45 protein-coding genes are annotated in these 47,958 nt (G+C 60.6%); 23 read left to right on the forward strand and 22 right to left on the reverse strand.

The window, feature by feature from the left end; translation table 11 throughout:
- Window positions 1-54: 54 nt before the first annotated feature.
- From ACQZ5N_RS20755 to ACQZ5N_RS20765, 3 genes are all read right to left on the reverse strand, one after another.
- On the reverse strand, window positions 55-981 hold the full coding sequence (locus ACQZ5N_RS20755) for a patatin-like phospholipase family protein (protein WP_142778770.1): 927 nt from the start codon (window positions 979-981) through the stop codon (window positions 55-57).
- 187 nt (window positions 982-1,168) lie between these two features.
- On the reverse strand, window positions 1,169-1,726 hold the full coding sequence (rsmD, locus tag ACQZ5N_RS20760) for a 16S rRNA (guanine(966)-N(2))-methyltransferase RsmD (protein ID WP_035259743.1): 558 nt from the start codon (window positions 1,724-1,726) through the stop codon (window positions 1,169-1,171).
- Complete coding sequence (locus ACQZ5N_RS20765) at window positions 1,707-3,662, reverse strand: pseudouridine synthase (RefSeq protein ID WP_448733971.1); 1,956 nt, start codon at window positions 3,660-3,662, stop codon at window positions 1,707-1,709. Before ACQZ5N_RS20765 ends, rsmD begins: the two co-directional genes overlap by 20 nt.
- Before the next feature lie 71 nt (window positions 3,663-3,733).
- Between ACQZ5N_RS20765 and ACQZ5N_RS20770 the strand changes: the two genes are divergently transcribed.
- On the forward strand, window positions 3,734-4,192 hold the full coding sequence (locus ACQZ5N_RS20770; protein WP_059760756.1) for a nucleoside deaminase: 459 nt from the start codon (window positions 3,734-3,736) through the stop codon (window positions 4,190-4,192).
- 50 nt (window positions 4,193-4,242) lie between these two features.
- Here the strand turns inward: ACQZ5N_RS20770 and ACQZ5N_RS20775 are convergent, their stop codons facing one another.
- The 4 genes from ACQZ5N_RS20775 to ACQZ5N_RS20790 all read right to left on the reverse strand — a co-directional run bounded on the left by ACQZ5N_RS20775 (window position 4,243) and on the right by ACQZ5N_RS20790 (window position 10,275).
- Window positions 4,243-4,887 (reverse strand): hypothetical protein, encoded by a 645-nt coding sequence (locus tag ACQZ5N_RS20775; RefSeq protein WP_162935925.1) that lies wholly within the window; start codon window positions 4,885-4,887, stop codon window positions 4,243-4,245.
- 201 nt (window positions 4,888-5,088) lie between these two features.
- Entirely contained in the window at window positions 5,089-8,118 is a 3,030-nt protein-coding gene (gene ileS / locus ACQZ5N_RS20780; protein WP_448733972.1) for an isoleucine--tRNA ligase, read from the reverse strand.
- Between the two features lie 280 nt (window positions 8,119-8,398).
- Window positions 8,399-9,379, reverse strand: a complete 981-nt coding sequence (locus ACQZ5N_RS20785; RefSeq protein ID WP_080852603.1) for a bifunctional riboflavin kinase/FAD synthetase — start codon at window positions 9,377-9,379, stop codon at window positions 8,399-8,401.
- 47 nt (window positions 9,380-9,426) lie between these two features.
- On the reverse strand, window positions 9,427-10,275 hold the full coding sequence (locus ACQZ5N_RS20790) for a TIGR01459 family HAD-type hydrolase (RefSeq protein WP_059760748.1): 849 nt from the start codon (window positions 10,273-10,275) through the stop codon (window positions 9,427-9,429).
- A 368-nt stretch (window positions 10,276-10,643) separates the two neighbouring features.
- On the opposite strand from ACQZ5N_RS20790, the gene groES reads away from it, so the two are divergent.
- From groES to ACQZ5N_RS20810, 4 genes are all read left to right on the forward strand, one after another.
- Entirely contained in the window at window positions 10,644-10,940 is a 297-nt protein-coding gene (groES, locus tag ACQZ5N_RS20795) for a co-chaperone GroES (RefSeq protein ID WP_004440196.1), read from the forward strand.
- A 74-nt stretch (window positions 10,941-11,014) separates the two neighbouring features.
- Complete coding sequence (groL, locus tag ACQZ5N_RS20800; protein WP_063947704.1) at window positions 11,015-12,649, forward strand: chaperonin GroEL; 1,635 nt, start codon at window positions 11,015-11,017, stop codon at window positions 12,647-12,649.
- Window positions 12,650-13,388: 739 nt separating this feature from the next.
- Window positions 13,389-13,823, forward strand: coding sequence for a hypothetical protein (locus tag ACQZ5N_RS20805; RefSeq protein WP_035236127.1), 435 nt, complete (start codon window positions 13,389-13,391; stop codon window positions 13,821-13,823).
- A 151-nt stretch (window positions 13,824-13,974) separates the two neighbouring features.
- Window positions 13,975-14,421, forward strand: coding sequence for a DoxX family protein (locus tag ACQZ5N_RS20810; RefSeq protein WP_020812639.1), 447 nt, complete (start codon window positions 13,975-13,977; stop codon window positions 14,419-14,421).
- A 64-nt stretch (window positions 14,422-14,485) separates the two neighbouring features.
- On the opposite strand, the gene hisG is transcribed toward ACQZ5N_RS20810, so the two are convergent.
- From hisG to hisS, 4 genes are read right to left on the reverse strand one after another with little or no spacing between them, the layout of a single operon-like run.
- Complete coding sequence (gene hisG, locus ACQZ5N_RS20815) at window positions 14,486-15,178, reverse strand: ATP phosphoribosyltransferase (RefSeq protein WP_020812640.1); 693 nt, start codon at window positions 15,176-15,178, stop codon at window positions 14,486-14,488.
- On the reverse strand, window positions 15,175-16,302 hold the full coding sequence (locus tag ACQZ5N_RS20820; RefSeq protein WP_020812641.1) for an ATP phosphoribosyltransferase regulatory subunit: 1,128 nt from the start codon (window positions 16,300-16,302) through the stop codon (window positions 15,175-15,177). Before ACQZ5N_RS20820 ends, hisG begins: the two co-directional genes overlap by 4 nt.
- Before the next feature lie 16 nt (window positions 16,303-16,318).
- Window positions 16,319-16,687, reverse strand: coding sequence for a VOC family protein (locus ACQZ5N_RS20825; protein WP_448733973.1), 369 nt, complete (start codon window positions 16,685-16,687; stop codon window positions 16,319-16,321).
- Between the two features lie 4 nt (window positions 16,688-16,691).
- Complete coding sequence (gene hisS / locus ACQZ5N_RS20830; protein WP_448733974.1) at window positions 16,692-18,254, reverse strand: histidine--tRNA ligase; 1,563 nt, start codon at window positions 18,252-18,254, stop codon at window positions 16,692-16,694.
- Between the two features lie 156 nt (window positions 18,255-18,410).
- Between hisS and relB the strand changes: the two genes are divergently transcribed.
- From relB to copM, 5 genes are all read left to right on the forward strand, one after another.
- Window positions 18,411-18,644, forward strand: a complete 234-nt coding sequence (gene relB / locus ACQZ5N_RS20835) for a type II toxin-antitoxin system RelB family antitoxin (protein WP_448733975.1) — start codon at window positions 18,411-18,413, stop codon at window positions 18,642-18,644.
- A complete protein-coding gene (locus tag ACQZ5N_RS20840; RefSeq protein ID WP_448733995.1) occupies window positions 18,628-18,885 on the forward strand; it encodes a type II toxin-antitoxin system RelE family toxin in 258 nt (85 codons plus the stop codon). The genes relB and ACQZ5N_RS20840 overlap by 17 nt, the downstream gene beginning before the upstream one ends.
- Window positions 18,886-18,903: 18 nt before the next feature.
- On the forward strand, window positions 18,904-19,668 hold the full coding sequence (locus ACQZ5N_RS20845; RefSeq protein WP_448733976.1) for a hypothetical protein: 765 nt from the start codon (window positions 18,904-18,906) through the stop codon (window positions 19,666-19,668).
- A 168-nt stretch (window positions 19,669-19,836) separates the two neighbouring features.
- Window positions 19,837-19,983, forward strand: coding sequence for a hypothetical protein (locus ACQZ5N_RS20850; RefSeq protein ID WP_448733977.1), 147 nt, complete (start codon window positions 19,837-19,839; stop codon window positions 19,981-19,983).
- Between the two features lie 183 nt (window positions 19,984-20,166).
- Window positions 20,167-20,541, forward strand: coding sequence for a CopM family metallochaperone (gene copM / locus ACQZ5N_RS20855; protein WP_448733978.1), 375 nt, complete (start codon window positions 20,167-20,169; stop codon window positions 20,539-20,541).
- A gap of 210 nt (window positions 20,542-20,751) precedes the next feature.
- Here copM and ACQZ5N_RS20860 read toward each other — a convergent pair whose 3' ends face one another.
- A complete protein-coding gene (locus tag ACQZ5N_RS20860; RefSeq protein WP_020812649.1) occupies window positions 20,752-21,669 on the reverse strand; it encodes a LysR substrate-binding domain-containing protein in 918 nt (305 codons plus the stop codon).
- Between the two features lie 81 nt (window positions 21,670-21,750).
- Here ACQZ5N_RS20860 and ACQZ5N_RS20865 point away from each other — a divergent pair, with 81 nt between their 5' ends.
- Entirely contained in the window at window positions 21,751-22,794 is a 1,044-nt protein-coding gene (locus tag ACQZ5N_RS20865) for a YeiH family protein (protein ID WP_448733979.1), read from the forward strand.
- Between the two features lie 15 nt (window positions 22,795-22,809).
- Here ACQZ5N_RS20865 and ACQZ5N_RS20870 read toward each other — a convergent pair whose 3' ends face one another.
- Both ACQZ5N_RS20870 and ACQZ5N_RS20875 read right to left on the reverse strand, forming a co-directional pair.
- Window positions 22,810-23,253, reverse strand: a complete 444-nt coding sequence (locus ACQZ5N_RS20870) for a hypothetical protein (RefSeq protein ID WP_003524901.1) — start codon at window positions 23,251-23,253, stop codon at window positions 22,810-22,812.
- Window positions 23,250-23,879: a DNA-3-methyladenine glycosylase I gene (locus ACQZ5N_RS20875; protein ID WP_448733980.1), complete on the reverse strand. Its 630-nt coding sequence runs from the start codon at window positions 23,877-23,879 to the stop codon at window positions 23,250-23,252. The genes ACQZ5N_RS20870 and ACQZ5N_RS20875 overlap by 4 nt, the downstream gene beginning before the upstream one ends.
- Before the next feature lie 236 nt (window positions 23,880-24,115).
- On the opposite strand from ACQZ5N_RS20875, the gene ACQZ5N_RS20880 reads away from it, so the two are divergent.
- Both ACQZ5N_RS20880 and ACQZ5N_RS20885 read left to right on the forward strand, forming a co-directional pair.
- On the forward strand, window positions 24,116-24,892 hold the full coding sequence (locus ACQZ5N_RS20880) for a L,D-transpeptidase (RefSeq protein ID WP_127756312.1): 777 nt from the start codon (window positions 24,116-24,118) through the stop codon (window positions 24,890-24,892).
- Window positions 24,893-25,155: 263 nt separating this feature from the next.
- Window positions 25,156-25,815 (forward strand): outer membrane beta-barrel protein, encoded by a 660-nt coding sequence (locus ACQZ5N_RS20885; RefSeq protein WP_080852615.1) that lies wholly within the window; start codon window positions 25,156-25,158, stop codon window positions 25,813-25,815.
- 210 nt (window positions 25,816-26,025) lie between these two features.
- Here the strand turns inward: ACQZ5N_RS20885 and glcF are convergent, their stop codons facing one another.
- The 3 genes from glcF to ACQZ5N_RS20900 all read right to left on the reverse strand — a co-directional run bounded on the left by glcF (window position 26,026) and on the right by ACQZ5N_RS20900 (window position 30,220).
- Window positions 26,026-27,327: a glycolate oxidase subunit GlcF gene (glcF, locus tag ACQZ5N_RS20890; protein ID WP_448733981.1), complete on the reverse strand. Its 1,302-nt coding sequence runs from the start codon at window positions 27,325-27,327 to the stop codon at window positions 26,026-26,028.
- 3 nt (window positions 27,328-27,330) lie between these two features.
- On the reverse strand, window positions 27,331-28,545 hold the full coding sequence (gene glcE / locus ACQZ5N_RS20895; protein ID WP_448733982.1) for a glycolate oxidase subunit GlcE: 1,215 nt from the start codon (window positions 28,543-28,545) through the stop codon (window positions 27,331-27,333).
- Between the two features lie 241 nt (window positions 28,546-28,786).
- Entirely contained in the window at window positions 28,787-30,220 is a 1,434-nt protein-coding gene (locus tag ACQZ5N_RS20900) for an FAD-linked oxidase C-terminal domain-containing protein (protein ID WP_448733983.1), read from the reverse strand.
- A 110-nt stretch (window positions 30,221-30,330) separates the two neighbouring features.
- Here ACQZ5N_RS20900 and ACQZ5N_RS20905 point away from each other — a divergent pair, with 110 nt between their 5' ends.
- Entirely contained in the window at window positions 30,331-31,230 is a 900-nt protein-coding gene (locus ACQZ5N_RS20905) for a LysR family transcriptional regulator (protein ID WP_448733984.1), read from the forward strand.
- A gap of 146 nt (window positions 31,231-31,376) precedes the next feature.
- On the opposite strand, the gene ACQZ5N_RS20910 is transcribed toward ACQZ5N_RS20905, so the two are convergent.
- Entirely contained in the window at window positions 31,377-32,651 is a 1,275-nt protein-coding gene (locus tag ACQZ5N_RS20910; RefSeq protein ID WP_020812658.1) for a DUF3422 family protein, read from the reverse strand.
- Between the two features lie 295 nt (window positions 32,652-32,946).
- Between ACQZ5N_RS20910 and ACQZ5N_RS20915 the strand changes: the two genes are divergently transcribed.
- The 7 genes from ACQZ5N_RS20915 to ACQZ5N_RS20945 all read left to right on the forward strand — a co-directional run bounded on the left by ACQZ5N_RS20915 (window position 32,947) and on the right by ACQZ5N_RS20945 (window position 40,566).
- Complete coding sequence (locus ACQZ5N_RS20915) at window positions 32,947-33,720, forward strand: FadR/GntR family transcriptional regulator (protein ID WP_448733985.1); 774 nt, start codon at window positions 32,947-32,949, stop codon at window positions 33,718-33,720.
- A gap of 103 nt (window positions 33,721-33,823) precedes the next feature.
- Window positions 33,824-35,170, forward strand: a complete 1,347-nt coding sequence (locus tag ACQZ5N_RS20920) for a glycosyltransferase family 4 protein (protein WP_164865350.1) — start codon at window positions 33,824-33,826, stop codon at window positions 35,168-35,170.
- On the forward strand, window positions 35,167-35,937 hold the full coding sequence (locus ACQZ5N_RS20925; protein WP_448733986.1) for an HAD family hydrolase: 771 nt from the start codon (window positions 35,167-35,169) through the stop codon (window positions 35,935-35,937). Before ACQZ5N_RS20920 ends, ACQZ5N_RS20925 begins: the two co-directional genes overlap by 4 nt.
- A 273-nt stretch (window positions 35,938-36,210) precedes the next feature.
- The gene (locus ACQZ5N_RS20930; protein ID WP_004432806.1) at window positions 36,211-36,651 is read left to right on the forward strand and encodes an NUDIX hydrolase; all 441 of its coding nucleotides are present in this window, start codon (window positions 36,211-36,213) and stop codon (window positions 36,649-36,651) included.
- A gap of 162 nt (window positions 36,652-36,813) precedes the next feature.
- Entirely contained in the window at window positions 36,814-38,319 is a 1,506-nt protein-coding gene (locus ACQZ5N_RS20935; protein ID WP_448733987.1) for an inorganic phosphate transporter, read from the forward strand.
- Between the two features lie 17 nt (window positions 38,320-38,336).
- Window positions 38,337-39,074 (forward strand): 16S rRNA (uracil(1498)-N(3))-methyltransferase, encoded by a 738-nt coding sequence (locus tag ACQZ5N_RS20940; protein WP_004432800.1) that lies wholly within the window; start codon window positions 38,337-38,339, stop codon window positions 39,072-39,074.
- A gap of 118 nt (window positions 39,075-39,192) precedes the next feature.
- Window positions 39,193-40,566 carry a glutamate--cysteine ligase gene (locus ACQZ5N_RS20945; protein ID WP_004432797.1) on the forward strand — a complete coding sequence of 458 codons (1,374 nt, stop codon included), beginning with the start codon at window positions 39,193-39,195 and terminating at the stop codon, window positions 40,564-40,566.
- 223 nt (window positions 40,567-40,789) lie between these two features.
- On the opposite strand, the gene ACQZ5N_RS20950 is transcribed toward ACQZ5N_RS20945, so the two are convergent.
- On the reverse strand, window positions 40,790-41,083 hold the full coding sequence (locus tag ACQZ5N_RS20950; RefSeq protein ID WP_004432794.1) for a DUF1127 domain-containing protein: 294 nt from the start codon (window positions 41,081-41,083) through the stop codon (window positions 40,790-40,792).
- A gap of 203 nt (window positions 41,084-41,286) precedes the next feature.
- Here ACQZ5N_RS20950 and ACQZ5N_RS20955 point away from each other — a divergent pair, with 203 nt between their 5' ends.
- Window positions 41,287-42,237 (forward strand): LysR substrate-binding domain-containing protein, encoded by a 951-nt coding sequence (locus tag ACQZ5N_RS20955; protein WP_004432791.1) that lies wholly within the window; start codon window positions 41,287-41,289, stop codon window positions 42,235-42,237.
- Between the two features lie 107 nt (window positions 42,238-42,344).
- Here the strand turns inward: ACQZ5N_RS20955 and ACQZ5N_RS20960 are convergent, their stop codons facing one another.
- A complete protein-coding gene (locus ACQZ5N_RS20960; protein ID WP_448733988.1) occupies window positions 42,345-44,783 on the reverse strand; it encodes a DUF1217 domain-containing protein in 2,439 nt (812 codons plus the stop codon).
- A 366-nt stretch (window positions 44,784-45,149) separates the two neighbouring features.
- Between ACQZ5N_RS20960 and ACQZ5N_RS20965 the strand changes: the two genes are divergently transcribed.
- Entirely contained in the window at window positions 45,150-45,716 is a 567-nt protein-coding gene (locus ACQZ5N_RS20965; RefSeq protein ID WP_003503226.1) for a DUF6101 family protein, read from the forward strand.
- A gap of 78 nt (window positions 45,717-45,794) precedes the next feature.
- Here ACQZ5N_RS20965 and ubiA read toward each other — a convergent pair whose 3' ends face one another.
- Together ubiA and ACQZ5N_RS20975 are read right to left on the reverse strand one after the other, a co-directional pair.
- The gene (gene ubiA, locus ACQZ5N_RS20970; RefSeq protein WP_020813621.1) at window positions 45,795-46,748 is read right to left on the reverse strand and encodes a 4-hydroxybenzoate octaprenyltransferase; all 954 of its coding nucleotides are present in this window, start codon (window positions 46,746-46,748) and stop codon (window positions 45,795-45,797) included.
- A gap of 121 nt (window positions 46,749-46,869) precedes the next feature.
- On the reverse strand, window positions 46,870-47,670 hold the full coding sequence (locus ACQZ5N_RS20975) for a MipA/OmpV family protein (RefSeq protein ID WP_031234593.1): 801 nt from the start codon (window positions 47,668-47,670) through the stop codon (window positions 46,870-46,872).
- Window positions 47,671-47,958 lie beyond the last annotated feature (288 nt).

Consider the following 47,958-nt stretch of genomic DNA (forward strand, 5'->3'; position numbering starts at 1 on the left):
CGGCCCTTCGGGCCACCTTCTCCCCCTCGGGGAGAAGAAAACTCGCCTCACTTGTCACGCCTCCACACCCTGCCCGCGGTGAAACAGTTCCACCTGCATGTCGATCTGCCGCTTCAGATCGTCCTTGATGCCGGCAGATGCGTTCAGCACCTCTTCGGACTTCAGGAAATCCAGCACACCGAAACGGTGCACGGGCGGGCGTAGGAAAATATGCGGCGGGCGTAACCGCAGTTTCAGGGCAATCGCCGCCTGCATCATCAGCTGGCTGGCGCCGAAGAGGCTGTCCAGCCGGTTCGGCATGGTGGTTCCGTCGCCTTCCGGGCCGCCGACGACATCGACGCCGATGACGATATCGGCGCGGTCCAGCAGATGCTCATAGGGCACCGGATTAAAAATGCCGCCGTCGATCATGATGCGGCCATCGATACGCACCGGCATGAACAGTGCGGGAATGGCGGCAGATGCGGCCAGCGCCTGGATGATCTCGCCGCGTTCCACCACCACTTCGGTCTGGGCGTAATAATCCGTGGTTATCACTTTGAGCGGAATGGCAAGCTCGGAAAAATCCTTCGGCAGAGCCTGCGGCATCAGGGCGTGCAGAATGAGTTCGAGGTTGAACTGCCCGAGGCGAAAACCGTCCACCGCATGGCGCATCGATGCCGGGCCGAGGCTCCAGAGCCGGTTGGCGACCGAGCCTTTTCGTCCCATCAGTTCAAGCGTGTATTCACGGATTTCCCGGCCGGTCATGCCGGCCGCCATGCCCGCGCCGATGATGGAGCCAATGGACGAACCGGAAATCGCCACGGGCCGGATGCCGAGTTCGTCCAGCGCCTCGATGACGTTGATGTGGCAGATGCCGCGTGCGCCGCCGCCGCCGAGCGCCAGTCCGAAAGTCGGCTCATGGCCGCCCGCGCCGTCACCTTCGAGAACCTCTTCCCCCGCGCGGACGATCGTTATGCTCTCGTTTACACCCTGCTCCATGCGAATACCCAAATTCTTTCCACGGTAAAGACTCTGCCTATTGCGCAAACAAGACAAGACCGTGGCGTGACGGGAAACGCTGCTGTTAGAGCATTTTCGCTTTTCTTCGAATCGCGAAAACACTCTAACTCTTTGTTCTGTCGCATTTCCGGACGGAAAACCGGGCTCCACTTTTGCTGGAAATGCTTTAGGGCTCGTAACGGTAGAAATGCATTTTCGTATCGCCGAAGATGCGGCTTTCGAGCGGTTTGAAAACCGGATCGACCTTGACCGTCACATCGCCGCGCTCTTCGAGGATGGCGAGCGCGCCGGGGTTCAGCCAGCCGCCGCCATGGGCAGCCGCGAAAGCCTTTTCCCCATGGCCGTAGCCATAGGGCGGATCGGCGAAGAGAAGATCGAAGGGCTCTATATTGTTGACGCCGCCGAGCTTGGTGGCGTCACGCCGCAGAATGCGGGCGCGGCCATGCAGACCCAGCGCATCGATATTTTCCCAGAGCAGCCCCCTGCCCTCCACGCCGTTTTCGACGAAGAGCGCCACGCGACAGCCGCGCGAAAGCGCCTCCAGACCGACCGCACCGGTTCCGGCGAAAACGTCCAGAACGCGCGTGCCATCCAGACTTTCCGGATAGGCATGGCTCAGAATATTGAAGAGGCTTTCCCGCGTCCTGTCGATGGTCGGACGAATGGAATTCGATTTCGGCGCGGCCAAACTCCGGCCGCGGAATTCACCGCCTACGATCCGCATTACGTGTCATTCCCCTGCCTCCAGAAGGTTTGCCACCCGGGCCTTTGCCGCCCGGCTTGCCGCCGCCGGGACCACCGGGGCCTTTGCTCTTGCCCGAGAAACCCGAACGTTCGCCACGTTCGCCCGATTTTCCGAAAGATGGCTTGCCGAATCCGGACTTACCGGCCGGCTTGCCGCCACGGGGCTTGTCTCCCGCCGGGCGCTCGCCGCGTGGGCGGTCACCGTCTTCACGGGGCCTGTCGCGGAACGGACGATCACCGAAAGGTTTTTCACCGCGGGCGGTGCGATCACCAAAACTCTTTTCGCCGCGCGGGCGGTCGCTGCGCGGACGGTCGCCCTCTTCGCGCGGCTTGTCACGGAACGGCCGGTCGCCGAAAGGTTTGCCGCCGCGTGCCGGGCGGTCGCCGAAGCTCTTTTCACCGCGCGGACGGTCGCCACGCGGGCGATCACCTTCTTCACGCGGCTTGTCGCGGAATGGCCGGTCGCCGAACGGCTTTCCGCCGCGTCCACCGCGATCACCGAAGCTCTTTTCGCCACGCGGACGGTCGCCGCGTCCGCGACCACCTTCTTCTTCGCGGGGGGAATCCGAACGGATCCACTCGCCCTCGGCATCCGCATGCCGCACGACGTTGCGCCGCGCCTCGTCCTGAGCGGAAGGCTTCTTGAAGAGGTTTTCGGCTTCCGCGCGGGCGGAAGACTTGCGTTCCTTGCCGTCACGGGTTGGCCTTGCACCGGGGGCCATCCAGACATTGGCCGTGCGGCTGGTGCCGGCGGCCTGGCGTGGGCGGCGGTCGTCGCCTTCATCCTCGCTGCGGCCCTTGGCGCCAAATTTCCCGGCGGGCTTGGAGCCGAACTTGCCGGCCGGCTTGTCGCCGCGCTTGGTGTCGAGACGGCCGAGCGCCTTTTCACGACGATCCTCGGACTTGCCGCTCTTTTCGAAGCGCGGCTTGCCTTCCGGTGCATCGCTCTTCGCCCATTCGGATTTTACGGGCCGCTTCGGCGCGTCGTCTTCTTCATCCTCAACGGGTGCATTGTAGATCGGCGCATCGAAATTGGCGCCGGCCTGTTCGATCAGACGCGGGCCGAGCTGGTCGCGCAGCATGCGGCCGCGCACTTCCAGCACCTTGCCTTCAGCGAGATCGCCAAGCTGGAACGGACCGTAGGAAACGCGGATCAGGCGGTTGACCTCGAGACCGAGCGCGCCGAGCACGTTCTTGATTTCGCGGTTCTTACCTTCACGCAGGCCCATGCTGATCCAGACATTGTGGCCCTGGGTGCGGTCGAGCGTGGCGTCGATTGCGCCGTAGAGCACGCCGTCAACGGCAATGCCTTCCTTCAGCTTGTCGAGCGCTGCCTGATCGACCTCGCCATGGGCGCGCACACGGTAGCGGCGCAACCAGCCGGTGGTCGGCAGTTCCAGCACGCGGGAAAGTCCGCCATCGTTGGTGAGCAGCAGCAGGCCTTCGGTATTGATATCGAGGCGGCCGATGGACAGCACGCGCGGCAGTTCACCGGGCAGATTGTCGAAAACGGTCGGGCGGCCTTCCGGGTCGGAATTGGTCGTCACCAGACCGGCGGGCTTGTGGTAAAGCCACAGGCGCGTGCGCTCGGCGCCGCGAATCGGCATGCCGTCGACTTCGATCTTGTCGGACAGCGTGGCGTTGACCACCGGCGTATCCAGCTTGACGCCGTTCAGCGACACGCGGCCTTCCATGATCATGCGCTCGACATCGCGGCGCGAGGCGACGCCTGCGCGCGCCATGATCTTGGAAATGCGCTCGGGCTTGGAAGCGCCAACGGTTTCCGGCACCGGGGCGGCCTTTGCCTCGGTCGGTTTCTTTTCGCGCTCTGCGGCGGGCTTGCCGGGGCCTTTCGGCTTCCTGTCGCGGCTAAATGTCTTGCCGCCGTCACGCTTCGGCTTGTCTTTAAAAGTCATTTGCTGTTTGCCTGTTGTTTGGGCTGTCCTATCAGGTCCAAGCACAAGGGTTAAGAGGAAATTGAAACGCAATGGCCGAAAGGACGCATTTCATGGAGCTGGCGCTTTCGGAAGCCCGTGCCGCAGCTAAGCGGCAGGAGGTTCCGATCGGCGCGGTACTGGTTATGGACGGCCGCGTCATCGCCCGTTCCGGCAATCGCACCCGTGAATTGAACGATGTGACGGCTCACGCCGAAATCGCCGTGATCCGCATGGCCTGCGAAGCGCTGGAGCAGGAACGCCTGCCCGGCGCCGATCTCTACGTGACACTGGAGCCCTGCACCATGTGCGCGGCGGCGATTTCATTCGCCCGTATCCGCCGGCTCTATTACGGCGCGCGAGACCCGAAGGGCGGCGCAGTGGAGAGTGGCGTGCGTTTCTTCAGCCAGCCGACATGCCACCATGCGCCGGATGTCTATTCGGGACTGGCGGAAAGCGAAAGTGCGGAAATCCTGCGGCAATTTTTCCGCGAGAAACGTCTCGACGATTGAGCGACCGGCGGGAGGCGCAAGCTTTCCCGCGGGCCATCAGCCATTCGTTATTACTGGAAGGGGTTCCACCAGCTCTTGCCGGTATTTGCCACGGCCGCTTCTTTCTTGCGGCGCTTTTCCTTCTTCTGCTCCGGTTCGCCGAGATCGGTCAGCTGATCCTGCGGAACGCTGCGATATTCAGCCGGCGGATCGGTGAGGAACTTGCGCTGGGCGTTGACGACGGAGCCGCCCTGGGCATCGGCCTTGGCCTTGCGGAAGGCTTCCCATTTCTGGGTTTCGGTCATCTGGCCGGCCGTGCCGTTGCCGGCGAGCAGCGGCGAGCGATAATGCGGGTTGTTCTTGTTGGCATCCGCCTCTTCGCGCAGGCGTTCGCGGGTTTCTTCCGGCGATTCGACCCATTGCGGATTGTTTTCGCGGCTTGCCATGTTCTGCTGCGGCGTGGCCAACTGTTCGGCACGGGCCTGGGCGGGAACGACGAGGCCCGGGCGGGGGCTGTATTTCAGGTTGCGCTTTTCCTGGTCATTGCCGGTGATCGAGGTCGCGTTGCCAAGATCGTCGACAAGCTGTTCCGCCGCCGTCTTGCCCGTGCCGTAGGTCGGGCTCGTGCACGCGCCGAGCAACACGCCTATCGTCGTGATGCCAACAACCGTGCGAAACATGCCCAAACCCTGCGCATTACCCTGCATCGTCTTCATTGAAACCCTTCCAGCCGTCCGTCCCACTTCGCCAGACATCGTCTTTCGGCAGGCGGCAGCCCGCATTGCCGTGCAAATCCGGCCATTTTCAGGCAGGTGTACCGGATGAAGAGGCAAAGCGCAATTCATCCGGTCATTTTCATCGCGCATCGGCCCGAAACCCGGAATCAAGTTTCGACAGGAACGATGCGCAGCTTCGGATCATCCGAGGGCTGCGAGCTCTCGCAGCGCGGCCGCATCGCGGGCGGAAACCTCCGGATAGGCCGGATCGGAACCGACATCGGTGGTGATGCGCCAGGAACGGGCGCATTTTGCGCCTTCCGCCAGCTTCTGCTCGACCACGACCTTTGCCACTTCCGGCAGGCGGAAGCCATCGGCCGGGCCTTCATCGCCCACCACCGAGATGGCCGAGGTGATGCAGATTTCGGCGAAATCCTGCCCCTTCAGCGCCGACAGAAGATCGGCGTCGGCGATGTGCACGACAGGGGCAGCTTCCAGCGAAGAGCCGATACGCTTTTCACGGCGTTCCACTTCCAGCGCGCCGGTGACGACCGTGCGGACCTTGCGGATCTTTTCCCACTTCGCTTCCAGCGCATCGTTCTTCCATTCCGCCGGGATTTCCGGGAACTGGACGAGATGCACCGATTCCGCATCCGGGTAGCGCGAAAGCCACGCCTCTTCGGTGGTGAAGGGCAGCATGGGCGCGAGCCACGAGACAAGGCAATCGAACAGTTTGGCGATGACCGACAGGGCCGCCCGGCGCTTCAGCGACGACGGCGCGTCGCAATAAAGCGTGTCCTTGCGGATATCGAAATAGAAGGCCGAAAGCTCGACATTGGCGAAATCCACCAGCGCGCGGGCGATCTTCTTGAACTCGAAGCCGTCATAACCTTCACGCACGACCTTATCCAGATCGGACAGGCGGTGCAGCACCAGCTTTTCCAGCTCCGGCAGATCGTCATAGGCGATCTCCTCGCCCTTGTAATGGGCGAGTGTGCCGAGCATCCAGCGGATGGTGTTGCGCAGCTTGCGATAGGCATCGACATTGGTCTGGATGATGGCCTTGCCGAGGCGCTGGTCTTCCCAATAATCCGTGGTCATGACCCACAGGCGCAGGATATCCGCGCCGGCGTCCTTCATGACTTCCTGGGGAGAAACCACGTTGCCCTTGGACTTGGACATCTTCTCGCCCTTCTCATCCATGGTGAAACCATGGGTGACAACGGCGTTATAGGGCGCACGACCGCGCGTCGCGCAGCTTTCGAGCAGCGACGAGTGGAACCAGCCGCGATGCTGGTCGGAACCTTCCAGATAGACATCCGCCGGCCATTTCATGTCCGGGCGATCCTCCAGCGTGAAGGTGTGGGTGCAGCCGCTGTCAAACCAGACGTCGAGAATGTCCATGACCTGCTGCCAACGGGCATGGTCGTGGTCATTGCCGAGGAAACGTTCCTTGGCGCCTTCGGCGAACCAGGCGTCCGCACCTTCGGCCTCGAAGGCCTCGAGGATGCGGGCGTTGACGGCCTCATCGATCAGAACTTCACCCTTCTCGTCGGCGAAGACGGCGATCGGCACACCCCAGCTGCGCTGGCGCGACAGAACCCAGTCGGGCCGGCCTTCGATCATGGCGCGCAGGCGGTTCTGGCCGGAAGCCGGAACGAAGCGGGTGTCGTCGATAGCGCTCAGCGAGCGCGAACGCAGCGTCGTGCCGTCGCCCAGTTCCTTGTCCATATAGACGAACCATTGCGGCGTGTTGCGGAAGATGACCGGCTTCTTGGAGCGCCAGCTATGCGGATAGCTGTGCTTCAGACGGCCGCGGGCAAACAGGTTGTTTTCCGCGATCAGCGCCTTGATGACGCGGTCATTGGCATCGCCCTTCTTGCCGTTATCGTCCATAACGCGGGCAGCGCCGCCTTCGGCGGACGGGCCGAAACCGGGGGCGTCTTCGGTGTAGAAACCGTCATCGCCGACCGGGAACGGGATGGCCGACGAAACGCCGCGCGCTTCCAGCTCACGCTGATGCGCGGTCCAGACGTCAAAGTCCTCGCGGCCGTGGCTCGGCGCAGTGTGCACGAAACCCGTACCGGCATCGTCGGTGACGTGATCGCCTTCGAGCAGCGGAACCGGGAAATCGTAGCCAAGCGACGCCAAAGGATGGGCGCAGGTGATGGCGGCCAGCTCTTCGGTTTTCACGTCGCGAACGAGCTTGAAGGTCAGCTTTGCCTTGGCTGCGGCCTCGTCGGCGAGCTTCTTGGCAAAGATCAGCTTTTCGCCCGGCTGCGGACCGAAATCGTTCTGGGCGCTTTCGACTTCGTAGAGGCCATATTCGACCCGCGAAGAGAACGCGATGGCGCGGTTGCCGGGGATGGTCCACGGCGTGGTCGTCCAGATGACCACTGACGTGCCCTGCAACTCATCGAGATGCCGGCGGGTTTTATCGAGAGCCTCCTGGACAGCATAATCGACGATATCAGCTTTCTCATCTTCGTATTCGGGACGAAGACCCAAATCGAATGATAGAGAGTTGATGGTCTGCTCGTCATATTCGAGCTTTGCCACCGGAAACTTCACCCAGATCATGTCGCTCTCGACATCGGCATATTCGACTTCGGCTTCCGCCAGCGCGGTGCGCTCGACGACCGACCACATGATGGGCTTCGAGCCGCGATAGAGCTGGCCGGTGCGGGCGATCTTCAGCAGTTCGCCGGCGATGCGGGCTTCGGCGTGGAAGTTCATCGTGGTGTAGGGGTTTTCAAAGTCGCCCTCGATGCCGAGGCGCTTGAACTCCTCCGACTGAACCTTGATCCAGCCGGCCGCGAAGTCACGGCATTCCTTGCGGAATTCGTTGACCGGAACCTCGTCCTTGTTCTTGCCCCTGGCGCGATAGGCTTCCTCGATCTTCCATTCGATCGGCAGGCCGTGGCAATCCCAGCCCGGCACGTAATTGGCGTCGTAACCGCGCATCTGGAACGAGCGGGTGATGACGTCTTTCAGGATCTTGTTCAGCGCATGGCCGATGTGGATATTGCCGTTGGCATAGGGCGGGCCATCATGCAGCACGAATTTTTCGCGGCCGGCGGCGGAGGCGCGCAGGCGTTTGTAGAGGCCCATTTCCTGCCAGCGCTTGACCGTTTCCGGTTCCTTCTGCGGCAGGCCGGCGCGCATCGGAAAATCCGTCTGCGGCAGATAGAGGGTGGAGGAGTAATCCAGTTTTTCTGCGGTGTCGCTCATAATCGTACCGTTGTTGCGCGCCGTGTCGGTCGCGCCGTCTCAATTTCAAAGAGGGCAAATACGGAAAGCGCCATGACCAAAGTCATGACAAGCGCCAAAATCCCGGACCTTCCGGCTCGTCAGAGCGGGCGGAAGGCCGGGCCAATAATTCGGCCAATCTGAGTTTTGAACATCAACCGGTATTGGGACATGGCCGGTTGTTTATGCGGTTTTCCGGCAAAAAGGAAGAGAAAAGCGACGGCAATATCGGCCGGAACAGAGGCTGACCGGCCTTACCCGGTCAGAACGCGATCCTGGCGTCCAGTTCGCTGAGCGGGCGCACGCCCGATAACATCGCCCTCGCCTCTTCTTCATCGCGCCTGATCTGGGCGACGAGCGGATCGAGACCGTCGAATTTCAGCTCGTCGCGCAGGTGCCCGAAGAAGGAGACCGAACAGACCTCGCCATAAAGATCGCCGGAAAAATCGAAGACGAATGTTTCAAGCAGCGCCGCACCGTTTTCGGTGACGGTCGGGCGGTAACCGAAGCTTGCCACGCCATCGCGGATCGAACCGTCCGGGCGGCGGAACCGCACGGCATAGATGCCCGCCTTCAGTTCCGTTTCCGGCGCCAGCGCCATGTTGGCGGTGGGATAACCCAGCGTGCGGCCGAGCTTCTGGCCGCCGATGACTTCGCTTTCCACCGTGAAGCGATAACCGAGCAGACCTGCGGCGCCCGCCACATCGCCTTCGCACAGAAGCGAGCGAATCCGGCTGGAGGAGACGACATCCGCGCCCTCGTCGCGGAAGGCGTCCACCAGCGTCACGTCGAAGCCATGGCGTTTGCCGGCCTCCATCAGAAATGCCGGGCCGCCTTCGCGGCCCTTGCCGAAATGGAAATCGAAGCCGGTGACGACAGCGCTGGCATGAAGCCAGTCGACCAGAATGGACTGGACGAATTCCTCCGCCGAGCGCTGCGAAAATTCCCGGTCGAAAGGATATTCGATGACGGAGCGGAAACCGATTGCCTCAAGGATGCGCGCCTTCAGCGGCGCGGGCGTGAGACGGAAGACCGGCGTATCGGGACGGAAGACGGAACGGGGATGCGGCTCGAAGGTCAGCACCAGCGCGGGAACGCCGCGGGCTTCCGCCAGCTCCAGGGCACGATCCAGCACAGCCCGGTGGCCGCGATGCACGCCGTCGAAATTGCCGATGGCGATGACGCCGCCGCGAAGAGCTTCCGGCAGCGGCTCCTTTTTTTCATTGCGGTGAAAGACGGTCATGGCAATCGATCCATTCCTGCGCCAGCTATTCCTTAGGCAAGACGTCCTCAGGCGAGACGGGGCATCCACCAGCCGGGAGCAGCACCCTGCCCCTTGAGATAGGCGTTGAGAAGCGCCTCGTCCGTCTGGCCGTTCAGCGTATATTCGGCAGCGTGAATGCCGCCGCTGATATAAAGAAGGTTGAGACCACTCGCAATCGCGCCCTTCACATCCGTCGGCATGCCGTCACCGATGGCAAGCACGCGATCCTTGGCGAAGGCGCCGCGCACTTCTTTCGCCGCCGCAAGGCAGGCTTCATAGATCGGTGCATGCGGCTTGCCGGCAATGCGGACCTCGCCGCCGAGCTGTTCGTAGTAAGCGGCCATGGCGCCGGCGCAGGGAATGATGCGCTCGCCGCGCTCCACCACCAGATCGGGATTGGCGCAGATCATCGGCACGTTGCGGGCAATGAAGCCCTTGAGCATTTCGGTATAATCCTCGGGCGTTTCCGTCTCGTCGTCGAAAAAGCCGGTGCAGACCACGGACTGCGCTTCCGCCTCGCCGACGCGCTCGACATCGAGACCGTCCAGCAGCGGCAGATCCCGTTCCGGGCCGAGCAGGAAGACTTTTTTCGGACCTTCCGCAATCAGACCGCGGGTGACGTCACCGGACGTGATGATACGGTCATAGGCCTCATCCGGCACGCCGAGAACGCGAAGCTGGGCGATGACGCCGGGAGCGGGACGCGGCGAATTGGTGATGAGCACCACCGTCTTGCCGGCCTTGCGCGCTTCCCGCAGCGCAACCGCCGCATCCGGAAAGGCGCTGACGCCATTGTGCAGCACGCCCCAGACATCCGAAAGAATAACGTCGAACCCAGCCGTGATTTCGCCGAGAGTGAGAATGCGATGGGCCATGAGATGCTTTCCGGATGCGAGAAGAGGGTGAGCGTGACATCGCAAAGCGGGACGCCGATGGCAAGGAAAAAAGCGCCGCCAGACCGGTCTTTGGCCCGCCTGACGCAGCATGAACACAAATGCCCCTTAGATGCGATGCGGCTGCAACGGGCAAAAAGAACGACGCCGCCGCGCCCGTCCACGCATGGGAAATTTCTGTCATGGAACGCTGATAACCATAAGCCATGAAATTTTTCAGACAGGGCGTTCTTGACTCCGGCAGAAGCCCTCCTTATCTCGGTTCCGCTGGCACTCGATAAAGGAGAGTGCTAACACCCATCAGGCGAGTTCCAAAAGCTCGCGCAGTCATTTGATCGAGGGATTAGACAATGACAAGCACCAATTTCCGCCCGCTTCACGATCGCGTCGTCGTTCGTCGCGTTGAGTCCGAAGAAAAGACCAAGGGCGGCATCATCATTCCCGACACCGCCAAGGAAAAGCCGCAGGAAGGCGAAATCGTCGCCGTCGGTTCCGGCGCACGTGACGAGGCCGGCAAGGTCGTCGCTCTCGACGTCAAGGTTGGCGACCGCGTTCTGTTCGGCAAGTGGTCGGGCACCGAAGTCAAGCTCAACGGCGAAGACCTTCTGATCATGAAGGAAGCCGACATCATGGGCATCATCGGCTGATTTCAGTCGACCCATCGTTTCCTTAAATTTCAAGCCGGACCCGGTCCGGCCATTCGAAACCAGGAGTTTTGAAAATGGCAGCCAAAGAAGTAAAATTCGGCCGCACAGCACGCGAAAAGATGCTCAAGGGCGTCGACGTTCTTGCTGATGCAGTAAAGGTCACCCTCGGCCCGAAGGGTCGTAACGTCGTTATCGACAAGTCCTTCGGCGCTCCGCGCATCACCAAGGACGGCGTTTCCGTCGCCAAGGAAATCGAACTGGAAGACAAGTTCGAGAACATGGGCGCACAGCTCGTTCGCGAAGTTGCCTCCAAGACCAACGACATCGCCGGTGACGGCACCACCACCGCGACCGTTCTGGCCCAGGCCATCGTTCGCGAAGGTTCCAAGGCAGTTGCTGCCGGCATGAACCCGATGGACCTGAAGCGCGGTATCGATCTGGCCGTTGCTGAAGTCGTCAAGGACCTTCAGGCCAAGGCCAAGAAGATCAACACGTCTGAAGAAGTTGCGCAGGTCGGCACGATCTCCGCAAACGGCGAGCGTCAGATCGGTCTCGACATTGCTGAAGCAATGCAGAAGGTCGGCAACGAAGGCGTCATCACCGTTGAAGAAGCCAAGACCGCCGAAACCGAACTCGAAGTCGTCGAAGGCATGCAGTTCGACCGCGGCTACCTGTCGCCCTACTTCGTGACCAACCCGGAAAAGATGGTTGCGGACCTCGAAGACGCTTACATCCTCCTGCACGAAAAGAAGCTCTCGAACCTTCAGGCCATGCTGCCGGTTCTCGAAGCTGTCGTTCAGACCGGCAAGCCGCTCGTCATCATCGCTGAAGACGTCGAAGGCGAAGCTCTTGCAACGCTCGTCGTCAACAAGCTGCGTGGCGGCCTCAAGATCGCTGCCGTCAAGGCTCCTGGCTTCGGCGACCGCCGCAAGGCCATGCTGGAAGACATCGCCATCCTGACCGGTGGTACCGTCATTTCCGAAGACCTCGGCATCAAGCTCGAAAACGTTACCCTCGACATGCTCGGCAAGTCGAAGAAGGTTTCGATCTCCAAGGAAAACACCACGATCGTTGACGGCGCCGGCCAGAAGTCCGACATCGAAGGCCGTGTTGCCCAGATCAAGGCCCAGATCGAAGAAACCACCTCCGACTACGACCGCGAAAAGCTGCAGGAACGTCTTGCCAAGCTCGCTGGCGGCGTTGCCGTTATCCGCGTCGGCGGTTCGACGGAAGTCGAAGTGAAGGAAAAGAAGGACCGCATCGACGACGCTCTCAACGCGACGCGCGCTGCCGTTCAGGAAGGCATCGTACCGGGCGGCGGCGTTGCCCTGCTGCGTTCGTCCACGAAGATCACCGCAAAGGGTGAAAACGACGACCAGGAAGCCGGTATCAACATCATCCGCCGCGCTCTGCAGGCTCTGGTTCGCCAGATTGCAGACAACGCAGGTGACGAAGCTTCCATCGTTGTCGGCAAGATCCTCGAGAAGAACGAAGACAACTACGGCTACAACGCCCAGACCGGCGAATATGGCGACCTGATCCAGCTCGGCATCGTCGACCCGGTCAAGGTTGTTCGCACGGCTCTGCAGAACGCAGCTTCGGTTGCTTCGCTGCTGATCACCACCGAAGCCATGATCGCCGAGCTTCCGAAGAAGGACGCTCCGATGCCGGCAATGCCGGGCGGCGGCATGGGCGGCATGGACTTCTAATCAGTCCTGTCACCGGAATAAGGAAAGGGCGGTCTTCGGATCGCCCTTTTTCTTTGCCGCCCATGCGTGATTGACGGAAGGCGGCACATCTTATCGGCGTCATCCTCGGGCCTGTCCCGAGGATCTGCAACCGATTGATTTTATTCGACGTGATTACATCCTCGGCACAGGGCCGAGGATAACGTCGAGGGAATGTTGACCCTCCACTACTGTCTTTAAAAAGGCTGCCGGCCGTCCGGAATTTAAATCGGACGGCAGTGGGACAGGCCCGACGATGACGCCGGCGCTCTCGCGAGAGATGCCTCATGAAATCAACAGGTTGCACAATTCTGAAGGCCAAAAACTGAAAGGTTCGTGTATTGTCCCGTTTTGGAACAGGCATGATTTTATCCGGCTATTTTTTGCAGCCCTATGCAATAATGGGGCACATTCAAGAGCGAATCACCACCTCATACGGGGTCGATTTCCACTCGGACCGGCTCATAAGTGCGCTATTTAGTTGTGCTTTTTCGCATGTCTCGCGATTTTGAAGAAGAAATACATAATATTTTTGATTTTCTCACTGGCTGGTTGTTGTAGGTAGGGGAAAATAAACTATAAGTCACCCCCCGTAAGGGTTCCGCGACGGGGCGGCCAGCATTGAAGGGGTTTCGATGCCTGGCAAACACGTTCGACTGCGGGTGGCGGTAAAGGTTCAACCTGGCAGTGGCGCTTGAAGTGGCGGCGCTGGCACGTGTTCATGCGGGGGCGCGATTTGTTTGAAATATCAAGACGCAACGATGCTCTGCCTGCGGCGGTAACAACCACGCCCGATCCCCGGACCCTGTCGCATTTCTTCATGTCGGAGGAGTGGAGCAGCGATCTTTCCAGTGGCGTCATCCGGCTCGGTGAACACGCATCGTTCATGCACGGGCTGCCGCCGGGCGAGTGCGGATTGCTCAGCCTTGTCCGATGTTACGACCGCGCTGACCACGCCCGCGTTCTGGAACTTTTCGAGCAGGTTTCCACCGCACCCTCACGTTTCTGTTTTTCAACCGGCCTCTCCATCTTGCCGGCGATGCGGCAGCCGGTCATCTGCATGGGTGAATCTTCCGGCTTCGAAGACGGGCAGCAAGGGCGCATATCAGGGCTTTTCCTGTTTCCGCGCTTTGAGGATATTCGCTTCGCCGCCTGAACATAGCGGGAGAGACGCTCAGTACCGTTCACAAAATGAAGACGATTTGTCTTCTATTGTTCATCTTTATGGGCGGATGATTTTCGGTCATTGATATCTCCAGACATTGCAGTTCAACCGGCGACACGCCGACTATTTACCGGAGATATCCATGTCCAGCAGCCAGAACGTTCTCGTTCTCATCGCCCGTATTCTGCTTTCCTTCATCTTCATCACGTCGGGCTTCAGCAAGCTCGTCGATCCGGCCGGCACGGCCGGCATGATCACGGGTGCCGGCCTGCCCGCCGCAACCGCGCTTGCCTATATTGCAGGCCTGTTCGAACTCGTTGCCGGTCTTGCCATTCTCGCTGGTTTCCAGACCAAAATCGCTGCCTGGGCGCTTGCCGTCTTCTGCGTCTTCACCGGTCTGGTGTTCCACAGCGGCACCGTTGCCGTTCCCGGCTGGCCTGAGCCGGCTCTTGGCTGGATCAACACGCTGAACGGCATCATGATGGTGAAGAACATCACCCTTGCCGGCGCTTACATCCTGCTTGCCGCCTTCGGCCCCGGCGCCTATTCCGTCGACGCTAAGCGCGGCGTGGCTGTTGCCCACGCATAAGCCAAATAAATCGACCAACAAAAAAGCCGCCGGATCGCTCCGGCGGCTTTTTTGTTTTCTATCGTCAGACCGCCGCCCTTATGCGCGAGGCGATCTCCTGAACCGCCGCATCGCCCTCATGTTCAGGCTTGCGGGCACGCACAAAGCAGGCTTCCGAGCGAACAATGATACCGTCTGAGAGGATTTTCAGGTGGTTGGCCTTCAGCGTCGAGCCGGTCGAGGTGATATCGACGATGATATCCGCCTGCCCCGCCGCCGGTGCACCCTCGGTCGCGCCAAGGCTTTCAACGATGCGATAAAGCTGAATGCCGTGCTGGCGCGAAAAGAACTGCTGCGTCAGCCGCCAATATTTGGTGGCGATGGCGAGCCTGCGGCCATGACGGGCGCGGAATTCCGAAGCGACATCGCCAAGATCGGCCATGCTGTCCACATCCAGCCAGATTTCCGGCACGGCGACCACGACATCCGCATGGCCGAAACCGAGGCGGGCGCAGAACTCCACCTGCGCATCGGCATTGGTCAGTCCCTCGCGCACGAGGTCCTCACCCGTTACGCCGAAATCCACGGTGCCAGCGCCGATCTCGCGGGCGATCTCGGAAGCCGACAGATAAGCGATCTCGATATCGTCGCGCCCTTCGATGCGACCGCGATAGGAGCGGTCATTGCCGACAGCCGCGACTTTCAGCCCGGCGCGCTCCAGAACGGCGGAGGCGTCTTCCTTCATCCGGCCCTTGGAGGGCAATGCGATGGTAATCATGGCTTGTCGCTCCCGCGCACCGCTTCGATGCGATCCAGCCAGAGCGAGAAGCCCACGGCCGGGATTTTTTCCTGTGCGCCGAGCAGGGTCAGCAGCCGGTCGAAACGGCCGCCACCGGCCAGAACGCTGTCTCCGCCCGCTTCCACCACCTCGAAAACGAGGCCGGTATAATAATCGAGCGGACGACCGAAGGCCGCGCCATAGGTGACGGTTTCGAGATCGACACCGGCATTGGCAAGCGCTGCGACGCGTTTGTCGAAAGCGGACAGCGCGCCATCCAGTTTCAGTTTCGCCTTCGCGGCAAAATCCGCCAGAACCTGCGACGCCTGCGGCAGGGGCGCCTTCAGGGCCAGGAACTGCTTGAGCAACGCAAAGCTTTCATCCGGCAGGCGCGTGGCGGCAAGCGCCAGTTTTTCCCGCAGGCGGCGGGCGATTTCCTGCGGCGCACGGCTGGCATTGGTGGAATAGCCGGTTTCCTGCATCACCGTATCGAGATAATCAACCAGCACCGCCTCGTCGCCCGTCGCCAGCAGGCCGGCGACCCGGGCATCGAGGCCGGTCATCGGCTTGGGATGCACAAGGCTTTCCAGCAACGCGTCGAGCTGCGCCATATCGCCGAAGGCCTGCACCAGACGCTTCTGCCAGCCAAGCGGCAGGCCAAGGGCGGCAACCACCGCTTCGAACACCTGCTGGTCGCCCAGCGTGACGGCAAGCGCCCGGCCCGGCAGCAGGCGCTGCAGAATGCCGGTGGCATCGATGACGGCACGGGCATCGGCGGCGGCGATATCGGTATCGCCAAGATCTTCGATGCCGGCCTGATAAAACTCGTTGGCACCTTCGCGGCGCTGGCGGAAGACTTCGCCGAGATAGGAATAACGCTTCGGCGTGCCGGTCGCCGTTTCGATATGGCGCAGGCAGACCGGGATGGTGAATTCGGGGCGCAGACACAGGCTCTCACCCGTTTCGCTCTCCGTCATGAAGATACGGCGGCGCAAATCCTCGCCGGCCATATCCAGAAACGGTTCGGCGGGCTGGATGACGGGCGTGTTCACACGGCTCGTGCGGCGCGCGGCGAATTCTTCCAGTAGCTCTCCGGAAAATTCCGGCATGTCGATCAGGGGCATGGAACGGTACTTTTCGTCACGGTTCGAGCGGCTGCATCATTTCGATGCGGTTTCCGAAGGGATCATGGACATAAAACCGGTGATACCCTTCAAGCGGCTCATCCTCAACCACATGGCAGCCTGCTGTTTCAAGTGTTTTTCGCAAGGCTGCCATATCATCGACCAGAAAGGCCGGATGGGCTTTCTTCGCCGGGCGGAAATCCAGCTCGACGCCGAGATGCAGTTTTATCGAACCCCGGCTGAACCAGCACCCGCCGCGTGCGGCCAGATTGGCGGGCTTGGCCTGCTCGGCAAAACCGAGCAGACCGCCATAAAAAGCGCGCGCCTCATCCTCACGGCCCGCCGGCATCGCCAGTTGAACATGGTCGAGCGCAAGGATCGCCATGGCTTCAGCGCCCTTCGGCGGCGCGGCGAACGTCCTCTGCCTGATGCTCCAGAATCTCGCGGACCTTCGCCACCAGATCGGCCTCCGGTACGCTGACCTGCGCCACGCGCGCCTCGCGCCAGCTGGCATTGTCCTCGATCTCGCCGGACAGGCGCTTGCCTTCAATCAGATCCTTGATCTGCACCACACCTTCGGCGCGCTCGTCACCGCCCTGGATGATGGCGATGGGGGAGCCGAGACGGTCGGCATATTTCAGCTGGTTACCGAATTTCTTCCAGTTGCCCTGATACATTTCGGCGCGGATGCCCTCGGCGCGCAACGCCTGCGTGAAGCGCTGGTAACGACCCATGCTCTCCACATCGCCATCCATGACGGTGATGAGAACGGGAGCGAGCGGCTTGACCTGACCGAGCTTGCCGAGGTTCTTCAGCGCCGTCATCAGGCGCGAAACGCCGATCGAGAAGCCCGTCGCCGGAACCGGCTGGCCCATGAAGCGCGAAACGAGACCGTCATAACGGCCGCCGCCGCCGACGGAGCCGAATACGACCTTTTCGCCCTTTTCATTGGTGACGTCGAATGTCAGTTCGGCCTCGAAAACGGGGCCAGTATAATACTCAAGACCACGAACACACGATGGATCAATTTTTATTCGATCGGGACCGTATCCTGCAGAACGGACTAGCGGCTCGAACTGTTCAACCATTTCGTTAAGTGCATCATCATAAGGCAAATGATCCAATCCGCCATACGGATCAGGAACACCACCATTGTTAAACGTCATATCGTTCAGTCGTTGACGCAGATCGGACGCAGAAGTCGCCATTGTAATACTGACAAGATATTGAATTTGCGGATCGCTTAATCCAACACCCTTGGTGAAGTCGCCGGATTCATCCTTGCGGCCGGGGCCGAGCAGCAGCTTCACCCCTTCAGGACCGAACTTGTCGAGCTTGTCGATGGCGCGCAGCACATTGAGACGTCGACCGGCATTGTCCTCCCCGCCGAGACCGATGGCTTCCATGACGCCATCGAGCACCTTGCGGTTGTTGACGCGGATGACATAGTCGCCGCGCTGAATTCCGAGCGCTTCCAGCGTATCGGCCATCATCATGCACATTTCGGCATCGGCCTGCACGCCGGCGGCGCCCACCGTATCGGCATCGAACTGCATGAACTGCCGGAAGCGGCCGGGGCCGGGCTTTTCATTGCGGAAGACATAACCGGCGCGATAGGTGCGGTAGGGCAGCTGGATTTCGTTGAAATTTTCCGCGACGTGGCGGGCGAGCGGCGCGGTCAGATCGTAGCGCAGGCTCATCCATTGATCGTCATCGTCCTGCAGCGAAAACACGCCTTCGTTCGGACGGTCGCTATCGGGCAGGAACTTGCCGAGCGCATCGGTATATTCGAACAGCGGGGTTTCCACCGGATCGAAGCCGTAAAGCTCGTAGACCCTGCGGATCTTCTCGATCATCTCATTGGTGGCATGAATATCGGCAACCGAGCGATCCACGAAGCCGCGCGGCAGGCGGGCTTTCAGTTTCTGAGGCTTTTTTGCTTTTTCGCTCATGGGGCCGATCCGATATTTTCCTGAAATCAAGCCGGTGTATTAGAGGATGAAGCCCGGTGCGGCAAGCCGCAAAGGCTCCGGTTTTACTGGCTCACGCAGCCAAGCGGGCTATATGGGATACATGTATCCCAATTCGGATCGGGAAGGACGCGACCCATGAGCAAACAGACGGCCATCCGCTTGCCTGATGAGACCTATGAGCGGCTGAAGGCGCTGTCCGAGCGCACCGGCCGCACATCCGCCTATTACATCCGCGAGGCGATCGAGAAACATATCGAGGATATGGAAGATCTCCATCTCGCCGAGGAAGCGACACGGCAGCGCATCGCCAATAAAGAACGCACCTATACTCTGGAAGAAGTGATGCGTGATCTTGACCTGGAAAATTGAGTTTCAGCGCGCTGCTGTCAAACAGCTGGGCAATTTAACGAAAAGCGATGCCAATCGCATCGTTTCTTTTCTAGCGGACCGCATTGCCAAAGATGGCAACTCTCGAAGGACCGGCACCGCCCTGCAAGACTCCGAGCTTGGAAATTTCTGGCGCTACCGGGTGGGCGATTACCGCATCATCTGCGATATACAGGATCACAAGCTCGTCGTGCTGGTGGTCGAAATCGGCCATCGCCGTTAAATCTACCGATAGGCATTCATGATCCTCGAAGCCCTGCAATATGCCGCCACACGCGCGGTTACGCCGAAAGAATTTCGGCCGCATATCCGCTATTCCGTGAACCTCTGGGCGCGCGCCAACCGCTGCGCCAAAGCCTGGGCGGAGCATGAAAACAACAGCCGGCAATTCGTGCTGCAATCGGCCAGAAAGCTGAAGCAGCGGCGAACGGCCGTGGTGCTTGGGTCTGGCCTGTTGCGCGATGTGCCCTATGATGCGCTGGTGGCGATGTTCGATACCGTCGTGCTGGTCGATCTGGTGCATCTCGCCAGCGTGCAGGCGAAGCTGCGCCTCAATGCGAAAAAGAATGTCCGCATCGCCAACCGCGATCTTTCCGGTTTTGACGATGTTCTCGCCGGCCGACAGGCCGAACCGCTCGATTTCCTGCGGCGGGTGCCCTATCTCGATCTCGTGGTATCGGCCAATCTCCTGTCACAGATCGGCACCGGCGCACGCCACCGGCTGGAGCGGGAAAAGATCGCAAATGCCCCGGACGATCTTCTGCCGAAGCTCATTCACACCCATCTGGAAGCGCTGGCTGGCCTGCCCTGCAAGGCCTGCCTGATAACGGACACCTCCTTCGACGTCATCGGCAAAGACGGCAACCTGCACCAGCACGAAGACCTGCTGCATGGCATCGAGCTTCCTGCCCCCGCCGCCGCATGGGAATGGCCGCTTGCCCCGTTTGGCGAGGAAAGCAGGGATTATCGCATCGTGCATCACGTCATCGCGCGTGAACTGACCTGATCGTCATGCTTATTCCATAATTCCAGCGGTAAATTCACGCCATGTCCCAGGTGGTCCGCACATTGATGTTCCTTGCCTGCCTGCTATACGGCGCAATGCCGGCGCAGATGGCGATGAGCATGCCGACGGCCACAGGCATGGCAGCTTCCTCGCAGGTGCAGATGAAACATGACGATGTCCATTCGCATCGAGCCGCTGATCGGGACCAAGGATCTCAGGCGCATGCGGAGAATGGGGCTCATGGAGCGGGCGCGGGCGGTTGCTGCCCGCATGGTGACGATGCCGCACATCCCGGTTCCTGCGCCGCCTGCCTGATCGTGGTTCCGCGAACGATCTTCGCCGATAGCGGCCGAATGACATTCGCCTATCCGAAGCCGCAGCGCGGCATCGTCTTTGACGGCAAGGCTTCCGCGCCGCCGCTACCGCCTCCCCGCGCCTGACCCCAGATTTTTTCAGACCCATCTTCGAAAAATCCGTCAGACACAGGAAGGATAATCCATGTCTATCAAGACCATCACGCTCGCCGCCGCTTTCACAACCGTCTTCGCCATGCCGCTTTTCGCACAGGAAGCGGGCGGCCATGCCGGACATGACATGTCAAAAGGCACCATGAGCGACAGCGCGTCCACCAAGGCCTTCATGGAAGCCAGCAAGAAGATGCATGGCGATATGGCCATCGATTATAGCGGCGATGCCGATGTCGATTTCGTGCGCGGCATGATCCCGCACCATCAGGGCGCAATCGATATGGCCAAAGTCCAGCTCGAATACGGCAAGGACCCGGAAATCCGCAAGCTGGCCGAAGAGGTCATCAAGGCACAGGAAGGCGAGATCGCCATGATGAAGGCCTGGCTGAAGTCCAAGGGCAAGTAATTGATGCTGACGAATGGGGAACGCCGGTTGCGGCGCTCCCCTTTTCTTCTCCCCGCCGGGGAGAAGGTGGCCCGAAGGGTCGGATGAGGGGGTTAGCTCTCGGTCTATCTCTACCGTCGCCCCCTCATCCCGCTGTCGCGGACTTCTCCCCCTCGGGGAGAAGAAACAAGCGGCGGCCTTCCTATGCCAACGGTGCCACTCGCCACTCTGCTACAACCCCGCAAGTCCGGCCTTGTAGTCCTCCGAGGCCGCACGGCTGAGGCGCTCCAGTTCCATGGCCGCCCGGCTGGTATGACGTTCCTTGTGACGCAGCAAAGCGAAGTTTCGGGCAGGCAGATCGATGCCGGCTCGGACAAGCAATCCCTGCCGCAAAAACAGCGAGGCGACAGAGGCGGAAACTGCCGTGGCCGCACCGCCGGAGCGTGCCGCCATCACCACCGCTTCGTTGGAGGGCAGTTCGAGCATGACGGAAAGCTCGCCGGGGTCCACCCCCATCTGCCGCACCGCCGCCTCGAAGGCGGAGCGGGTGCCGGAGCCCTGTTCGCGCAGAACCCATGAGGTGCCGTAGAGCATATCGAGCGCGGTGAGGTAACGGCCATCCGCGAAAGGATGGGCCGAACCGGTGACGACCAGAAGCTTGTCGGACACGACCGGCTGCACCATCAAAGCCGGCTCATCGATCCTGCCTTCGATGAAACCGACCTCGGCCAGACCGTCAAGCACGGCCTGTGTCACCGTTTTCGTATTACCGATATCGAGCCGCACGGTCACGCCCGGATAAAGTTTTTTGAACTGCATCAGGATCGGCGGCAGCCAGTAGCTTGCAATCGTCTGGCTGGCGCAGACGGTGATTTCGCCCCGCGTCAGCCCGCCCATTTCGGAGAGAATCAATTCCGCATTGCGCACACGCGCCAATGTCGCCTTCGCTTCACCCAGAAACACCCGGCCGCTTTCGGTCAGTTCGATGTTGCGGCCGACCCGGTGAAAAAGCTCGACATTATAAAATGCTTCGAGATTCTTGATGGCGGAGCTGACGGCGGAGGCGGTCAAACCGATGGCTTCGGCGGCCCTTGTGAGGTGCTCGCGTTCGGCAACGGCGATGAAGATGCGGAGTTGTTCGAAGGTCATGGCTTTTCATTCGATTTTATCGAATAATATATGCCATATTATTTGATAGAATAAAACAGGTGGCTACGGCATTGTCTGGCCATGGCACACCATCGCACCCTCGCTCATCCCTTTCAGTTTTCGCTTCGCTGGCTCACCCCGCTCCTGCCGGGCATTCTCATCTGCGCGGCGGTCAGCTGCGCCGCCATTCTGGCGGAGCGCTTTCAGGTGCGGCTTGCGGGCCATGCATGGCTCGGCGATCTGGTGCTCGCCATTCTGATCGGCACGCTGCTGCGTTCGCTGGTGTCGCTGCCCGCGGTCGCTTCGGCCGGCATCAAATTCAGCGCCAAGACCCTGCTTGAAATCGCGGTGGCGCTTCTCGGCGCGTCCTTGAGCCTTTCCATCCTCAAAGGTGCCGGCGGTTTGCTGATCGGCGGCATTGCGCTGATCGTCGCACTGTCGCTGATCGTCAGCTATGCCGCCGGGCGGATGCTCGGTCTGCCGCCCAAGCTTGCGACGCTGATCGCATGCGGCAACTCCATCTGCGGCAACTCCGCCATCGCCGCTGCCGCGCCCGCCATCGGCGCCAAGCCGGAAGATGTCGCCGCCTCGATTGCCTTCACCGCGGTTCTCGGCGTCGCCGCCGTGCTGCTGATGCCGTTTCTGCCGCAGCTTCTGGGTCTCGACGCCACCCAATATGGCATTTTCGCCGGCCTGACGGTCTATGCCGTGCCGCAGGTTCTGGCCGCCACAGCCCCGCTCGGCGCAATCGCCGTGCAGACCGGCACCATCGTCAAGCTCATCCGCGTGCTGATGCTGGGGCCGGTCATCGCCGCCCTCTCCGTCATCCATGGCCAGTCCGGCACGGAACGCCTGAGATTGCAGCAGATGGTTCCGTGGTTCATCATCGCCTTCGTGCTGATGATCATGGCCCGGTCCTTCGGCCTCATTCCCGAGGCTCTGATCGGCCCTGTCGCCTCGCTCTCCAACATCCTCACCATCATGTCGATGGCGGCGCTGGGCCTTTCGGTCGATATTCGCAGCCTTCGTCATGCCGGCGGCAAGGTCATCGTCGCCGCCAGCCTGTCGCTCGTGTTGCTTGGTGTTCTGAGTTTCGGCCTGATTGTGCTAACCCAGGCGGCTTAAACAAAAGGCGGGCTGTTATTTCCCGGTGCTGACCGTCAGCGTGTAATGCGCGCCGAGACCGCGGCGTGGCGATCCCAGGATGAGCGTCGGGCGGATCAGCCATTCCGTATCCGCCTTCGGCGTCAGCGTTGCGACCTTGCCTTCGGAATCGCTGAAGAAGATCGCGTCCTCATCCGGCGTCGAAAAATCGAAGACCGCCATCAGCACGAATTCGCTGGAGGCGGCAAGCTCGATCTTCACCGTCTGCCCGGCCTTCACCTTCAGGCGATAGACATCGCCGCGCCCGCGCCGCGTCCAGCCGTCAAGCTTCAGCGGCCCGGCCGGCGGCAGCGCCACCTGCTTCAGCCTTTCGCCGTCATCGAGCCAGATACCGTCGACATTGCGGCCTTCCGCGAAGGAAGCATGCGGCACGGCGGCCACGGCCATGGTGAGAGCCAGAAGAAGGGAGGTTACCTTCATGGACGTACAAACTCCCGCCGCATGGCCTCTATCGGCTGGCGGCAATGACAGCCTTCGATATGGTCGTTGACCATACCCATGGCCTGCATGAATGCATAGACGGTCGTCGGGCCGACGAAACTCCAGCCCCGCTTCTTCAGGTCCTTCGAAAGACGGATGGAGGCGGCGCTGGTGGGGTTGGCCCTTAACGTCGCATAGTCCAGCCTTTGCGGCCTTTCTGCGGCGGCCGGTTCGAAACCCCAGAAATAACGGGCGAGCGATCCGAATTCATCGCGCAACTCCATGGCGCGGCGGGCATTGTTGATGGTCGAGATGATCTTGCCGCGATGGCGGATGATGCCCTTGTCGGCAAGGCAACGCTCGATATCGGCCTCACCGAATTCCGCCACTTTTTCGAATTCGAAATTGGCGAAGGCGAGACGGAACGCCTCGCGCTTGCGCAGAACCGTCAGCCAGGAAAGGCCGGACTGGAAACCTTCCAGACAGATCTTCTCGAAAAGGCGGCGATCGTCGGTGACCGGATAACCCCATTCCTCGTCGTGGTAACGGCTGTAATCTGCAAGCCCCTGCTGCCAGAAACACCGCACAAGGCCATCCGCGCCCGTTTCAAGTCCCGCTTCATTCATTCCGCAACCACCCTTTTCCGCTCCCGCCCGTGACCGGTTCAGACCGCGCACTTACCACTCATTCACCACGTTTCAAAACCGGGTGCTAACCTTAAATCCAGCTTTCCCTAATCAAGCGCTTTTTAATGAACAGCCATTTACGATTCGCTGGCGTCGAGGTGCGAACGTGTCCGGCAAAGCGGGCAAACAGTCCCGCAAATCCATAGTTGCGACATCCCGCAGAGAGAGTCCACCCGATGACGATGAAGTCCGTTTTTCTGGCGCTGAGCCTCGTTTCCACCTTTGCCGCCCCAGCCGCCATGGCCAATGAGCGTTATCGCGAGCGCCCGCCCGTCGTCGTCAGCCCGGATCTTTCGGCCCCATGGGTCACCCAGCTCGGCGGTCGCGGCAATGTGCGCCCCGTGGTTTATCCGCGCGCGCCTGCCGCACGCCAGCCGTTCTTCCAGCAGCGCCAGGCCGCCATGCCGCAGCGCCCCAGCTCCGGCGTTACATCGCAGCGCCCGGCACGGGTGCAGAATGCCGCCGTCCGCCCCAACGCGCCGGTGCGCACCCAGATCGCGCCGCAATTCCTGCCGCAGATCGTTACCTACCCGACCAATGAAAAACCCGGCACCATCGTTATCGATACGCCGAACCGTTTCCTTTATCTCGTTCTCGCGGACGGCAAGGCCCGGCGGTACGGCGTCGGCGTCGGCAAGCCCGGTTTCGAATGGGCCGGCACCCACAAGGTAACCCGCAAGGCGGAATGGCCGAGCTGGACCCCGCCGAAGGAAATGATCAGCCGCGAGGCGAGGAAGGGACACTACCTGCCGGCCTTCATGGAAGGCGGCCCGGCGAACCCGATGGGCGCGCGCGCCATGTATCTCGGCTCCACGCTTTATCGCATCCACGGCACCAACCAGCCGTGGACGATCGGCAGCAACAATTCATCCGGCTGCATCCGCATGCGCAACGAGGATGTCACCGATCTTTACGAGCGCGTCAACGTCGGAACGAAGGTCATTGTGATATGACGGCAACGGTTCGGCCTTTCCGGCCGCTTCAGCGCCGGTGTGGCGGCGTATCCGCTTGAATTGCCGCCTTGCGGCGGTACAATCCAGCTCACTTCATTGGAATGAGACTTGGCGGGGGACGCCAGGAGCCGGACCTCTCTCAGGGGGATGATGGAACGGCCTTAAAACGGGTGGTCAATCGGCCGCCCGTTTTTCGTTTCTGTCATTCAAATGTTATCAAAAAACGGTTTGGTGAATTACTGATATCAATCTGGATTCACTTCATGCCGCGCCATAGTTTATTTGTTTGCGCCCTGCTGTTCAGCGGCGTTTCCTTCTCTGCCGCAATCGCGGGCGAATTTGAAATTTCCGGTTATGGCGGCTGGCAAAGCGCGCCGCACAGCGATGTGAAGGTTTCCGACGGGCCGGATTTCCGGGCCGGATGGGAAGGCAAGTCATTTTCCAACCCGCCCTATTGGGGCGTGCGCGGTACCTACTGGTTCGATGAGGGCCAGCTGCGGAATTTCGGCATCTCGCTCGATTTTACCCATGACAAGGTCTATGCCGACGACCAGACGCTTGCCCGCTCCGGCTGGTCGCATTTCGAATTCACCGACGGCCTGAACCTTCTGACGCTCAACGCGCTCTACCGTTTTCCGCTGGAATCGCTGCCGATCACCCCTTACGTGGGTGCCGGCGTCGGCATCAACGTGCCGCATGTGGAAGTATATCGCCCGTCAGGCAAGACCTTCGAATATCAGTTCGGCGGCGCAACCCTGCAGGCACAGGCCGGCCTCAGCTACCGCATCACCGACAACTGGTCGACCTTCGTGGAATATAAGGGCACCTATTCCTTCGTCGATGTCGATATCGACAATGGCGGCTCGTTGAAGACCGATATCATCACCAATGCGGTGAATTTCGGCGTGGCGTATAAGTTCTAGCTCTCTTCCCTCATTCCTGTGCTTGTCACAGGAATCCAGCCGACGCGCGTCTGCGCGGCGGGGAGAGTCCCTTCAGCCCAAGGACTTGGGCTGGCTGGATCCCTGTGACAAGCACAGGGATGAGGAGAGAACAAAGAAAACCCTCACGATCCAATCTTTGCGGCACACGTTATGGCGCGCTGGATCACTGCCCTATGAGCGCACCACGATCTAAACCGAAAGCCTCGCCGGTTTCGGCCCGCCATAGGCCCAGTCCAGCAGCTCCACCGTGTGCAGGATAGGCATATCCGTGCCGGTTCCGATCTGCGTGATGCAGCCTATATTGCCGGTGGCGATGACATCCGCCCGGGTGGCCTCGATATTCTTCACCTTGCGCGCCTTGAGCCTGGCGGAAATCTCCGGCTGCAGGATGTTGTAGGTACCGGCCGAACCGCAACAGAGATGCCCTTCCGCCGGATCGCGCACGGTAAAACCCGCCACCTTCAGGAGTTGTTTCGGCGCAAGCGTGATCTTCTGGCCATGCTGCATGGAGCAGGCGGAATGATAGGCGACCGTCAGGCCCTGGCTTTGCCCTTGCGGCAGATCGAGGGTGGCGAGATATTCAGTGATGTCCTTCGTCAAAGCCGAGACCCGCGCGGCTTTTTCGGCATAGGCCGGATCGAGCCGCAGCATGTGGCCGTAATCCTTGATGGTGGTGCCGCAGCCGGAAGCGGTGATGATGATGGCGTCAAGACCGCCACTCTCCATCTCGCGCGTCCAGACATCGACATTGCGCCTTGCCGAGGCGAGCGCCTCTTCCTCGCGCCCCATATGATGCACCAGAGAACCGCAGCAGCCCTCCCCCTTCGGCACCACGACCTCAATGCCGAGCCGCGCCAGCAGGCGCAACGTCGCCTCGTTGATACCGGGATCGAGCACCGGCTGGGCGCAACCGGTGAGGATCGCAACCCTTCCACGCTTCTCGCCTTCGGCCGGCCGCTCTCCCGGACGGGCTGACGCGGAGGCCGCGGGCACGGCGGCGGGGGCGAGAGCGAGCATGGATTGCAGCGGCTTCAGCGCCGGAACTTTGGCAAGCAGACCCGAGAAAGGCCGCGCCAGCCGGGCCAGATGCAGGGCCAGCCGGAAACGGGCGGGATGGGGCAGGACGGCAACCAGAAGATTGCGGATCAGCCGATCCATAAAGGGCCGCTTGTATGTCTGTTCGATATGGGCGCGGGCATGATCGACCAGATGCATGTAATCCACGCCGGAGGGACAGGTGGTGGTGCAGGCAAGGCAGGAAAGACAGCGGTCGATATGGGTGACGACCTCGCGGTCTGCCGGGCGGCTGTTTTCCAGCATATCCTTGATGAGGTAGATGCGGCCGCGCGGGCTGTCCAGCTCGTTGCCGAGCGTGACATAGGTGGGACAGGTGGCGGTGCAGAAGCCGCAATGCACACATTTGCGCAGGATTTTTTCGGATTCCGCCACATGCGGATCGGCCAGTTGTTCGGGCGTGAAGGATGTTTGCATGGTTCAGACGGCCCTTTCCATCGTTACGGCCATCTTGCCGGGATTGAAGATGCCCGCCGGATCGAGCTTTTCCCTGATACGCGCAGAAAGCAGCGCTTCCGCCGCCGGGCGCGGTTCGAAGGCAGCGACCGTGGCGCGCACCGCATCGCTCGCCCTCACCAAAGTTGCGTGGCCGCCGCCGAGCGCCCGGATCGCGCCGCGCAGCAAATCCGCCTCGGGGTCCGCCTCCATCTGCATCCAGACGAGGCCGCCCTGCCAGTCGTAAAAGGCGTCGATGCCCGCTTCCATGCGCAGCGCCGCGACAAGCTGATGACCCACCGAAGGCGCGACCGATACCTTCCACAAGGGCTTAGCCGCCTGTCCGGCATAGGGCGCGACATCGCGCACCTGACGCCACAAAAGCCCGCTTTCCTCACCCTCCAGCAGCGCCCACGGCCCGACCCGGTCCATGACGGAAAGGAGTTTGGCCGTGCGCGCCTCCACCGAGGCGGAAAGCCCTTCCAGCCGCAGGATGGTCGCCGGGCCATCCGGCAATCCGCCATCGACGAAACGGGAACGAACGCTTTCCGGCAGATGCGCCGCGCCGGAAACCTCGACGCTCATCGCCATCGCCGCCGCCATGATACGCGTCGCCGCTTCATCGTCGAGACCGGAAACGACCACGGTTTTTTCCGCCGGCGGTTTCGGCAGCACGCGGAAGGTGACTTCTGTGAGGAAACCGAGCGTGCCGAAAGACCCGGCCAGGAACTTCGACAGATCGAGCCCGGTGACATTCTTCATCACCCGGCCGCCGGCCTTGATGACCTCACCGCTGCCATTGACGAAACGAATACCCAGCAGGCTGTCGCGGGCGGCGCCCGCCACATAACGGCGGGGACCGGAAACATTGGCGGCGAAGACGCCGCCAATGGTCGGCTCACCTTCGGTGCCCATGATCGGGCGGTGATCCATAGGCTCGAAGGCCATCATCTGGCGATTTTCTGCAAGGGCGGCTTCGACGGTTGCGAGTGGGGTTCCGGCCTTGACGGTCATGACCATTTCGGCGGGCAGGTAGGAGACGATGCCGTTCATCGCGCGGGAAGAGAGTGCTTCATCTGCCGCCACTGCGTTGCCGAAACCGGAGCGGGTGTTGCCGCCGATGATTTTCAGCGGGCTTTTACGCGCGGCGTGGTCGCGGATGATGTCGGCGACCTGGGTTTCTGCGTAGGGGGTCAGCATGGGGCGGCGAGCTCCGGGCATCGGACAGCGACCTTTGCGCGAGGGATACCCCCCTCTGCCCTGCCGGGCATCTCCCCCTCAAGGGGGGAGATCGGCAAGAGGCTGGCACATCGTTTCAATCGCACCGTTCGAGAATTGAGCGGGAGGTCGCCGCGAGTCGATCTCCCCCCTTGAGGAGGAGATGCCCGGCAGGGCAGAGGGGGGTAAGCCACACCCACCATCGTCACAAAATTCACACCCATCATCCCCTCCCCTCCAGCGGAAACACCTTGGAAGGGTTCATCAGCCAGCCCTCATCGAAAGCCGCGCGCACTGCCATCTGCTGGGCAAGATCGGCCTCACCATACTGGTGGCGCATCAAATCCCGTTTTTCGATGCCCACACCATGTTCGCCGGTCAGACAGCCGCCGGCATCGACGCAGAGCTTCAATATTTCATTGCCTGCCTCTTCCGCGCGGGCGGCATCGTCCGGATCGTTGGCGTTGAACAGGATGAGCGGGTGCATGTTGCCGTCGCCGGCATGGAAGACATTGGCGACGCGCAGGCCGAGGCGGTCGGTGATTTCGCTCGTCTTTTTCAGCACATAGGAAAGCTGGGAGAGCGGCACGGTGCCATCCATGCAGATATAATCAGCGATGCGGCCGGTTGCGCCGAAGGCGGATTTGCGGCCTTTCCAGATCGCCGCCGCCTCCATGGCCGACTGGCATTCCTTCACTGTCTTCACGCCATGTTTTCGGGCAATCGCCACGATGTCGGCCAGCATGGCGTCCATTTCCGCCTCGGAGCCTTCGACCTCGACAATCAGCAGCGCCCCGACATCCAGCGGATAGCCCGCCTTGGCGAAGGCCTCGCAAATTTCGATGGCCGGCTTGTCCATGAATTCGATGGCGACCGGGATGATGCCCGCGCCGATAATATCGGCCACGCAGGAGCCGGCCTCCTCCGACGTCTCGAAGCCGAACAGCACCGGTCGCGCGCCCTCCGGCCTGGCGATCAACCGCACCGTCGCTTCCGTCACGATACCGAGCTGGCCTTCCGAACCGCAAACGAGGGCGAGCAGATCGTAGCCGGCAGCATCGAGGTGCTTGCCGCCCAGTTCCAGCACTGTGCCATCCACCAGCACCATTTTCACGCCAAGCAGATTATTGGTGGTGACGCCGTATTTCAGGCAATGCGCGCCGCCGGAATTCATGCCGATATTGCCGCCGATGGTGCAGGCAAGCTGCGAGCTGGGGTCCGGTGCATAAAAGAAACCTTCCGCGCCGGCCGCATCGGAAATGGAAAGATTGGTGACGCCCGCCTGCACCCGCGCTGTACGGTTATAAAAATCCAGTTCGAGGATCGAGGCCATCTTCGAAAGGCCGATCACCACCGCATCCTCCTGCGGGATCGCACCGCCGGAGAGCGAGGTGCCGGCCCCGCGCGGCACGACCGGAATGCCGTAACGGTGGCAATATTTCATCACCGCCGCCACTTCCTCCGTCGTCTTCGGCAACGCCACGGCCAGCGGCAGGCGACGATAGGAGACGAAGGCGTCGGTTTCGAAAGGCACAAGTTCGCGCGGTTCGTGCACAAGACAGTCCGCCGGCAGAATATCCTTGAGTTCCGCTATGATGCGGTCGCGGCCTGCGACGACTTTCGCGCGCGGCTCCAGAAACTTGATCGGCTGCGTCACCGCCCCTCCTCCATGCCATCTCACCAACTGGTATTCTTTCTTTACCACTTTGAAACGATGCAATCAAATGTTATGGATTTTTTCCATTCCGGAAACAATCGAGGGCAACTATGACGAATCTGGGCGATCTGGAAGTCTTCGCAAGCGTTGCCGCCTCCGGCAGCATGTCGCTGGCCGCAAGGGAGCTTGGTTATTCGCCCGCCGTCATTTCCAAGCGCATCAAGCGGCTGGAAGAAAAGCTCGGCGCGCGGCTTTTCCAGCGCACCACACGGCAAATCTCGCTGACCGAAGCGGGGCAGGGTTTTTATGAGCGTGTACTGGCCGTGCTGGAGGGACTTGAAGAGGCCGAGGATTTCGTGTCCGGCCGCGCCAATACGGTCAACGGCACGCTGAAGGTTTCCGCGCCGACCTCCTTCGGGCGCATGCATATCGCGCCGCATCTGAAGGGTTTCATGGAGCGGCATCCTGATCTTTCGGTCAATCTGGTGCTGAGCGACGAATTCATCGACATCATCGAGGGCGGCTATGATCTGGCCATCCGTATCGCCGATCTCAATTCCTCCAGCCTCGTGGCCCGCAGGCTGGCGCCAGTGCGCCGCGTACTCTGCGCTTCGGCGGAATATGTTGCGATCCACGGCATGCCAGCGACAATCGAGGATTTGAAAAAGCACCGCTGCCTGCCGGCCCACAATAACGATGTCTGGCGGCTGGAGGGACCGGGCGGCGCGATGAGCATTCGCCCGGAGGGAATGCTTATCACCAATTCCAGCGAGGTGATCCGCGAGGCGGTGATCTCGGGGCTCGGCATTGCGCTGCGCTCCACCTGGGATATCGGCCATGAATTGCGCGGCGGCAAGCTGGTGCAGGTTCTGCCGGGTTATGAGGGGTCGCGAAACGTCACGCTCTCGGCGGTTTATCCGAGCCGGCAGTTCCTGCCTGCGAAAGTGCGGCTGTTTATCGATTATCTGGCCGGGCTCTATGGGCCTTCACCCTATTGGGAGCAGGGTTGAAACGGGTCCACTCCCTCATCCCTGTGCTCGTCACAGGGATCCAGCCAGCCCAAGTCTTTGGGCTGAAAAGACTCTCTCCGCCGCGCAGACGCGCGTCGACTAGATTCCTGTGACAAGCACAGGAATGAGGGAGACTGGGTTGTCCGTCAGTGCCCGCCCTCGGCATGGGAGCGGCGGATGCGGCGCACCACCCACCATACGCCGAGAACCGCGAAGGGAACTGAGATGCCGGTGACCACGGCAGGGTCGAGCGGCAGCACATCATGGCTGATCGCCTTGGTGAGATAACCAATGAGGCCGACGACATAATAGGAAATGGCCGCGACAGAGAGGCCTTCGACCGTCTGCTGCAGGCGAAGCTGCATGGCGGCGCGCTTGTTCATGGTGTTGAGCAACACCGTATTCTGCCGCTCCAGCTCCACGTCGATCCAGCTTCGGACGAGCGCCGTGGCGCGATAGAGCTTGCGCGACAGGTTGGCCTGCCGCTCCTCCACCGACTGGCAGGTGCGCATGGCGGGCGCCATGCGCCGTTCCAGAAAGCTGCCCATGGTCTCGTGGCCCTGCACCGGGGTTTCCGCAAGCGCGCGGATACGTTCGCGCACGATGCCGTCATAGGCGCGGCTGGCGCCGAAACGATAGAGGCTGAGCGCTGCATTGGCTTCCAGTTCGGCCGCAAGCCGGGTCATTTCCGCCAGCAGCGCGTCCGCCTCGTCGCGCGCGCCGTTCTTCATGCGCTGGGTGATACCCGTCAGGCCATCTTCGATACGGCGGATTTCCGGCGAGAGCGTCTGCGCCATCGGCAGGCCGAGCATGGCAAGGGTGCGATAGGTCTCGATATCCAACAGCCGCTGCACCAGCGCGCCGCGGCTGTAATCGCTCAAGCCCCGGTCGATCACCAATATCTGTGTCAGCCCGTCGCGATCCTGCCGGAAATCGGTGAGGATCGCCGCCTGACCGTCGCGCACGTCGCTGTGACAGAGGCTGGTCGGCTCGAAGATCGTCTCCGCCTGGGACGCCACGCCATTCTCCGGGCGGATTTCGAGCCGTACGCCCGAGATCAGCGAGCCGGGCGGCGAAAAGCCGTCGCCGAAGGGATCGCCGGCAATCTCGCCGCCGAATTTTTCCGGCGCGGGGCCATCCCAGAACCAGGTCGAGAATTCGGTATGCCGCTCCCAGCGCAAGGTGCCCTGCCCCCAGGGCATGGCATGGTGGCGGGCATCGCGCTCCGGCGGCGCAACGCCCCGACTGCGCGACATTTCCGCGATGACCGAGTGATGCACGGCCGAACCGCCATCCATCATGAAGGCGAGCTGGACGATGATGCGCGAGGGTGCGAGAAGCACCGTCGGCCGCGCATGAACCTCCCCGAGCGCCAGCGATCTTTCCGGCGCGCTTGCGAAAGCAAATCTACCCTTGGCCATTGCAATATCGTCCCCGCCTGTTGCGCTGGTTTTATTAAAACATCGATCACGATGAAAACACCGCAATCGAAGCCGCTGTCATTGTTTTGATCCACCTGGCGGAAAAATCCGCCATCGTCACCCTGTCCTGCGGCTGCTTTAACAAAAGCCAATTCGAAAAGGCAGATGCCGTGTTGCCGCAGGCATGGCACGGATGAGGCGTGGAACTGGATAGAATATTTGACCAGTGCGATGCTTCGCTGATAATTTGCCCTCCATCGAAATACGGGGCGGGATTTCGCCGGAGACTTCTGCGATGGACGAAACGCTTTTTGCGCGCATCGAGCACAGCCGCACATCGCAGGAGGTGATCTTACGTTTCGAGGAACTGATCCTCGACGGCATATTGCGCGACGGCGACCGGCTGCCCGGCGAGCGCGAACTGGCGCAGAAGCTGGATGTCTCGCGGCCGATCCTCCGGGAAGCGCTGAAGGAACTGGAAACCCGCGGCCTTCTCACCAGCCGGCACGGCGGCGGCACCTATGTGGCCGATATTGTCGGCCCCGTCTTTTCCGATCCCTTGAGCGCGCTGATTACCCGCCACAGCCGGGCGGCGCGGGATTTCCTCGAATATCGCCGCTATATCGAAGGCATGACCGCCGAACTTGCTGCACAGCGGGCGACGGAACCGGACAGGCGCAACCTCGCCGCCATCGTGGACAGAATGCGGGAAGTGCATGAGGCGGGCCGTTTCGAAGAGGAGCTTGCGGGCGATGTGGAATTTCACAACGCCATTGGCGAGGCGGCACACAATATCGTGCTGATGCACACGTTGCGCTCCTGCTACCGGCTTCTGAGCGACGACATCTTCTACAATCGCCATCTCATCTTCACCGTCGCGGGCGCCCATGACGAGGTATTGAGACAGCATATCGCCATCCACGATGCGATTGCCGCCGGCGATCCGGCCGCGGCAAGGGCGGCGGCGGAGGCCCATATCGACTTCATCGTGGAGACGACATCCAAGGCGCATCAGGCGCGGGAATGGGACCGGATTTCGCGCCTGAGGCAGCAGCAGCGCAGCCCCTGAAAACGCCATCCGGCGAAATGCGGCACCCTGTTTTTTCAGGTTTTGATGGAACCTTTTGTGCTCTTTGGTCTTTTTATCGGGTTAATTGGAAAAATTTACCAAGATGGGACCCATGACGACCACGAGCGAAACTGAACGCTATCCGCGGATAGCTCTCATATCGACGCATGGCTATGTCGCCGCGCACCCGCCGCTGGGCGCTGCGGACACCGGTGGACAGGTGGTTTATGTGCTTGAGCTTGCACGCAAACTCGGCCAGCTCGGTTATACTGTCGATCTTTACACCCGCCGCTTCGAAGACCAGCCGGAATTCGATGAGGTCGATGAGCGCGTCCGCGTGGTGCGCATTCCCTGCGGCGGACGGGATTTCATTCCCAAGGAATATCTGCACCGCCACCTGATGGAATGGTGCGAAAATGCGCTGCGTTTCATCAAGAAAAACGACCTGAATTATTCTTTCATCAACAGCCATTATTGGGATGCGGGCGTCGCCGGGCAGCGGCTGTCCGAAGCGCTGAAAATCCCGCATCTGCACACGCCCCATTCGCTCGGCATCTGGAAAAAGCGCCAGATGGAGACCGACTATCCGGAAAAGGCCGATACGTTCGAACTGGAATTCAACTTCAGGGAACGTATCCAGCACGAGCTGATCATCTATCGCAGTTGCGATATGGTGATCGCCACGACACCGGTGCAGCTCGACGTTCTGATCGAGGATTACGGTCTGAAGCGCAAGCATATCCACATGATCCCGCCGGGTTATGACGACAACCGTTTCTTCCCGGTTTCCGATGCGACGCGGCAGATGATCCGTCAGCGTTTCGGTTTCGAGGGCAAGACGGTGCTGGCGCTCGGACGCCTTGCCACCAACAAGGGTTATGACCTGCTGATCGACGGTTTCTCCGTTCTTGCGGAGCGCGAACCGGAAGCCCGGCTGCATCTGGCGGTCGGCGGCGAGAACATGGACGAGCAGGAAACCACGATCCTCAACCAGCTGAAGGAGCGGGTGAAAGCGCTCGGTCTCGAAGACAGGGTGGCGTTTTCCGGTTACGTCGCGGATGAAGACCTGCCGGACATCTATCGCGCCGCCGATCTCTTCGTGCTTTCCAGCCGTTACGAACCTTTCGGCATGACCGCTATCGAAGCGATGGCGAGCGGCACGCCCACCGTCGTCACCATCCATGGCGGGTTGTTCCGGGCCGTCAGTTATGGCCGCCATGCGCTGTTTGCCGATCCTTTCGACAAGGAAGACCTCGGCATCACCATGATGAAGCCGTTCAAGCATGAGCGACTTTACGGGCGGCTTTCCCGCATGGGGGCGCACAAGGCGCGCAGCCTGTTCACATGGACCGGCATTGCCCAGCAGCTTCTCGCCCTTGTGGAAGGCAGGACCATGATGCCGGTTCTGGAAGAAGCCGATTGGGCCGAACCATGGAACGACGGCGATTGAGACCGCTTCGCCTTTTTTCCACCGATCTCGACGGAACCGTCGTCGGCGATAACGACGCCACGCGCCGGTTCCGCGATTTCTGGCATTCGTTGCCGGAGGGTCAACGTCCGCTTCTGGTTTTCAACAGCGGCAGGCTGATCGACGACCAGCTTGCGCTTCTCGAAGAGGTGCCGCTGCCGCAGCCCGACTATATCATCGGCGGGGTCGGCACCATGCTGCACGCGAAAGAGCGCAGCGAACTCGAAAGCGCCTATAAAACCTCTCTCGGCACCGGTTTCGATCCGCAGAGGATCGTCGACGTGATGGCCGGCGTGCCGGGCGTGACGATGCAGGAGGAGCGCTATCAGCACGGCCTGAAATCCAGCTGGTTCCTGCATGGTGCTGATGATGCGGCACTTGGCGAGATCGAAGCAGCGCTTGTGGCCGCCGATATCGATGCCCGCATCGTCTATTCCAGCGACCGCGATCTCGACATATTGCCGAAGGCCGCTGACAAGGGTGCGGCGCTTGCATGGTTATGTGGACAATTGCGCATCGGCCTCGACGAATCAGCGGTCGCGGGCGATACTGGCAACGATCGGGCGATGTTCGAATTGAATGATATTCGCGGCGTGATCGTGGGCAATGCATTGCCGGAGCTCGTCTCACTGGCGGGCCTCGACAATCGTTTTTTCCAGGCGCGTGCGACGGAAGCCGACGGCGTTATCGAAGGCCTCCGGCATTGGGGATTAAATCCCTACAGACGCAATACCGGCAATTATTCATAACGGTTTTGCGTTTCAGGACGTGAAAGCAGACAGAGACGGTATTGCCGCAATCGGCTGTTTGCCCGGGCAGCCGCCCGGTCGAAGCCCTGTTCGCACATCTTCCGCATTTTCCGGGCTTACAGGCTTCATCCGCATGAAGACAGTAGTGGGTTATGGATCATGAGGGATTGGCGGAATTTACGGGATATCTATATTAGCAATTATCATTAGCGGGCAAAGAAGGACCTATTCGGATTGAAGATTTTGAATCGATTGGCGACAGATGTTGGCTTGATGTTGCGCAGACCGCCGCGACAGCAATATGCGGCGCTGTGCTATCGATTGTCCAAGAAGAATCCGGAGCCGGAAGTGTTGCTGCTGACCAGCCGGGATACGGGACGCTGGGTCATTCCCAAGGGCTGGCCAATGGCCAACAAGAAGGCCCATGCGGTGGCCGAACAGGAGGCCTATGAGGAAGCCGGCGTCAAAGGCACGGTGGAAAAGGCGCCCTTCGGTTATTACGAATACGAGAAAAAGCTGAACAGCGGCGTCAACGTGCCGTGCAGGGTTCAGGTGCATCTGCTCGAAGTTTCGGAGATGCAGGAAAGTTTTCCCGAAAAACAATCCAGACGTCTGGAATGGGTCAGCCCCCAGGAGGCGGGAAAACGCGTCAACGAGCCGGAATTGAAAGCGCTGATGCTGGCTTTCGACAAACGGATGACGCATTCGAAATAGCGCGCCCGCCCCGAACGTGGCAATGTGCAGTTTGTTTTTCCAACATGGCTTTTATCGTCTTTCCTTTTGGAAAGATGTGCGAGATGTAACAGTCTTTCTGTAAAATTGCCTTCAACCTGCGACACTGCCGGACGAAAGGGAATGCTGGCAAACGAGGTCTGAATGGCAATCAAGCCGCCATCGAATATGAAACCGACGCTCGACAAGGATCTCGACAAGATTACCCGTGTCGAAGAGGCGACGCTGCATGTCACGCAGCAGCTTGCCGGCCTTGGCGCGGGGTTCATGTTCGTTGTCCTGGCGGCCATCTTCGCCGGCGTCTTCGTCACCGGCACCGCGGGTTCGGTCATCATCATCGCCGCCGTCGCCATCGGCGCCTATATGGCGATCAATATCGGCGCGAACGACGTCACGAACAATGTCGGCCCGGCGGTTGGGGCCAAAGCCATGCCGCTTGCCGCCGCCCTCATCGTCGCCGCCATCTGCGAGATTGCCGGCGCGCTGATTACCGGCGGCAATGTGGTCGAGACCATTTCCAGCGGCATCATCAACATCGAGACAATTCCCGACAGGACCGCCTTTTCATGGGCGATGCTGTCGGCGCTTCTCGCTGCCGGCCTTCTCGTCAATATTTCGACATGGACCAAGGCGCCGATTTCCACCACCCATACGGTGGTGGGCGGAGTTGCGGGTGCGGGAATGGCCGCCTATGGAGCGAAGGCGGTCGACTGGCTTTCGCTCGGCAGCATTGCCTTCGCATGGGTACTGGCGCCCTTCATCAGCGCCATCATCGCCGTCGCCATCCTTGCTTTCATCAAGGAATTCATCATTTACCGCGAGGACAAGCTCACCTCCGCCCGGCTGTGGGTTCCGGTTCTCATCGGTTTGATGGCGGGCGTTTTCACGGCCTATCTAATCTGGGTCGGATTGCGGCAGCTCATGCATGTGTCGCTTGGCCATGCCAGCCTCACAGGGCTGGTGACCGGGCTCGTGGTCTGGCGGCTCTGCGTGCCGATCATCCGCAAACAATCGGAAGGATTGGAAAACCGCAACCAGTCGCTTCGAATTCTGTTCCAGTGGCCGCTGGTTCTCGCCGCCGGCCTGATGTCCTTCGCCCATGGAGCGAATGACGTTTCGAACGCCATCGGGCCAGTCGTTGCCATCGTGCGGGCCCTGCATGACGAGGCGGTGAGCACGTCCGCCCGCGCACCGATGTGGGTGATGCTGGTCGGCGCCTTCGGGCTTTCCTGCGGTATTCTTCTTTATGGCCCACGCCTTATCCGCCTCGTCGGTGAGCAGATCACCAAGCTCAATCCGATGCGCGCCTTCTGCGTTTCCGTGGCCACGGCGCTCACCGTGCTCGTTGCCTCACGCTTCGGCCTGCCGGTCAGCACCACCCACACGGCAATCGGCGCGGTGTTCGGCGTCGGTTTCTTTCGCGAATGGTACACGCAATCGTCGCGGCGGCGGCAGGAGCTCGTTCAGGCTGGTGAGGGCAGGCCCCGCCGGTCCGAAAGATATGCCGACAATCCTTCCGAGATACGCCGCCGTTATCTCGTCCGCCGCTCCCACTTCATGACGATCATCGCCGCCTGGCTGGTCACCGTTCCCTCCAGTGCAGCGCTTGCGGCGTTGCTTTACTGGCTCATGTCGTCCCTCTTTCTCTGAACCTGAAACAGAATCCCATGCGCGCCAATTTCCGGATGCAACGCCTGTATATCGAAGCCAGCCTTGCCGAAGGCGTCGCGCAGGAGGCAACAGCCGAACAGTTCAACTATCTCGCCAATGTGCTGCGCATGACCGACGGTGCGGAAATCTTGCTGTTCAACGGTCGCGACGGCGAATGGAAAGCGAAACTTGCCTTTCCGAGCCGCAAGAAGATCGTGCTCGTTCCCCTCGAGCAGACACGGCCCCAGCCGAACGCCCCGGACCTGCATTATCTTTTCGCGCCGCTGAAAGTCGGGCGCATGGATTATCTGGTGCAGAAGGCGGTGGAGATGGGCGCCGGCCTGTTGCAGCCGGTGATGACGCAGCATGTTCAGGGCAAAATCCACAACACCGAAAAACTGCGCGCCAACGCCATCGAAGCCGCCGAGCAGTGCGGCATACTGTCTCTGCCCGAGGTGGCCGAGCCGGTGAAACTGAAGGACATGCTCGAGAGCTGGCCCCACGACCGGCGCATCATCTATTGCGACGAGGGCGATGCGGGGCAAAATCCGCTGCCGATCCTGCAAGCCGTCACGGAGCGCAAACTTGCCCTGCTGGTCGGCCCGGAAGGCGGATTTTCCGAGGAAGAAAGGGAGCTTCTGCGCGGCCTTGCCTTCGTTACCCCCATTCCGCTGGGGCCGCGTATCCTGAGGGCAGATACGGCCGCCGTCGCCGCGCTCGCAGTCATTCAGGCGGCGATCGGCGACTGGAATTGAATGGCCCCATTGCGCTTCATGCATCTTTAAAAGAAATTCATTTGCCTCCGGATACGATCCGGCCCTATCTGCCAATCATATGCCTCGCCGCAACAGAGACGTCATAACAAGGTAAGCCATGGCACGCGACACGACCGACCAGACCCCCCTCTCCTCCGTCACGGAGCTTACAGATTATCTGGCGGGCGGTTGCAAAGCTGAAGCCGACTTCCGCATCGGCACCGAACACGAAAAATTCGCGTTTTTCCGCGAGGATAACAGTCCCGTTCCCTATTTCGGCGAAGCCAGCATTTCAGCACTTTTGAAGGGCATGCAGGAAAAGCTCGGCTGGGAGCCGATCATGGACGGCGGAAACATCATCGGCCTTGGCGAGCAGCACGGCATGGGCGCCATCTCCATCGAGCCGGGCGGCCAGTTCGAGCTGTCGGGCGCGCCGCTCGAAAACCTGCACCAGACCTGCAAGGAATCCAACCAGCATCTGGCGACGCTGCGCGAAGTGGCCGAGCCGATGGGCATCCGTTTCCTCGGCATCGGCGGCAGCCCGCTGTGGAGCTACGACGAAACGCCGCGCATGCCGAAATCGCGTTACGCGATCATGACGCGCTATATGCCGAAGGTCGGGACCAAGGGTCTCGACATGATGTACCGCACCTGCACCATTCAGGTTAATCTCGATTTCTCCTCCGAAGCGGACATGCGCCGGAAGATGCGCGTTTCCATGAAGCTGCAATCGCTGGCAACAGCGCTCTTCGCCTCCTCGCCCTTCACCGAAGGCAAGCCGAACGGCCTCCTGTCCTGGCGCGGCGATATCTGGCGCGACACCGACAACCGCCGCTCGGGCGTACTGCCCTTCACCTTCAGCGATGACTTCGGTTTCAAGGACTATGTGGAATGGGCGCTCGACGTGCCGATGTATTTCATCGTGCGCGACGGCAAATATCATGATTGCACCCATGTCACCTTCCGTCAGTTCATGAACGGGGCGCTGAAGGGTGAAATCGCTGACTGGCAGCCGACCATGGGCGACTGGACGAACCATCTTTCCACACTGTTCCCGGATGTGCGCCTGAAGCGCTTTCTGGAAATGCGCGGTGCGGATGGCGGCCCGTGGAGACGCATCTGCGCCCTTCCCGCTTTCTGGGTCGGCCTTCTCTACGATGACGAGGCGCTGACCGCTGCCGATGCGCTGACCGCCGGCTGGAGCTTCGACGAGGTCATCGCCCTTCGCGACGCCGTTCCGGCCAAGGGTCTCTCCGCCGAGATCGCCGGCAAGCCGCTTCTCGGTCTCGCCCGCGAGGTGCTCGACATTTCCCGCACCGGCCTTAAAAACCGCAAGCGCCTGAACGGCGAAGGCCAGGACGAGACCGTGTTCCTGTCGTCGCTGGACGAGGTTCTTGCCAAGAAGACCACGCTCGCCGAAGACCTGCTTGCGCTTTACAACGGTCGCTGGGGCGGCTCCGTGCTGCCGGTATTCGAAGAATATCAGTATTGAGGCAGTGCCGCTAAAATTGCGACGCCATTAAAAAAGCCCGGCGCGGCCGAGGGGCCTGACACCGGGCAAAGGCAGGGCTATTGGCAAATCACCCTGCGGGGAAAACTTTTCCGTTCGAAAGCAATTCCGGCGGCTGGAGGTCTGCCGGAATTGCCTGGACATTCTGGAACGTTTTGGTGCATTTCCGGACGGAAAACCGGGGCCCGCCTTTCCCGGAAATGCTTTAAACGGTCTTGAACCGGGTCACCGCGCGGTTGCGTGCGGCGCGGGTCAGATGGGCGGTCGGATCCTCGAGCAGGCCGGTATTGAGCGCATCCCTCACATCCGAGCGCGCCAGACCGATATCGGCCAGAAGGCGGTCATCGAGTTCCGTGAGGCCATTGGCCACGATACGATTGTAGATGCGCTGCAAGAACGTTTTGACGCGGAAAGCAAAGAGGCCAGCGACACGACGAAGCGTATCGTTCTGCCGGGAGGTTGCGAGTTCCAGTTCCATTCTCCGTTCTGCCGTGCGCATGACACTTATCCTTTCGTAACGGCACGATGCGGCACCGCCCCCGGCGCACCACGCGCGAGAAGCTGCCTCGGGTTGGGGGCCTGACGTTTCGCCGGCCCGGGGTTGATATTGATTTGCTGGGTGTCAAAATGTCGCAAGACTATTGATCAGTCCAACGAATGTTTCTAATGTGAGGCATCAATCATTCTGATGGATGACCATCCATGTCCGCACCTCTCGACATAGACCAGCTGCATACCTTCATCGCCATCGTCGATACGGGCAGCTTCACCAAGGCCGCAGACCGCGTTTTCAAGACGCAATCCGCCGTTTCCATGCAGATGCGACGGCTGGAAGAGCGGATCGGCAAGCAGCTTTTCGCCAAAGACGGGCGCGGCAACCGCCTGACGGCGGAGGGCGAAAAGCTGATGAATTACGCCCGCCGCATCATCCGCCTCAATAATGAGGCGATCGCCGCCTTCGACGACAACCGGCTGGAAGGCATGCTGCGCATCGGCACACCGGACGACTATGCCGACCGCTACATGCCCGAAATCATCGGGCGCTTCGCCAAGACCCATCCCAATGTCGAGCTTTATATCGTCTGCGAACCTTCGGTCAGCCTTGCCGAAAAAATGGCGCGCGGCGAGCTGGATATCGCGCTCGTCACCCATAATCCGCGCGCGCGCTCCTCGGATGTGGTGCGCACAGAGCCGCTCTGCTGGGTCGCTTCCGCCAACCATCCGCTGAAGGACGATGCACCCGTGCCGCTCGCCGTCGGGCGGCGCGATTGCCACTGGCGCCAGCTTGCCTGTTCGGCGCTCGATGCCGATGGACGGGACTATCAGGTCCTGTTCACGAGCTGGTCTTCCACCGTCGTCGCCGCTGCCGTGCTGGCGGGCATGGCCGTCTCGGTGCTGCCGGAATCGGCACTGCGCACCGGCATGAAGGTTCTGACCGCCGCCGACGGCTTCCCGCCCCTGCCGCCGGTGCAGATCGGTCTGATGAAACGGCCGGGCCTCTCCCCCTCGCTGGTGAACGCCATCACCGACCACATCACCGCCTGCCTCGACAATATCTCGCCGATGAGCGTTGCCGACGAAATGGACAGCGATGTGAAGACCTACCCCAAGATGCCGCGCCTGCGCGCCGGACACATGCTGCCGGGATGGTAAGAGGATAGAACAAATTCCGGGGATGACGTCGCCTATGCGGGAGGCTTTGTCATCAGCCGCAAGCCGGCTAACCCCGCTCCTCCCGTCGCTCGTCCGCGTTTTCTGTGCTACCGCGCCCGCAGCGTGGCAACCGCCAGCAGCGTATCGGCGCTGATGCCCACCGAACCGCTGCCGTTGAAGAGCGTCATGATCGGATCGGTGGTGTTCTGCTGATTGTCGTACATGATGGTGAAACGGGCGACCAGCTTCTTGACCTTTTCCGGATCCTGAAAATCCTCGATGTCGAAGTATTTCTTCATCATCGTCACCTGCGTATCGACCTCGGCATTGGCGAGTTCGTCCGGAATCCCGAAAGTGGTGTTGATGAAGCTCTGGAGCGCCGTGTCGGCGAGGATCGAGTAATAGGACGTCGTTCCGGCCGCCATACGCTGGAAATAGAGCGCCAGGCGCACACCGGCATTTTCTTCGCCCGCCTGCGTTTCCAGCGTCTGGGTGAGATAGTTGTCCAGCGTCTCGTAAAGGCCGCGCCGGGTCTGGATCAGGCTGCGGTCCTCATGAAGAAGCGTACCGTCGGTATTGAAGTTGAAGGCGGTGACGAGGCGGCGGAAGACCGGGTCCATCTCCTTGTTGACGTAGCTGTCCTTGTCATCGAGCTTCGAGGTGAAGGCCTTTTCGAGCTGTTCCTTCGTCACGCTTTCAGGATCGATACCGAGCGACTCCATCGCGAATTTCGTCAGGCGATCATTGCTCAGGAATTCCTTGAGCGTCTTGATCTTCTGCATCTCGGCCGTGAAATATTCCGATTCCTTCGTCGCCGTTTCCTTGTCCTTTTCCGTGCCGAAAGCCGATTTTTTCTTGATGTAGTCGGCCGACATGGTCTGCATCTCGATTTCCGACTGCGCCAGAACCGGTGTGCCGACGCTGCCATCGGAGGCGAAGTTGAACAGCTCCGCCAGCTTGACATAACGCTCGTCTTTCAGCGTGTAGACGAAGCTCTTTTTATCCTGCAGATCGCTGGTGAGGACCTTGCGAATATCGGCGGAATTCACCTTGGTCGGATCGAGGCCCACGGCTTTCAGCGCATAGGTATAGACCGCGCTGCTGTCGATGAAATCCTTGACGGAAGTGACGCTGGCTATATCGCTCTTGAACAGCTTCAGCGCCTTCTCGTCGGCGGCATCGTCCTTGTCGTTATAATAGGTCATATAACCGCTGGTAGTGGTCGCGGTCTGTGCCGTCGTCTGGGGTGTCGTTCCGTCTGCCAGCGTTCCGTCGGTCTGGAAATTGAAGGCATTTCTCAAGGCGATATAACGCTTGTCGTTCTTGCCGACAGTTGCGATGTAGTTGCTCGGATCGCTCAGATCGCTGGTCAGGATATTCTGGATCGTTGCCGTGACGACTGTGAGGTCGTCAAGGTCGAAGGCGGTCCTGATATAGTTGAGAAGCCGGGTATCCGACGTCAGTTCGGTTACGGTCTTGATCGAACCGATCTTCGATTCGAAATAATCCCGGTTCAGCGTGGCGACGGTCGGCGTCACGCGCGGGGCGCTGCCGATATAGGCATCCGTCAGGGCCTTGAGATTATCCGCCGTCTGCGCCTGACCGGCGGTGACCGTGCCGTCGTTCTTGAACTCGAAGGCGGTGGCGAGCTGCGCCATCTTGTTATATTGCGTGACGGTGCTGGTGAGCGTCGTCTGCTCGGCCTTGATGGCGGCGAGCTTCGCTTCCCACTCATCCTGCGGCGGCAATACCGCCTCGAGCTGGGTCAGCTGGTCCTGGCGCGTCACCTTTTCCGCCTCCAGCTCCGTGCGCTCCTCAGCCGTCAAACCGGTGTCGGCGAGTTCGGTGTCGATTGCGGTAATCCGGGCAGTGACCTGCGCGTGCAGTTCGATATTGCCCTTCATCGTCAGTTTTTCGACCGCGTCATTATAGGCCGTGCCGTATTTCTGGTTGATGTAGCTGTCGGGATCGTTGATGTCGCTCGTCATCAGTCCCTTGATATGGGCATAGGAATAGGTCTTCTCATCGATGCCGAAGACCTGAAAGATATAGGCGCGGGTGCGGTCGTTGCGCAGCAGCTGGTCGACATTGGTTACCGTGCCGACAATCGCCTTGTAATAACGGGTCTCTTCCGCAAGGCTGTCATCGAGATCGGTTATCGACGTATCGTAAAGCCCGATCATCTTGTCGAGCTGCGCTTCCGTCTGAACGGTCTTTGTCGATGTGGTGAAGTTGAAGGCTGCGGCGAATTCCCGATAGCGCTCGTCGGTGAGCTTGTTGGCGAAGCTGTTCTGGTCGTTCAGATCGCTTTCCAGCACCTTTTTCATGAAGGCCTTGGCATAGGTCATCTCGCCGAGACCGAAGGCATCCATGGCATAGGAATAGAGCTGGTAGTTGTCGAGGAACTCATCGACGCTTTTCACATTGCCGATGTTTTCCTTGTAATATGTCGTCTGCCGCTCGATGAGCCCCTGCTGCGACACGCGCGACAGGCTTGCCTTCATATCGCGGTTGATGAGGTCGTAGCTGAGATAAGTCGATACCATCCGAATGCCCCCTGGAGACCCGCGCGCCGCTTCAGACGCCGAATGCTCCGGTTTTCAATCCACCCATCGCGCCTCCATCGGGACGCACGGCAAGCCTTTGCCTGACTATGCGGGAGACGCCTTGCCCGGAGCTTGAAAGAGCACAATTTCGGCCGGGATAAAAACCGCATTGTCCCGATCTCTTTTACCTAAGCGAAACCATGCCACAGTGTGTTTTGCTAACCATTTGGGAATGCAAAGTTTTCTTAACCGCGATTTTTAAGCAGTCTCGAACATGCGGCGGATATTCTCCCGACATCAGAGGACGAAAAGTCCCGATGAGAAGACCGGAAACCGGCTCTCAGGTAAAACAAGGGTAGAATAAACATGACCAAGACCGTTCTGAAGCCCGACTGGGCCGTCGCCACTCTCAGACTCGACCCGGCACGTTTTCCGCAACAGGTCACTTATGGAAAAGGCAATGGCGCGACCGATGTCGCCGTCACTCTCGATGAACGGGGCGCCGTTCTGAGAAAGGTTCTGTCCTCTTCCGGCCTGCCTTTGTCCTTCGCTTTGCCAGCCCGCGCCTTCAAGGGCGTTGCCGCCCGCGCCATCGACCATGGCGATGGACAGGTAACGGTGACGCTGGAGCTGCACCATGACGATCCGGACCTCTGCGTTCCGCTTCTCGTCGCCCACGATCTCTGCGATATCGCCGCCGACTGGCGCAGCTGGTCCGAGGCCTACCGTATTCCCATGCTGATGGTGGAAGCCGATGGCGTTGCCCGTCCGCTGGAAGAACATCTCGGCAAGGTGCGCACCCAGAATACCCGCCCGCGCCGCCGCCATTCCTATTTCGCGGAACGCCGCCCCCGCTTCCTCGTTCGCCGCTCCACCGGTTCGCTGGGCATGAGCATGAAGATCGAGGGCAAGGAAATCATCGCCCGCAGCTGATAATCTTCAGCCAGACAAATCAAAAAAGCCCGGCGCGGATGACGCGGCCGGGCTTTTTCATTTCGTGTTTTCACAGGCTTATGCCAATAGGAGCGGCAGGATGAGGCCTGCGAAAATCAGCACGCCGACGCGGTTGTTGGATTTGAACAGCACGAGGCACTGATCGACATCGTCGATATTAAGCACCCAGACCTGCCGGAACAGCATGATGGCCGCGGCGGCAAGGCCGCTATAGGCAATGACGTTAACACCCGCGACCCAGAACGACAGGAACATCATGACAAGGGCTGTGCCATAAAGGAAAACCAGCCAGCGATGTGTATTCTCGCCAAACAGTAGGGCGGTTGAACCGATGCCCACGGCGGTGTCGTCTTCCTTGTCCTGATGGGCGTAGATTGTATCATAACCGATCGTCCAGGCGATGGAGCCGACATAAAGCAGGACAGCCGGCCAGGCGATCGATCCGAACTGTCCCGCCCAGCCCATCGGCGCACCCCAGGAAAAGGCAAGGCCGAGGAAAAATTGCGGCCAGTTGGTGAAGCGCTTGGCGAAGGGATAAATCGCCACGAAGATCAGCGAGAATATGCCGGTGGCGATTGCGAAACTGTTGAACTGCAGGAGCACGACAAGCCCCGCAAGCGCCTGCAGGACGATGAAGAGCTTGGCCTGCGACCGGCTCACGCGGCCGGAAGGCAGCGGCCGCGAACGGGTGCGCGCCACGGCCATGTCGATCTTGTGGTCGGCCAGATCGTTATAGGTGCAACCCGCGCCGCGCATCGCCACCGATCCGATGAAGAACAGCACCAGATGCCAGATCAGCGTCGCCCAGGAAAAGCCGCCGCTCGCCATCGCGACATTTGCCGCAAGGGCTGCGGACCAGAAACATGGCCACATCAGCAATTGCCAGCCGATGGGGCGATCCCACCGGGCCAGTTGCGCATAGGGCCAGAGGGGCCTCGGCAAAATCCGATAGACCCAGTTATTGGATGGCGCGTCGGAGACGCGATCTGACAAATCGCTGTGGTGAACCATGGGATGGTTCTACAGCATCGGCGGGAAAATCGGAATGGATTTCAGCACCCGGCCGCATATGCAGAAAAGCCCCGCAGCGGTTTCGCGACGGGGCTTTGCAGGACGATATCTCGGCTATTTGTCAGGGCAGCGAGAAATTGAACTTGTAGCTCGCCTGAACGCCGATGATGAACTGGTTCTTCGAGCCGCGCTCGCGCACCAGCGAACTGTCGGCGGCGTCACCGGTCAGGCGGCGATATTCCGCAAACGAGCCGACTTCGGCGTTTTCGGTGACTTTCCAGGTGATGGCGGCGCCGATGCCGGCGGAATGCAGGCCGCCGCCCGGGCTATAGGGCGATGGCGCGCCGGCAGCCGTCTGCGCGGCACTTACGCCGTAATAACGCTCATTGTATTTGCTGCTCACCCATGTCGCGCGCGGACCGGCGGAAATCTGGATGCCGGGGGCGATATCGGTGAAGGCATCGACGGCAACATCGCCGACCACGCCGCTATGGCTGCGAATGCCCTGACGGACTTCGCCGCGAACGCGCAGCCAGTCGGTCGGATAGGCTTCGGCGAAACCGCCAAGCTCGCCGCCGCGCTTGATGCGGGTCATGCCCTTCAGATCGGACGAGTCGCCCTCGTCACGCGGGGACACCAGCTTTCCGGCAAGACCCATGCTGATCGGGCCGTTGTCCAGAAGCGAAATCGAGGCGCTGTCGTTACGCGAGGTGAAACGCGCGCCCTGGCCCTGGCGGCCGAGCGAAATGATGGGCGAGAAGCCGAATTCATTCTTGTTGTCGCCCTGATATTTCGGCGCGGTGAAACCCGCACCGCCGAGCTTCAGATACCAGTCGCCGGAAAACCAGCCTTCCGCATGGGCATTGCCCACGGCAAAAAGCGACAGAACACAGGCGGCGGCGGCCGCTGATGGCTTGAACATGAAAGCACCCCAGAAACGCAATACAGACAGGTGTCCGTAGACTTAGAGGGATTGTCTTTCCATTCCATTAACCAGCGTGGGAAGAAACGCGCCTCCTCCGGAGGGTGGCGACAAGGCCTCAAGCCCCACCTCCGTCATGCTCGGGCCTGTCCCGAGCATCTGAAACCGAAGGACTTTACGCAACGTGGATAGATCCTCGGGACAAGCAACCGTGGATCTACTGTGCGAATGCCGGGTCTGATCGAGCGATTGCGTTGAGGATTGTGATGAGCTTTCGCACGGTTGCGA

The organism is Agrobacterium sp. 22-221-1, from assembly GCF_053522445.1.

Coding starts and splice junctions, on each gene's coding strand:
- ACQZ5N_RS20755 (WP_142778770.1), bottom strand. CDS start 981: ATGGAGCAGGGTGTAAACGAGAGCATAACGATCGTCCGCGCGGGGGAA.
- rsmD (WP_035259743.1), bottom strand. CDS start 1,726: ATGCGGATCGTAGGCGGTGAATTCCGCGGCCGGAGTTTGGCCGCGCCG.
- ACQZ5N_RS20765 (WP_448733971.1), bottom strand. CDS start 3,662: ATGACTTTTAAAGACAAGCCGAAGCGTGACGGCGGCAAGACATTTAGC.
- ACQZ5N_RS20770 (WP_059760756.1), top strand. CDS start 3,734: ATGGCCGAAAGGACGCATTTCATGGAGCTGGCGCTTTCGGAAGCCCGT.
- ACQZ5N_RS20775 (WP_162935925.1), bottom strand. CDS start 4,887: ATGAAGACGATGCAGGGTAATGCGCAGGGTTTGGGCATGTTTCGCACG.
- ileS (WP_448733972.1), bottom strand. CDS start 8,118: ATGAGCGACACCGCAGAAAAACTGGATTACTCCTCCACCCTCTATCTG.
- ACQZ5N_RS20785 (WP_080852603.1), bottom strand. CDS start 9,379: ATGACCGTCTTTCACCGCAATGAAAAAAAGGAGCCGCTGCCGGAAGCT.
- ACQZ5N_RS20790 (WP_059760748.1), bottom strand. CDS start 10,275: ATGGCCCATCGCATTCTCACTCTCGGCGAAATCACGGCTGGGTTCGAC.
- groES (WP_004440196.1), top strand. CDS start 10,644: ATGACAAGCACCAATTTCCGCCCGCTTCACGATCGCGTCGTCGTTCGT.
- groL (WP_063947704.1), top strand. CDS start 11,015: ATGGCAGCCAAAGAAGTAAAATTCGGCCGCACAGCACGCGAAAAGATG.
- ACQZ5N_RS20805 (WP_035236127.1), top strand. CDS start 13,389: ATGCGGGGGCGCGATTTGTTTGAAATATCAAGACGCAACGATGCTCTG.
- ACQZ5N_RS20810 (WP_020812639.1), top strand. CDS start 13,975: ATGTCCAGCAGCCAGAACGTTCTCGTTCTCATCGCCCGTATTCTGCTT.
- hisG (WP_020812640.1), bottom strand. CDS start 15,178: ATGATTACCATCGCATTGCCCTCCAAGGGCCGGATGAAGGAAGACGCC.
- ACQZ5N_RS20820 (WP_020812641.1), bottom strand. CDS start 16,302: ATGCCCCTGATCGACATGCCGGAATTTTCCGGAGAGCTACTGGAAGAA.
- ACQZ5N_RS20825 (WP_448733973.1), bottom strand. CDS start 16,687: ATGGCGATCCTTGCGCTCGACCATGTTCAACTGGCGATGCCGGCGGGC.
- hisS (WP_448733974.1), bottom strand. CDS start 18,254: ATGAGCGAAAAAGCAAAAAAGCCTCAGAAACTGAAAGCCCGCCTGCCG.
- relB (WP_448733975.1), top strand. CDS start 18,411: ATGAGCAAACAGACGGCCATCCGCTTGCCTGATGAGACCTATGAGCGG.
- ACQZ5N_RS20845 (WP_448733976.1), top strand. CDS start 18,904: ATGATCCTCGAAGCCCTGCAATATGCCGCCACACGCGCGGTTACGCCG.
- ACQZ5N_RS20850 (WP_448733977.1), top strand. CDS start 19,837: ATGACGATGTCCATTCGCATCGAGCCGCTGATCGGGACCAAGGATCTC.
- copM (WP_448733978.1), top strand. CDS start 20,167: ATGTCTATCAAGACCATCACGCTCGCCGCCGCTTTCACAACCGTCTTC.
- ACQZ5N_RS20860 (WP_020812649.1), bottom strand. CDS start 21,669: ATGACCTTCGAACAACTCCGCATCTTCATCGCCGTTGCCGAACGCGAG.
- ACQZ5N_RS20865 (WP_448733979.1), top strand. CDS start 21,751: ATGGCACACCATCGCACCCTCGCTCATCCCTTTCAGTTTTCGCTTCGC.
- ACQZ5N_RS20870 (WP_003524901.1), bottom strand. CDS start 23,253: ATGAAGGTAACCTCCCTTCTTCTGGCTCTCACCATGGCCGTGGCCGCC.
- ACQZ5N_RS20875 (WP_448733980.1), bottom strand. CDS start 23,879: ATGAATGAAGCGGGACTTGAAACGGGCGCGGATGGCCTTGTGCGGTGT.
- ACQZ5N_RS20880 (WP_127756312.1), top strand. CDS start 24,116: ATGACGATGAAGTCCGTTTTTCTGGCGCTGAGCCTCGTTTCCACCTTT.
- ACQZ5N_RS20885 (WP_080852615.1), top strand. CDS start 25,156: ATGCCGCGCCATAGTTTATTTGTTTGCGCCCTGCTGTTCAGCGGCGTT.
- glcF (WP_448733981.1), bottom strand. CDS start 27,327: ATGCAAACATCCTTCACGCCCGAACAACTGGCCGATCCGCATGTGGCG.
- glcE (WP_448733982.1), bottom strand. CDS start 28,545: ATGCTGACCCCCTACGCAGAAACCCAGGTCGCCGACATCATCCGCGAC.
- ACQZ5N_RS20905 (WP_448733984.1), top strand. CDS start 30,331: ATGACGAATCTGGGCGATCTGGAAGTCTTCGCAAGCGTTGCCGCCTCC.
- ACQZ5N_RS20910 (WP_020812658.1), bottom strand. CDS start 32,651: ATGGCCAAGGGTAGATTTGCTTTCGCAAGCGCGCCGGAAAGATCGCTG.
- ACQZ5N_RS20915 (WP_448733985.1), top strand. CDS start 32,947: ATGGACGAAACGCTTTTTGCGCGCATCGAGCACAGCCGCACATCGCAG.
- ACQZ5N_RS20920 (WP_164865350.1), top strand. CDS start 33,824: ATGGGACCCATGACGACCACGAGCGAAACTGAACGCTATCCGCGGATA.
- ACQZ5N_RS20930 (WP_004432806.1), top strand. CDS start 36,211: ATGTTGCGCAGACCGCCGCGACAGCAATATGCGGCGCTGTGCTATCGA.
- ACQZ5N_RS20935 (WP_448733987.1), top strand. CDS start 36,814: ATGGCAATCAAGCCGCCATCGAATATGAAACCGACGCTCGACAAGGAT.
- ACQZ5N_RS20940 (WP_004432800.1), top strand. CDS start 38,337: ATGCGCGCCAATTTCCGGATGCAACGCCTGTATATCGAAGCCAGCCTT.
- ACQZ5N_RS20945 (WP_004432797.1), top strand. CDS start 39,193: ATGGCACGCGACACGACCGACCAGACCCCCCTCTCCTCCGTCACGGAG.
- ACQZ5N_RS20950 (WP_004432794.1), bottom strand. CDS start 41,083: ATGCGCACGGCAGAACGGAGAATGGAACTGGAACTCGCAACCTCCCGG.
- ACQZ5N_RS20955 (WP_004432791.1), top strand. CDS start 41,287: ATGTCCGCACCTCTCGACATAGACCAGCTGCATACCTTCATCGCCATC.
- ACQZ5N_RS20960 (WP_448733988.1), bottom strand. CDS start 44,783: ATGGTATCGACTTATCTCAGCTACGACCTCATCAACCGCGATATGAAG.
- ACQZ5N_RS20965 (WP_003503226.1), top strand. CDS start 45,150: ATGACCAAGACCGTTCTGAAGCCCGACTGGGCCGTCGCCACTCTCAGA.
- ubiA (WP_020813621.1), bottom strand. CDS start 46,748: ATGGTTCACCACAGCGATTTGTCAGATCGCGTCTCCGACGCGCCATCC.
- ACQZ5N_RS20975 (WP_031234593.1), bottom strand. CDS start 47,670: ATGTTCAAGCCATCAGCGGCCGCCGCCGCCTGTGTTCTGTCGCTTTTT.